General features: G+C 52.5%; 41 protein-coding genes. 34 read left to right on the plus strand and 7 right to left on the minus strand.

The features are described 5' to 3' along the window. Positions 1 to 874 precede the first annotated feature (874 nt). The gene (locus FD30_RS02820; protein WP_056943812.1) at positions 875 to 1,096 is read right to left on the minus strand and encodes a CsbD family protein; all 222 of its coding nucleotides are present in this window, start codon (positions 1,094 to 1,096) and stop codon (positions 875 to 877) included. Positions 1,097 to 1,537: 441 nt separating this feature from the next. On the opposite strand from FD30_RS02820, the gene FD30_RS02825 reads away from it, so the two are divergent. The 7 genes from FD30_RS02825 (at position 1,538) to FD30_RS02855 (ending at position 12,303) form a co-directional block, all read left to right on the plus strand. Then, the gene (locus FD30_RS02825; RefSeq protein ID WP_056943813.1) at positions 1,538 to 4,075 is read left to right on the plus strand and encodes a bacterial Ig-like domain-containing protein; all 2,538 of its coding nucleotides are present in this window, start codon (positions 1,538 to 1,540) and stop codon (positions 4,073 to 4,075) included. A gap of 196 nt (positions 4,076 to 4,271) precedes the next feature. Then, the gene (locus FD30_RS02830) at positions 4,272 to 4,553 is read left to right on the plus strand and encodes a hypothetical protein (protein ID WP_056943814.1); all 282 of its coding nucleotides are present in this window, start codon (positions 4,272 to 4,274) and stop codon (positions 4,551 to 4,553) included. A 477-nt stretch (positions 4,554 to 5,030) separates the two neighbouring features. Next, the gene (locus FD30_RS02835) at positions 5,031 to 6,119 is read left to right on the plus strand and encodes a bifunctional glycosyltransferase family 2/GtrA family protein (protein WP_056943815.1); all 1,089 of its coding nucleotides are present in this window, start codon (positions 5,031 to 5,033) and stop codon (positions 6,117 to 6,119) included. Next, positions 6,109 to 8,100 (plus strand): glycosyltransferase family 2 protein, encoded by a 1,992-nt coding sequence (locus FD30_RS02840; protein ID WP_056943816.1) that lies wholly within the window; start codon positions 6,109 to 6,111, stop codon positions 8,098 to 8,100. The genes FD30_RS02835 and FD30_RS02840 overlap by 11 nt, the downstream gene beginning before the upstream one ends. Before the next feature lie 37 nt (positions 8,101 to 8,137). Next, positions 8,138 to 9,976: a hypothetical protein gene (locus tag FD30_RS02845; RefSeq protein WP_056943817.1), complete on the plus strand. Its 1,839-nt coding sequence runs from the start codon at positions 8,138 to 8,140 to the stop codon at positions 9,974 to 9,976. A gap of 17 nt (positions 9,977 to 9,993) precedes the next feature. Beyond that, positions 9,994 to 11,847 carry a glycosyltransferase family protein gene (locus FD30_RS02850; RefSeq protein WP_056943818.1) on the plus strand — a complete coding sequence of 618 codons (1,854 nt, stop codon included), beginning with the start codon at positions 9,994 to 9,996 and terminating at the stop codon, positions 11,845 to 11,847. A gap of 27 nt (positions 11,848 to 11,874) precedes the next feature. Continuing rightward, the gene (locus tag FD30_RS02855; RefSeq protein WP_338088319.1) at positions 11,875 to 12,303 is read left to right on the plus strand and encodes a DMT family transporter; all 429 of its coding nucleotides are present in this window, start codon (positions 11,875 to 11,877) and stop codon (positions 12,301 to 12,303) included. A gap of 51 nt (positions 12,304 to 12,354) precedes the next feature. Here the strand turns inward: FD30_RS02855 and FD30_RS02860 are convergent, their stop codons facing one another. Together FD30_RS02860 and mscL are read right to left on the minus strand one after the other, a co-directional pair. Beyond that, positions 12,355 to 12,717 carry a hypothetical protein gene (locus FD30_RS02860; protein ID WP_024746197.1) on the minus strand — a complete coding sequence of 121 codons (363 nt, stop codon included), beginning with the start codon at positions 12,715 to 12,717 and terminating at the stop codon, positions 12,355 to 12,357. A 198-nt stretch (positions 12,718 to 12,915) separates the two neighbouring features. Then, on the minus strand, positions 12,916 to 13,296 hold the full coding sequence (gene mscL / locus FD30_RS02865) for a large-conductance mechanosensitive channel protein MscL (protein WP_024746198.1): 381 nt from the start codon (positions 13,294 to 13,296) through the stop codon (positions 12,916 to 12,918). A gap of 342 nt (positions 13,297 to 13,638) precedes the next feature. On the opposite strand from mscL, the gene FD30_RS02870 reads away from it, so the two are divergent. From FD30_RS02870 to FD30_RS02900, 7 genes are all read left to right on the plus strand, one after another. Continuing rightward, entirely contained in the window at positions 13,639 to 13,956 is a 318-nt protein-coding gene (locus FD30_RS02870) for a hypothetical protein (RefSeq protein WP_024746199.1), read from the plus strand. 92 nt (positions 13,957 to 14,048) lie between these two features. Then, a complete protein-coding gene (prmA, locus tag FD30_RS02875; protein ID WP_024746200.1) occupies positions 14,049 to 14,996 on the plus strand; it encodes a 50S ribosomal protein L11 methyltransferase in 948 nt (315 codons plus the stop codon). Positions 14,997 to 14,998: 2 nt separating this feature from the next. Beyond that, positions 14,999 to 15,742: a 16S rRNA (uracil(1498)-N(3))-methyltransferase gene (locus FD30_RS02880; RefSeq protein ID WP_056943819.1), complete on the plus strand. Its 744-nt coding sequence runs from the start codon at positions 14,999 to 15,001 to the stop codon at positions 15,740 to 15,742. An 83-nt stretch (positions 15,743 to 15,825) separates the two neighbouring features. Beyond that, the gene (locus tag FD30_RS02885) at positions 15,826 to 16,167 is read left to right on the plus strand and encodes a hypothetical protein (protein ID WP_056943820.1); all 342 of its coding nucleotides are present in this window, start codon (positions 15,826 to 15,828) and stop codon (positions 16,165 to 16,167) included. Positions 16,168 to 16,184: 17 nt separating this feature from the next. Further along, positions 16,185 to 18,413 carry a RelA/SpoT family protein gene (locus tag FD30_RS02890; protein WP_056943838.1) on the plus strand — a complete coding sequence of 743 codons (2,229 nt, stop codon included), beginning with the start codon at positions 16,185 to 16,187 and terminating at the stop codon, positions 18,411 to 18,413. Between the two features lie 11 nt (positions 18,414 to 18,424). Next, positions 18,425 to 18,871 (plus strand): D-aminoacyl-tRNA deacylase, encoded by a 447-nt coding sequence (gene dtd, locus FD30_RS02895; protein ID WP_056943821.1) that lies wholly within the window; start codon positions 18,425 to 18,427, stop codon positions 18,869 to 18,871. 60 nt (positions 18,872 to 18,931) lie between these two features. Further along, the gene (locus FD30_RS02900) at positions 18,932 to 19,576 is read left to right on the plus strand and encodes an HAD-IA family hydrolase (RefSeq protein ID WP_056943822.1); all 645 of its coding nucleotides are present in this window, start codon (positions 18,932 to 18,934) and stop codon (positions 19,574 to 19,576) included. A gap of 86 nt (positions 19,577 to 19,662) precedes the next feature. Here the strand turns inward: FD30_RS02900 and FD30_RS02905 are convergent, their stop codons facing one another. Both FD30_RS02905 and FD30_RS02910 read right to left on the minus strand, forming a co-directional pair. Continuing rightward, on the minus strand, positions 19,663 to 20,505 hold the full coding sequence (locus FD30_RS02905; RefSeq protein ID WP_056943823.1) for a fructosamine kinase family protein: 843 nt from the start codon (positions 20,503 to 20,505) through the stop codon (positions 19,663 to 19,665). Between the two features lie 24 nt (positions 20,506 to 20,529). Then, the gene (locus FD30_RS02910) at positions 20,530 to 21,381 is read right to left on the minus strand and encodes an N-acetylmuramoyl-L-alanine amidase family protein (RefSeq protein WP_056943824.1); all 852 of its coding nucleotides are present in this window, start codon (positions 21,379 to 21,381) and stop codon (positions 20,530 to 20,532) included. Positions 21,382 to 21,741: 360 nt separating this feature from the next. On the opposite strand from FD30_RS02910, the gene hisS reads away from it, so the two are divergent. The 9 genes from hisS to FD30_RS02955 all read left to right on the plus strand — a co-directional run bounded on the left by hisS (position 21,742) and on the right by FD30_RS02955 (position 31,392). Then, positions 21,742 to 23,037, plus strand: a complete 1,296-nt coding sequence (gene hisS, locus FD30_RS02915) for a histidine--tRNA ligase (protein WP_056943825.1) — start codon at positions 21,742 to 21,744, stop codon at positions 23,035 to 23,037. 25 nt (positions 23,038 to 23,062) lie between these two features. Continuing rightward, complete coding sequence (aspS, locus tag FD30_RS02920; RefSeq protein WP_056943839.1) at positions 23,063 to 24,853, plus strand: aspartate--tRNA ligase; 1,791 nt, start codon at positions 23,063 to 23,065, stop codon at positions 24,851 to 24,853. Positions 24,854 to 25,017: 164 nt separating this feature from the next. Next, a complete protein-coding gene (msrA, locus tag FD30_RS02925; RefSeq protein ID WP_056943826.1) occupies positions 25,018 to 25,542 on the plus strand; it encodes a peptide-methionine (S)-S-oxide reductase MsrA in 525 nt (174 codons plus the stop codon). A gap of 104 nt (positions 25,543 to 25,646) precedes the next feature. Next, positions 25,647 to 26,522: a YitT family protein gene (locus FD30_RS02930; RefSeq protein ID WP_024746211.1), complete on the plus strand. Its 876-nt coding sequence runs from the start codon at positions 25,647 to 25,649 to the stop codon at positions 26,520 to 26,522. A gap of 157 nt (positions 26,523 to 26,679) precedes the next feature. Then, the gene (locus FD30_RS02935) at positions 26,680 to 26,877 is read left to right on the plus strand and encodes a hypothetical protein (protein ID WP_024746212.1); all 198 of its coding nucleotides are present in this window, start codon (positions 26,680 to 26,682) and stop codon (positions 26,875 to 26,877) included. Positions 26,878 to 27,205: 328 nt separating this feature from the next. Beyond that, on the plus strand, positions 27,206 to 28,372 hold the full coding sequence (locus FD30_RS02940; RefSeq protein WP_056943827.1) for a CDP-glycerol glycerophosphotransferase family protein: 1,167 nt from the start codon (positions 27,206 to 27,208) through the stop codon (positions 28,370 to 28,372). A 21-nt stretch (positions 28,373 to 28,393) separates the two neighbouring features. Continuing rightward, entirely contained in the window at positions 28,394 to 29,203 is an 810-nt protein-coding gene (locus FD30_RS02945) for an ABC transporter permease (RefSeq protein WP_024746214.1), read from the plus strand. A gap of 22 nt (positions 29,204 to 29,225) precedes the next feature. Then, entirely contained in the window at positions 29,226 to 30,458 is a 1,233-nt protein-coding gene (locus FD30_RS02950) for a CDP-glycerol glycerophosphotransferase family protein (RefSeq protein ID WP_056943828.1), read from the plus strand. Then, positions 30,451 to 31,392, plus strand: coding sequence for a deoxyribonuclease IV (locus FD30_RS02955; RefSeq protein WP_056943829.1), 942 nt, complete (start codon positions 30,451 to 30,453; stop codon positions 31,390 to 31,392). Before FD30_RS02950 ends, FD30_RS02955 begins: the two co-directional genes overlap by 8 nt. An 85-nt stretch (positions 31,393 to 31,477) precedes the next feature. Here the strand turns inward: FD30_RS02955 and FD30_RS02960 are convergent, their stop codons facing one another. Beyond that, the gene (locus tag FD30_RS02960) at positions 31,478 to 32,305 is read right to left on the minus strand and encodes a pyruvate, water dikinase regulatory protein (RefSeq protein WP_056943830.1); all 828 of its coding nucleotides are present in this window, start codon (positions 32,303 to 32,305) and stop codon (positions 31,478 to 31,480) included. A 181-nt stretch (positions 32,306 to 32,486) separates the two neighbouring features. Here FD30_RS02960 and rpsU point away from each other — a divergent pair, with 181 nt between their 5' ends. Continuing rightward, positions 32,487 to 32,675: a 30S ribosomal protein S21 gene (gene rpsU, locus FD30_RS02965; RefSeq protein WP_024746218.1), complete on the plus strand. Its 189-nt coding sequence runs from the start codon at positions 32,487 to 32,489 to the stop codon at positions 32,673 to 32,675. A 116-nt stretch (positions 32,676 to 32,791) separates the two neighbouring features. Here rpsU and FD30_RS02970 read toward each other — a convergent pair whose 3' ends face one another. Further along, positions 32,792 to 33,802: a zinc-binding alcohol dehydrogenase family protein gene (locus FD30_RS02970; protein ID WP_056943831.1), complete on the minus strand. Its 1,011-nt coding sequence runs from the start codon at positions 33,800 to 33,802 to the stop codon at positions 32,792 to 32,794. 146 nt (positions 33,803 to 33,948) lie between these two features. On the opposite strand from FD30_RS02970, the gene FD30_RS02975 reads away from it, so the two are divergent. From FD30_RS02975 to FD30_RS03020, 10 genes are all read left to right on the plus strand, one after another. Continuing rightward, positions 33,949 to 34,395 (plus strand): GatB/YqeY domain-containing protein, encoded by a 447-nt coding sequence (locus tag FD30_RS02975; protein WP_056943832.1) that lies wholly within the window; start codon positions 33,949 to 33,951, stop codon positions 34,393 to 34,395. Between the two features lie 244 nt (positions 34,396 to 34,639). Next, complete coding sequence (locus FD30_RS02980) at positions 34,640 to 35,626, plus strand: PhoH family protein (protein WP_024746222.1); 987 nt, start codon at positions 34,640 to 34,642, stop codon at positions 35,624 to 35,626. Continuing rightward, a complete protein-coding gene (ybeY, locus tag FD30_RS02985; protein WP_024746223.1) occupies positions 35,626 to 36,114 on the plus strand; it encodes an rRNA maturation RNase YbeY in 489 nt (162 codons plus the stop codon). Before FD30_RS02980 ends, ybeY begins: the two co-directional genes overlap by 1 nt. Continuing rightward, positions 36,098 to 36,493 carry a diacylglycerol kinase family protein gene (locus FD30_RS02990; protein ID WP_024746224.1) on the plus strand — a complete coding sequence of 132 codons (396 nt, stop codon included), beginning with the start codon at positions 36,098 to 36,100 and terminating at the stop codon, positions 36,491 to 36,493. Before ybeY ends, FD30_RS02990 begins: the two co-directional genes overlap by 17 nt. Positions 36,494 to 36,502: 9 nt before the next feature. Next, positions 36,503 to 37,408 carry a GTPase Era gene (gene era / locus FD30_RS02995; RefSeq protein WP_056943833.1) on the plus strand — a complete coding sequence of 302 codons (906 nt, stop codon included), beginning with the start codon at positions 36,503 to 36,505 and terminating at the stop codon, positions 37,406 to 37,408. Positions 37,409 to 37,476: 68 nt separating this feature from the next. Continuing rightward, complete coding sequence (gene recO / locus FD30_RS03000; protein WP_056943834.1) at positions 37,477 to 38,271, plus strand: DNA repair protein RecO; 795 nt, start codon at positions 37,477 to 37,479, stop codon at positions 38,269 to 38,271. 286 nt (positions 38,272 to 38,557) lie between these two features. Continuing rightward, positions 38,558 to 39,484: a glycine--tRNA ligase subunit alpha gene (glyQ, locus tag FD30_RS03005; protein ID WP_056943835.1), complete on the plus strand. Its 927-nt coding sequence runs from the start codon at positions 38,558 to 38,560 to the stop codon at positions 39,482 to 39,484. Further along, a complete protein-coding gene (gene glyS / locus FD30_RS03010; RefSeq protein ID WP_056943836.1) occupies positions 39,484 to 41,559 on the plus strand; it encodes a glycine--tRNA ligase subunit beta in 2,076 nt (691 codons plus the stop codon). The genes glyQ and glyS overlap by 1 nt, the downstream gene beginning before the upstream one ends. Positions 41,560 to 41,639: 80 nt before the next feature. Further along, positions 41,640 to 41,915, plus strand: coding sequence for a hypothetical protein (locus FD30_RS03015; protein WP_056943837.1), 276 nt, complete (start codon positions 41,640 to 41,642; stop codon positions 41,913 to 41,915). 155 nt (positions 41,916 to 42,070) lie between these two features. Continuing rightward, on the plus strand, positions 42,071 to 42,385 hold a 315-nt coding region (locus FD30_RS03020; RefSeq protein ID WP_477218312.1), incomplete at its 3' end, for a type 1 glutamine amidotransferase family protein.

Genomic DNA, 42,385 nt, shown 5'->3' on the forward strand with positions numbered 1-42,385 from the left:
TTTTTGAAAAACATGAAAACTGACGACTTTTTTGAAAGGTATGAATAATTCAGGAAAATAAGTACTTTTTAAAGAGGGCAAAATAATGGCAAAAAAATATATTCGAATACAATATTACATGCTTGGCATTACAATTGTTCTAATGTGTGGCTCAATTCTCATAAATAATCCACTGTATTTAGATATTATAAGTTTCCTAGCTCTCGTAGGGTTAACACTTCATTTTGATCTTTTGGATTTTTCTAAAAGAGCATTTTTGTCCGAAAAAGTGGTTTGCTTTTTTCAGGTAGTCCTTCTTTTTATATCTCTTATTAAATTTCTCCTAGTAATACATGGTTCCTTATAGCTGATAGTTAATGCATGTTAAATGTATCTAGCTCTAGTTACAGTAGCATGTACTAATCCTTGTTAATATAATTTTGTAGTGGCGCTCAAGCGACTTCACGGTGATATTCGTTCGCTGTGAAGCCGTTTCTTTGTATCATTCGGTCAATGAGCTCTTCGACATCGGCTGGCTAGTTAATTCTGCTTGAACGCGTTCCACAACCGTTCAATAGGCCGTTGTTGTAAGGTGACCCGGGACTTGGTTACCTGGTGATTGGTCATAAGACTATTGACTTCCTTGGACGGGAAGGCTGATTCACGGTCAGTATGTATCAGCGGATGGACGTCACCGCTTTTGAAAAGCCCCCAAAAAAGACTACCAATCATAGCCTCAGCGATTGGTAGTCTTTTTTGGGGGCTCCTTATTTATGAGCTACCGTGTGTCTAGGGCTTTTTATGGCGTATTTTCCCACATAAGCCGCATAAAGCCTCCAAGAAAACTTTAGTCCCAATTAAAAAAGGGGGGCGACCAATGGCCACCCCCCACAGTTTACTCTTGGGTTTTCTCTTCTTCTAATTTGCGCTTAACGTCATCGGCGGTGTCTTTGGCGGCGTCCTTTAACTCGGAGAATTTATCCTTAGCTTTCCCCCAGGCGGCTTGTCCTTTACCTTCAGCCTCGCGTAACTTATCGTTGGTTGCCTTACCATCTAATTCCTTGGCCTTACCGCTAACCTGGTCCTTAGTGCTGTCAATCTTGTCGTTGAGACTCATTGTCAAAACCTCCTATAAGTTATTTGTTAACGTCATTATTCCATATATTGAATGTACTGTCTATCGAAACGCTCGTTTACACCTCGTCTAGGGTAAAAATAACTTGTTACGGTTTGAGTGAGATGACGGTGTAAACTGAATGGTAGGCTCTAATTGAAAGGATATCGTGGTCCTGCTTTTAAGGAAACAGAATCTCAAAAGTGGCTAATTCAAAAAACAATTAAATATTGTTCACAAGCAGATATTAAGACTGATAAGCTTAATTGACTGGTTTTACAGGGATTATACTACTAACAATAATTTATGTTCACAAATGATTATCCGAAAATAAATCATAGCGGTAAATTTCACATTGACTTATTAATGCTAGGAACTATAATGGAGGCAAATAAGGGGATAAAAGGTTACACACTAAAATAAATGAATTGGAGGATGAGTGGTATGTTTGAGACGAAAGTTCACTACAAAAGCTATAAGGCTGGGAAACGGTGGCTGTTTACCGCAATTGGTGTGACCACGCTGTGTGCCGGATTGTCATTAGCGGTTCCGGCGCAGGCGGATAGCACGCCAACGTCTGGGGCCAATACGACTGAGACGACGAGTGGCCAGGTCGTGAAGACGCCCGCAACGCCGCAGGCTGAATCGGCGTCATTGACTAGCTCATCCGATAATTCAACGGATGATCAGTCCGGGGCTACCGAATCCTCGGCACAACCCACAACCGAAGCTACGAGCCAGCCAGCAGCCACGACGTCTACGACCACGACGCCTAAGTCGGCTGCCAGTTCCGAGACAACGCCCGTCAATCCCATGGATGACGATCCCATGCCTTCGAATCCGTACATTGGCAAGCCCATTACGGATGATGCGTCTAACTATGTGATTCCAGACCCAACGCCATCACAGACGCCCGGCAAGACCATCGATCCCAACGCACCGGTTGCGCCAATTCAAGCCATTACGAACCATCCAGATGGGCATTTTGAAGACGAACGGGGGAATTCTTACGCGATTGCTTCAGCTTACTTGACGGCCAAGAACGCCCAGGGAACCAGTACGTCTCTGTCGACGGATAACGATGTGGATGATGGGATTCAAGCCATCGTTGACCCGCAGGCTACGGATGTGACGTTACACGTTCACGTTCATATGGCGTCTTCGTTGCCTTATAAGAGCGGGTATTCAACGATTGACCTCTCGTTACCCAACAGCGTTAAGTTCTATACGCCGACTTCTGACGTCACCATTGACCAGAGCATGACCGCGACCGACATTGCCGCCCAAGTCGGACCAGGGATTACCACGCATTACTATCTTGGGACCCACCCGTATACGGCGAAAGCCTTTGACCAAGCGGTGCAGGCAGGTCAGTTGACCTGGGACGACGTGGATAAAATTGAATTTACGGGTGACCTAGTGCCGAACCAAAGCTATGATGTGACCTTACCCATTGTAGCCAATAAGATTGATCAATTCTCACCGAACGGTTACGCCGAATTTCGTCTCCTCGATTTAGATGGCCTCGGTGGAAACGGTGGTGGCCTCTTACGGATTCGGTATGCTGATCCGCGGCGTAACGTCCAAGGGCAGTATGAAGCGGTTGTCCAAGATCCGACCACGGGAGCTTATGCGGTGGCCCCAGACGAAGTTCAGAACATCATGCCGGACGTAGGCTTAGACCAAGTTGCTTACCATAACGATTTTTCGGATACCCATTCGCCATATTGGAATCACGACCAGACTAATTCTGACCCCGTCTTCTTCAACGGTGGTACGGCTATCGTTAATTGGAAGAATATCAAGACGGCTGACGGCGACTCGCTGGCCCAAGCTTTAGCTAAGTTGGGCTACTCCTTAGCCTTAGACGACAACGGCCAACCCTTTCAGACCTATAACTACACGTCTAACGGACAGGACTTACAAATTGCGGGCGACTTGGTGACGAGTGGCTATCAAGGTAAACAAATTGCGCCTTCCGTTTATATTATTGTTCGGCAGGTTCTGCAGACTCAGGACAGCCAGCTAACAGTCGGTGAAGACTGGCACGCAGCAGATAACTTTGTTGCGGGATTGAACGACCAGAATCAACCGTTAACGGTTAGCGACGTGACGGCGACGTCAGACGATTCGGGCGTCATCGTGAACGGTAAGGCCGCCAAGGCGGGGACGGCAACGATTACCTACACGTACCGCGTTGCCGATGACTATAATGACACGGGTACCCCGTACATTGTGCAACGGACAGCCCTTGTGACGGTCACCGATCCGAATACGGGGACGACGCCGACCAAGCCCGGAACGGATACCGGGTCAACGGGCACAACCACACCAACTAAGCCGGACACTGGTTCCACGGGGACGACCACCACGCCAACCAAACCCGGAACAAGTACTGGGTCAACGGGCACGGATGTGACACCGACCGAACCCGGGACGGATACTGGGTCAACCGGGACCGTTACCACGCCAACGGAATCGAATGCTGGCGCTGGTGATGTCGGCAATCCGACACCGAGCGTTCCCGTAGCTTCTGACGGTGGGGCCGGGGATGAAGTCACTCACACGGTTCAGACGGATGCGCCGGTTACACCGGCCGCGGACCCAAGCACGCCAATCACGACACCGAAGTTAGTCACTACCGGTGCGGCTGATCAGGCCACGACACCAAAGGCGAAGTTAATTCGGGGTGGCGATGGTGACCGCGTGGTTAAGCAGTCCCGAGCATCCGCACCGACTAGCGAAACGGTGGGCACTACCCAAGTAACGAGTACGACCACGACTCAAGGAACCGCAGCCCAGCCGTTAATGGCGTCGACGATTACTCATCAGGCGACGCCGGCAGCGGACGTGCAAGTGAACACGGCAACCACCTTGCCGCAGACATCGGATCACCAGCAGTCCGGGTGGTTAGCTGTTGGATTGAGTACGCTAGTGGGACTACTGGGCTTTGCGGGTGCGCACCGGCGGTACCACGCGTAGTTTAAGACTTAAATGAAACTTGAAAATGGATTTTCCGTGCGACGAGTTCTGCGGGAAATCCGTTTTTGGCTTTGAGGATGGGCAAGTGACAGAATCAAGTCCTTTAGGGAAAATGGTTTTGGTAGGGGCCGTTCGTCCATTATCCTATAATGGAGTTATCAAATTTGATGAGTCGCTATTAAGGGGGATGAAGATGATGTTAGGATTTGTTTTGGGGACGGATGGCAGTCTCAGCACCTTCTTCGAGGCGTTTAAGCAAACGGGGGATCAGCTAACGACAGCGGAATATGATCTGTTGAAAGAATTAGTTCATCTAGCGCGGCATCCGGGAATCGTGGTCAACCTGGCTCAAAAGCTGGCACTAACGACGGCTGAATTAGATGCACAGATGACGCATCTCCAGGACCTAGGTCTGATTGCGTATTGGTCGGGTACTGCGGATCATCAGTCGTCAATGCCGGTATTGTTAGTCCGATAGAATGAAGTAAGCGCTGTGGTCTGGGGACTGCGGCGCTTTTTGTGTGGGTTTAAGGTCTTCAGCGGCAGAATGGCTATCTCTTGATTGTTAATCTATCCTAAAAATGATTCAAGGAGCTGATGAATTCGATGTGCTTTTAACGGGAAAACTTGCTTGTGATGGCTTACACGACATGTTGATTTTGATGGGACTGCTGAAATTAGTGAAAACGTATGCGAGGGGGAATCACGCACACTTTTAACGTTAAACGAGCGAATGACTCGTTTATAGGAGATAATAATTCACCGGAAAATGGTATCCGGTTTGGAAGAAAGTCGCTTAACCATTTCACGGTGGGTGGTCAAAAACGACTAGTTTCTTCGGTTTAAAACCGTTAATATGTTAATTAGATAAACAATCGTCCCCAAATCAGTCGTCAATGACTGATTTGGGGACGAACGGTCTCAGGGGAGATCAGACAAAGGATAGAGGACAGTTATGTTAAACTTTGGTATTTTGATTCCAGCGCTGGATCCGGATGCGCAACTCGTACAATTGGTGCGCCAACTTTTGGCCCAGCAACCGGCGCTGGCCAGCGTTGTCGTGGTCGATGATGGCAGCGACGCGAAGCATCAACCCATTTTTGAGCAGTTGCAACGCCTGGATGATTCCCGGTTGCGCCTGCTGCGTCATGCCCAGAATCAGGGAAAGGGTGCGGCCCTTAAGACGGGGTTCCGGTATTACCTTCAGCAGACCGATCTGCCAGAATTGGCGGGGATTGCGACCATGGATGCTGACGGACAGCACACGGTGGCGGCCCTCGAAAAGTGCCTTCATTTGGCCACTCAGCGACCGGATGACCTGATTATCGGAGCGCGACAATTTACGGGAGATATTCCCTGGCGGAGTCGTTTCGGGAATATCTTAACGGATAATCTAGTTCGGGTATTAACCCATCAGACGATTAGTGATACGCAGACGGGACTCCGGGTGATTCCCTGGACCTACCTGACCACTGCGCTGACGTTTCCTGGCGAGCGCTTTGAATTTGAATTCGACATGTTGCTCGAGGCTAAGAAGCATCACGTGACTATTAGTGAACAGCCGATTCCCACCATTTACCTTGACGGCAACGCCTCATCGCATTTTCGGGTGGTTCGAGACTCGCTGGCCATCTACGCCCGTTTTTTTAAGTTTGCGGCTAGTGGCTTGGCGTCTTTTGTGATCGATATCGGGTTGTTCAGCCTGTTCATGTTGCTATTAGGCCAGCAACAATCGTTGGCGGTGATCATGGGGGCGACCATTCTCGCCCGGTTAGCTTCGGCCGTTGTGAATTACCAGATCAACCGCCACGTGGTCTTCGAGAATGCCGGGGAACGTACATTGTGGAAATATGGTCTGTTGCTAGTTCTTCAAACCCTGGCCTCGGGTTATCTGACCCACGGGTTGACCGAACTCTTAAGTCTCGTTTGGCAGAGCGCGTTGACGCCGACCGTTGCCAAGTTAGTCGGGGATTTCTGCTTATTCTTGCTCAGCTATTATTTGCAAAAGAACTTTATTTTCAAGAGGCGATCCCATGTCAAATAAGCGACGGATTTTAAACGTTTTAGCCATTATCTTGTCCGTGATTTACCTCCTATGGCGGGTATTCTTTACGATTCCCTGGCACGCCCACTTATTTACGCTGATTTTCGCGTTGCTGTTGGTGCTGAGTGAAATCGTCTCGAACTTTACGGGCTTCATGCTGATTTTCTTCCGCATGTTAGCCACCCGTAAGAAACAAGACTTAGAGATTCCCGACTACGATGCCCGGCAGCCCTTGCCAGACGTCGATCTGATCATCGTGACGCATAACGAGGACGTCGAGTTGTTGCGTAAGACCATCAACGCGGCGACCTACATCAAGTATCCCAACCGCAAGCAGTTGCACATCGTGGTGGCTGATGATGGCAATCGACCGGAGGTGCAAGCCCTAACGGCGTACTACCATGTGGGGTACATTGGCATGACGGATAATAAAAAGGCCAAGGCGGGGAACATCAACCACGCCTTAGAACAGTTGCATTCCCCGTTATTCGTGATCTTTGACACGGATATGATCCCGTTTTCGGGTTTTCTCAACCAGACCGTACCGTTGTTCCAGCAGAACTTTCAAGCCTTACAGGACGACCCGGACCATACGGAACCCCTGGGCTTTGTGCAAACGCCCCAAAGTTTTTACAACGCCGACATCTTTCAGTTCAATCTATTTTCCGAAAGAATCGTGCCCAACGAACAGGACTTCTTCTCGCGGGACGTGAACGTGCTCAACGGGGGTAATAAGCGGGCTTTGTTCACCGGATCAAACGCGGTCTTCTTGCGTCAGGCGGTCGATGAGGTGGGCGGCTTCCCGACAGATACCATTACCGAAGACTTTGAACTGGGGACTGAGTTGAACATGGCCGGGTATATTAGCCTGGCAACTAAGGTTCCCCAGTCCAGTGGGATTACCCCCATTGACCTGAAGGGGGTCATTAAACAACGGACCCGTTGGGCGCGGGGCGTCATTCAGAGCTGTCGGAACCTCCATATCTTCTGGAACCCGAAGTTGTCGTGGATGAACCGCCTGATTCTGATCAACACCTACTTTTACTGGTGGGCCTTTTTCCGCCGAATTATTTATATCATTGCGCCGATTCTCTATGCCCTATGGAAGATTCAAGTGGTCAACGCGAACTTCTGGATCCTGATGATCGTCTGGGCCCCCGGCTACTTCCTCCTGCACTATGTGATGGGGGACACGTCGGGTCGTGGCGACCGGGAAGGGATGATTCGCAACGAACGGTGGGGGGAAGTCCAAGAGACGTTCTTTGCGCCGTACCTGTTTATTCCAGTGATTATGGAAACGATTGGGATCAAGGCCAAGAAATTTAAGGTGACCTCTAAGAATGTGACCTTTTCGCTTAAGGATAAGCTGTACATTATTCCTTACTTTGTGTTATGGGCCGTAACGTTGATTGCTATTGTGAAATTCAACTATGGTAAGTACGGTTCGGAGATCTTGGTGGGGAGCGTGATTACCTTCTGGTTATTGATGCACTTTATCAATTTGAGCATGTGCCTGTTCATTGCCATGGGGCGTCACGTGTACCGGAAGAACGAGCGCTTTATTCGAACGGTCGACGGCAAGGTCAAGCTGGCCGGTGGTCGGGACTGGCACCCCTTGGAGACTACCGATGTATCAGAAGGGGGCGTGGCCTTTACCTTCACCGACACCGGAGACATGCCGCTGGCGACGGGTGATGCCATTGAGATTCGGTTGCGGCGTCGGCGAAGTTGGATCACGTTGACCGGAACGGTCGCTAGAATTGCGCACCGGGGACAACAACCGATTTATAGTGCGCAGGTCGCCGTAGCCCCCGACCATAACCGGGACAATTACCTGCAATTGATCTATGACGGGGCGAACCAGACGCTGCCCCAAGTTCAAGATGCGTGGATTACACCATTTGATGAATTATACATGAACCTGGTCGTGCGGACTCAGGCCTACGAACGGCGGATGAGTCGCTGGTTCAACCGGGTCTAGTCTCACAGGCTCAAGACCAGATAGTTGGGAGATGAGGATGACGGCAGCTTGGTTGGGTGGTGCAAGTTATTTAATCGGTTTATTGGGCTACACGGGCTCGCTACGGCGACTCGGCGTGAGTCCTTATTTACGGTGGATCACCGCCATGTTGTTACAGATTCTTCTGCTATACGGTGCGGCCATGCTGGGGCAGTTGCGGTTAGGCATTTACGGCGTGACGGGGCTTGGCGTGATCCTATGGGGAACTTGGCAGATTTTAGGCCTATTTCACCGCGGTAGCTTGCCCTTTGAAGGCATCCACCTGTTTGATTTTTGGATGTTAGGCTTAGGCGGTGCCATGGTAGAGGTCCTGGCTCGTAGCCCCCTGGTCCACTACGATAACTTTTCGCACTGGGCGGTCATGGTCAAATTTTTAGTCTTTAGCGGCCACTTACCGGCGGCGACCGATCATCTGATCTCGTTTACCTCGTATCCGCCCGCCACGGCGCTGTTTATCACGCAGTTCGTTACCTGGGTCGGGTTCAGTGAAGGCGCGATGTTGGTGGCTCAGTTCCTATTGATCTGGGCGGCCGCTTACGCTGTATTCGCGGTGCTCCGTGACCGAACGCGTGCGCTGACGACCATGATCCTGTGTTTTACGATTGCGGGATCACTGGTGTTTAACGTGGCGATTCGGCTTAATAACTTGTTAGTGGACTACGTGTTGCCCATCTTAACGGTCGCCGCACTTGCGGGGATCTTTGCTTACCGCACGCGGCCGTGGTTGCTGTGCGGTCACGTGGCGGTGTTTAGTGCGGCGTTGTTACTGGTGAAAAATTCGGCGACGTTCTTTGTAGTGGTTATCGCGGGGGCCTTTCTGGTCACCCTGTTGAAGACCAACCGGACGAGATGGGCCTTGCCTGGCAACCTGCTACGGTTTGCGGGGACGATGGGGGTGGCGAGTCTGCCGTTTCTGCTCTGGCAGTGGCACGTCCACGCCACGTTCACCGTCTCGAAACACGAGATTAGTGCGCAGGCCTATCGGCATCAGCTGACCAGCGAGAGTCCAGCGACCATACTCAAGATTGCCCGCAAATTTGGGGAACAGATTCTGAACCCCCAGTCGTTATCGACCCAGGGCATTCTGTTACTCAACCTTTTGTTAGTGGGTGCTTGGGTCGTGATTCGTCTGGGCAAGCGCCGACGGAACCCGTTGCTGAAGACGGCGGGCTGGTTAGACGGGATGTTTGGCCTGTATTACCTGAGTTTGTTGGGGATGTATGTCTTGTCCATGCCCTACGCGGAAGCCATTTTATTGGATGGGTTTGAGCGGTACATGGGCAGTGTCGTGATCTTGGGCCTTTATCTGGGCGCCATGGTGTTTGTCCGGGTCTTAGACGCGACATTTTACGAACAGAACTTTGAGAAACGAAATTCACGGTCGTTTGCTACGATCATGTCGAAGAATGCGTACCAGCTGAGTACGTTGGTTGCGGGTTTCTTTGCGATTACGTTGATGTATTCGGAAATCACGGGGACGAATTTCACGAATCGTATGAACCAGCAGACCTTGCCGCTCCAACTCCAGCGGTGTTCGCGGCCGTGGACGCACTTGAATCATCGGAAGGTGTTAGTGGTCGATCCACACGCTACGGACGTGAACGACTACTATGCCGGTTACGCGGCACGGTACTACTACTTCACGGATCGGGCGGTCGGTCAGGAGAACTTTATGGTCTCGCCGGCGGCCTTCCGCCAAATCGTGCAGCAGTATGATTACGTGGTGATTCCGGAATTTCACCGCACGTTTACGGTCTTAACCCAGAAGGTTTACCATCAACGGGTCATCACGGGACTGTATCGGGTCACACCACAACGATTGTTGCGGCAACGTTAGGAAGTAAGGGGAACAATATGACATGGGTTTTAGGATTAGGGGTTTACAGCTTAGGCGTTCTGGGGTATAACGCAACGGTTCGACGCTTAGGCGTGAGTCCTTACCTGTCTTGGATCACGGTGTTTTTAGTACAGATTATCTTATTGTATGGCTTTGCAATGGTGGGGTGGCTGACTCCGGGGATCTGGGTCATCACGCTTGTGGGTGTCGCACTGTTACTGTACTGGTGGCTGCTAGGCTTCTGGGGCAAAGGCACGTTACCCTTTGAAGGCCTGCACCTCTTCGATGGGTGGATGGTCGGCCTGGGACTGGTCATGGTTCAGGTCTTGGGTCATAGTCCGCTCGTCCACTATGATAATTTTTCGCATTGGGCGGTCATGGTCAAATTTCTGACCTTTACGGGACACTTACCGGGTGCCCACGATACGATTATCTCGTTCACGTCGTATCCGCCCGCGACAGCGTTGTTTATCACGCAATTCGTTCACTGGGTCGGGTTCAGTGAAGGCGCCATGTTGATTGCGCAGTTCTTACTGATCTGGGCAGCTTCGTATTCAGTCTTTGCGGTACTGCGGGATCGGACCCGGGCGCTCACGTCCTTCCTATTATGTTTGACGATTGCCGTCTCGTACGTGTTTAACATCAACATCCGCTTGAACAACCTCTTAGTGGATTACGTGCTGCCCATCTTGACCGTTGCCGGATTGGTCGGGGTCTACGTCTATCGCCAGAAGCCTGGGCTCCAGTGTGGCCACGTTGCGTTGGTGGGGGCCGTTCTCTTACTGGTCAAGAATTCGGCGACCTTCTTCGTGGTGGTCCTGGCCAGCTACTTTTTGGGGATGCTCTGGACCACACGGCCGCAGCTTGTTCAGCGCTGGCCTCGCCGCTGGGCCAGTGTGTGGGGACGCTTTACGGGGACCTTAGTGGTTTTAGCGTTGCCCTTTCTGTGGTGGGAATGGCACGTGACGCACACGTTCACGGTGTCCAAGCACGAGATCAGTGCGGCCGCGTACCGACAACAGTTGCAACACGAAGGAAACGGGACGGTCCTGAAGCTGGGCCATCAGTTCCTAAAACAAGTGGTGAATGGTCAGTCGTTGTCGACCCAGGGCATCCTCCTGATCAACGGTCTGCTGCTGGGGTGCTATATCTTGATTCGGTGGCGCAGTCATCAGAAGAATCCGTTGTTAAAGACTTTAGTGGCCGTGGACGTGATCTTTGGACTGTATTATGCCAGTTTATTTGGGATGTACGTTTTATCGATGCCCTATGCGGAGGCCATCCGGCTAGATGGCTTCGAACGGTATATGGGCAGTACCGTGATTCTGGCACTGTTTATCGGGGCCATGGTTCTGTCCCGGACCATCGACTACGCGTTTTACGAGCAAGAATTTGCCAAGCGTGACTTGCGAGCTTTCCGGTCGATCGTGACCAAGAACGCGTATCAGATGGGGAGCTTCTTGATGATCTTCTTTGCCATCATCATGATGTACTCGGAGATTAACGGGACCAAGTTCACCAACCAGATGAACCGGGGAACGTTGCCCGTGCAGTTAGCACAGATTGCCTCGCCCAGCACGCAGTTGACTCATCGGCGGGTGCTGCTCGTTGACCCGCATCCGGGTGATGTGGACAGCTACTATGCTGGCTTCTTAGCCAACTACTACTTCTTTACCAACCACGGTGTGGGGCAGGAGAACTTTATGGAGTCTCCGGCCCAGTTCAAGCAAAATGTGCAGCGTTACCAGTACATTGCGATTCCGGAGTACCACCACACCTTTACGGTCATGATGCGTAAGACCTACCATCAAGAGATTCGGACCGGGTGGTTTAAGGTGACGCCGACGGGGTTAGTCCCACAGAAATCGTAGGGCGTTCGGTCGGAAGCATCGCGTCGAATGGTTCGGTGTGGTAGAATTCTAGGGGATGACATTAAGACGCGTCACGGTGAGCGACTGGGCATTAAGGTCGTTGAGCCGACGCGGTGGGGGGTCGTTGAGTTTATGGGATACTTGTATTTAGCGGTGTCGATTGTGACGGAACTTTTGGGCACCACGATGTTACGCTACTCGAACGGGTTTACGCGGCTAGGACCGACGTTGACGTCGTTAGTGGCCTATACGATTTGTTTTTACTTCCTATCGTTAACGTTACGGACCGTGAACATGAGTGTGGCGTATGCGTTGTGGGGTGGGGTCGGCATTGTGTTGACCACCCTGGTCGCCGTCCTCTTCATGCATGCGCCCATCAACTTGGCCAGTGTCTTAGGCATCGGCATGATTCTGGTGGGAAGCTTGATTCTTAACCTTTATGGGACGGGTCATTAGACCCAAAAAACCGCGCTGATTTCGGTCAGCGCGGTTTGTTCGTTATAGGGGTTAGCCTTCACGGTCGGCATCTTCGGCTAATTCTAGCCAGATCGTGAGTGGTGACGGGATGTAGTCGGGCCACTTTTCCATCTTTTTAGCACACCGATCTAGAACGTGGCTTTGGCCGTCAGTAGCGAGGTCCTCAAAGACCGTTTCGGCCATCGCATTATCGGTCAGGTCCGTCATCAGAGTCGGGAGGTTGTGCTTCCACTCCTGAACGAGGTCCTGGTAGATGACGATTCGGCGGGCTTGTAGGATGGTGTAGTCAACGCCTTCAACGTGAAGACGCTTAATTAACCGGTCATATTCGTTATAGACTGCGGCTTGAGCCCGCTGCCAGTCCGTTTCAGTGAATGCTTTTTCTTCTTTCATGGTGGTTACCTCGCTTTAAAAGGATTATGAAACTCTTGGGCGCATCCGGACCGTTAGTCGTTTTGGTCACGGTTCTCAGTATAGCATTTTTTGTGCGAGATAACGCCATCATCCCTAGAATCCGGTGGGACGCTCTTTAAGAGCGTTGCAAACAAAAAAAGACCGATCGTCGCGGTTAGGCGGTCAGTCCCGGTAAAGCTATTTCTTTTGGTCCTTTAACAGCGTCACGATTTCTTTGAGGTATTGTTCTTCCGCGGATGGTTCCGGCGTTTCTTCGGGTTCTTCCGGTTTCTTCGGAACGAGTCGGTTCAGGAACTTGACCAGTAAGAAGACCACGAATGCAATAATTAGGAAGTTAATGACGGAATTGATAAACGCCCCGTATTTAAAGTGGGCGTCTCCCACGGTGAAGACCAGATTGGAAAAATCGATGTTGCCGACAAAGACCCCCAGCAGTGGGTTGATCAGGTTAGTGACCAGTGACTTGACGATGGCCGTGAATGCAGCCCCGACAATAACCCCAACGGCTAGGTCCATGACGTTGCCGCGTGCGATAAACTCTTTGAACTCTTTGAGCATAGTACGGACCTCCCTTAGTAATTACCTTTAATTTTTAGCGTTTCTGAGTGAAATTGCAACCTAAACGCAATAAAAATCATTATTTTAAGCGGACTTAGGATTGGCGCTGAAAAAGTTGGGGGAAGTATGCTATAATAATGTAAGTGGTTTCATGAATAGCTGTTGCAATGAAATCAAGTGACAATCGTTGGCACGGTAAGTCAATTTGCGAACGTTTTACTTGCATTTGAGGACGGAATCCTCTATTATTGTGCATTGATATATTCAGAAGTATTTAGATAATCTCGGGTGGTTGTAACCCTTGATTTACCGGGGATTATCGCGAATTAGGAGGTGATTACCATGCTGAGTCGAACCAAACAATTCTTACGGCAACATAATTATCGTTATGAAAAGTCGTACATTCGACCGTTGATGGCGCCGGAGAGCGTCTACGTCTTTAAATTTGGCCATGATTCGCTCAATAATCGGGTAATCATTCGTTATGGTCACACGTGGACTGGGCGTCAGCGGATCAACGAGATTGATCTGCGGCTGCACAAGCAGAAGCATCCACGGGTTTTCCAAAATGAAGCGGATATGCTGGATTACTTAGAAGCACATCTTGCTGAACGGGAACAACGTCACGCCGACCACTCGACTAATCCTGAAAAAGTGTAGCGTCGTGGGACAATAATTTGATAGGCTAATGGTGAGCCGGCGACAAACTTAGTTGTCGCTGGCTTTTTGTAGTTCAAGGAGGAATTTAACTGATGCAATGGACTGAGGTCAGTGTTTTGACCACCAACGAGGCCGTAGAAGCGGTCAGCAACATCTTACAAGAAGCGGGCGCAAGTGGCGTTAAGATTGATGACGCGGCAGATTACCAGCATTTACAAGCTAGACCCGATGAGATTCTCGACCTGGGGGATATCCCGCATCGCACCACGGGGGCTGAAGTCACAGCGTACTACCCGGCGACGGTCTTTGTACCGGAGATTTTGCCCACCATTAAACAACGGGTCAATGAGCTGGCTAGTTTTGGCCTGAACGCCGCCCCCGGAAAAGTGACCACCCAAGCGGTGGCGGACGAGAGCTGGGCGACTGCCTGGCAAAAATATTATCATCCAGTCCGGATCACCCGGTATTTGACCGTGACCCCTAGCTGGGAAGACTATCAACCGGTTCAACCGGGCGAGCAAGTGATTCGCCTGGACCCGGGGATGGCGTTCGGGACGGGGACCCATCCGACCACGCAACTTTCCCTGACGGCATTGGAAATGGTGGTTCGGGGCGGCGAGCGGATGTACGACGTTGGAACGGGTTCCGGGGTCTTAAGCATCGCCGCGAAGTTCTTAGGCGTTGACCAGATCACGGCGTTTGACCTTGATGACGTTGCCGTCCGGTCCGCTAAGGCCAACTTGGCGTTGAACCCAGTCGCTGCGGACGTGGTGGCTAAGCCCAATGATTTATTGAACGGGATTCACCAACCGGTCGACTTGGTCGTGGCGAATATCTTGGCTGAGATTATTGTTCCGTTAGTTCCGCAGGCTTGGGAAAACTTGACGCCCGGGGGTTATTTCCTGACATCGGGGATCATTGCGGATAAACTAGAGACGGTGGTTGCCGCTCAGAAGAAGCAGGGCTTCATCATTGACAACATCTTACAGATGAAGGATTGGCGTGGCGTGATCGCGCATAAACCAACGGAGGATGAATAAGGATGCAACGGTATTTCTTAGAGCACCAGCAGCAAGATGGTGACCAGGTCACGTTGGATGCGGCGACTACCCACCACTGGGTCGTGGTCTTACGCGCGGCAGTGGGCGATACGGCGGAATTCGTGGATGCTAAGGCCCACCTTTTCCACGGTGAGCTCCTGACGGCAGATACCGCTGCGGCGACCGTCCGGTTACAAGCGGTGCCAACGCCAACCGTTGAGTTGCCCGCAGCTATTACGATTGCCTGTGGCTTGCCTAAGCAGGAAAAGGCGGAATGGATCACGCAGAAAGCCACCGAAATGGGAGTCGCCCACGTGATCTTCTACGGTGCCGATTGGTCAGTGGCCAAGTGGCAGGGAAATAAAGTGGCGAAGAAGTTGGCGCGTTTGACCAAGGTCGCGCACGGGGCAGCGGAGCAGTCCCACCGTTTGCGCCAACCAGATGTGACGTATGCGCCGACGTTGCGGGCCGTTTTGCAGACGACTTATGACCATTCCGTCATGGCCTACGAAGAATCGGCCAAACAGGGGGAACACAGCGCCCTTAAAACCGCGTTGCAAGCGGTCACCTCGGGACAGACGGTTCTGGCCATCTTCGGGCCCGAGGGGGGGATTAGTCCTGCTGAAGTCACCCTAGCGCAGACGGCTGGTGCGACCCTGGTGGGCTTGGGCCCGCGTATCTTGCGGACCGAGACGGCGCCCCTGTATTTCTTAACGGCGGCCTCGGTCTTGTGGGAACTGCAGTAATCCTGAAAATCAGGTGAAATCGTCCTGAAAACATGCTAAAATGGTTGCAATTATTCTTGAAAGAGAGTTAGGTGGGGGTCAGAATGGATCATTTGAAGAAGCTCGGGTGGCCCTACTGGGTCGTCGGAATCGGTTTGGGGCTAGTGGTCCCGGCAGTGGCCCAACTGTTAGCCGTGAGTGCTGTGATTCGTTTCGGTGTTTTGCTACTGGTGATCAACGGCAGCGCAGCGATTGCGGTGGGACGGGTGATTGCCCGTCGGCAGCAGCCCAAATGGTGGGTCCTGATTTTTCCAGTCTGTTACTGGCTAGGGGCGTATGCCTTCTTGCCAAGATATACCCAGTACTTTGCGCTGGTGTACCTGTGCCTGTCATATTTGACGGCCGGGTTAAGTACCATGGTCACAACACAAGAAACTAAAAACTAAGGGTGGTGACGGCCGATATGACCAAAGAACGCGTTTGGACGGCTGAAGATGTAATTGCCAGAGTGGGACAATATATGAATGCGGAACACGTTGAAATGGTGGTCAAAGCCTGTCATTTTGCAACGGTTGCCCATCAAGATCAGTTCCGGCAGTCTGGCCAACCCTATATTATGCATCCCATTCAGGTGGCGGGGATTCTGGCTGACCTGAACATGGATCCCGAAACCGTTTCTGCCGGATTCCTCCACGATATCGTGGAGGATACGGGGGTCACGTTGGGGGATGTCCGGGAACTATTTGGCGACGACGTGGCTTTGATCGTCGATGGCGTCACCAAGCTTGGAAAGATCAAGTACAAATCAAATAAGGAACAGCTGGCGGAAAATCACCGAAAATTGCTCTTAGCAATGTCGAAGGATATTCGGGTGATGATTGTGAAGCTGGCCGACCGGTTGCACAACATGCGGACGTTGCAGCATTTGCGCCCGGATAAGCAACGGCGTATCGCCAACGAAACGTTGGAAATTTACGCACCGTTGGCTGACCGGTTAGGGATCAGTACCATCAAGTGGGAGCTTGAGGATATTTCGCTGCGGTACCTGAACCCCCAACAGTATTACCGCATCGTCCACCTGATGAACTCACGGCGGGATCAGCGGGAATCTTACATTGCGGCGGCAATCAAGGATATTCAAACGTCGATTGCGGATTTGAAGCTGAATCCGGAAATTTATGGTCGGCCTAAGCACATCTACTCGATTTACCGTAAGATGAAGGACCAACATAAACAATTTAGCCAAATTTATGACCTGTTAGCGATTCGGGTGATCGTGGACACCATCAAGGACTGTTACGCGGTTTTGGGAGCGATTCACTCCCAGTGGAAGCCCATGCCGGGACGGTTCAAAGACTACATTGCCATGCCTAAGGCCAACATGTACCAGTCGCTACATACCACGGTGATTGGTCCCGAGGGTAAGCCACTGGAAGTTCAGATCCGGACTAAGGAAATGCACGCCGTGGCAGAATACGGGGTCGCGGCGCATTGGGCTTACAAGGAAGGTGTGAAGGATAAGGTTCAGGCCACCAACACGGGGGATAAGCTGAACCTGTTCAAGCACATCATCGAACTTCAAGAAGACACCGATGACGCGGCCGACTTCATGGACAGTGTTAAGGGTGAGCTCTTCGGGGACCACGTGTACGCGTTCACCCCCAAGGGCGACGTCTTAGAGTTGCCTAAGGGAGCTGGCCCGCTGGATATGGCCTACGCAATTCATACGGAGGTTGGGCACCACACCACGGGTGCGACCATCAACGGTAAAATCGTGCCACTGGATTACGAGATCAAGAATGGGGACATTGTAGACATTCGGACCTCGAGTAGTTCGGCGGGTCCTAGTCGGGATTGGTTGAAGCTGGTTTCCACGCGGCGCGCACGTAATAAGATCAAGCAGTTCTTCCGGCAACGGGATCGGGAACAAAACATCGACCAAGGAGAGGAAATGGTCGAGCGGATGGTTCGTGATTTGGGCTATGACCCTAAAGCGACCCTGACCAAGGAGAACCTGGATAAGGTCACGGCTAAGTTGCATTACCAGCAAGTCGATGACCTGATGGCCGCCATTGGGTTCGGTGATCTGCAACCTCGCGGGGTGGTTAACCGCTTGACGGAAGATCAACGGCAAGCCGCCGAGGATGAACGTCGGCGCCAAGAAGAACGCGAGCTATTGGAAGAGCACCAGACCATCAAGAACGATGGGGAAACGGACAAAAAGGACCGGAAGAAGCAACCGGATGGCGTCGTCATTGAAGGCGTCGACAACCTGTTAGTCCGGCTGAGTCATTGTTGTTCACCGGTACCGGGAGACCCGATTGTGGGATACATCACCAAGGGCCGGGGAGTTTCCGTTCACCGGACGGATTGTCCCAACGTTCGTCACGCTGAAGAGAACGGCGAGCGAATCGTCTCCGTGAAGTGGGGCGACGAACACGGCAACCGGACCAATTACAATGCCAACATTGAAGTCCAAGGTTACAACCGGAACGGCCTGCTAAACGAGGTCTTGCGGATGATCAACAACTCCACCAAGGATCTGACATCGATCAACGGGAAGGTCGACCATAATAAGATGGTCATCATCTCGGTGAGCCTGGGAATCCGTAATAAGTGGGAGCTGCAACGGGTCATGGATAATATCAAGAACGTACCGGACGTTTACGTAGTTAAGCGCCCGTTCCGTTAGGAGGACACAAGATGCGAATTTTACTGCAACGGGTTACCCAAGCTAGTGTGACCATCGATGGTCAAGTCCATGGTCAGATTGGCCCGGGCTTCTGCCTATTGGTGGGCGCCGAGGACAGTGATACCAGCGAACAGGTGGATTACCTGGTGCGCAAGATCAGTCGGTTACGGGTCTTTAGTGATGCGGCGGGCAAGATGAACCTGAGCATTGCTGATGTTCAAGGCAGTGTTCTGTCAGTCTCCCAGTTTACGCTATACGCCAACACCAAGAAGGGCAACCGGCCCAGCTTCGTGGGGGCGGGAGATCCCGACCACGCGCATCAGCTATACGACGAGTTCAACACTAAGTTAGCGGCCACGGGGATTCCCGTGGAGACGGGCGTCTTTGGTGCGGACATGCAAGTCGCATTGACCAACGATGGACCAGTAACGATTTGGTTCGATACGGATCAGCTTTAAACGATAATCGAAACGACCAGTGTTCCTGCTGGCCGTTTTTTTGAGGAGGTAGCCCAGATCATGCGTTATCAGAATTTATTTTGGGATTTTGACGGGACTTTGGTCAATACTTATCCGGGGATGGTCGCCGCGTTCAGCGAGGCCCTGGTAGATGATGGGGTCAATGATTTTGAAATCGATACGGTAGAAATTTACAAAACCATGCGGCAACATAGTCTGGGGACCGCCCTGCAGCGGTTCTCAGCGGAGTTTAGCTTGGGGAAAGAACGACTGGCCAAGCTCTACCAGCTCGCCGCCGCACCTAAGCTGGCACAAGCTCAGGCGTTTGTCGGAGCCGCGGAGTTGTTAACCGCCGTGGGTCAACGGGGCGGGCATCACTTTTTAGTGACGCACCGGGATGCCAAGGCGTTGGATCGGTTGACCGAGTTAGGGTTGAAGGCGGCCTTCACGGGGGCCGTGACAGCGGCAGATCAGTATCCACGAAAACCGGACCCCACTAGCCTGCAAGCGCTCTGTCGGCAATATGACGTTGACCCGCAAACGGCCATCATGATTGGTGACCGGAACTTAGACGTGCAAGCGGGCCACCGGGCGGGAATGGCTGGTGCCCTCTTCGACCCGGAACACCTGATCGTTGATGAGAGTCAACCAGAGATTCGGGTCACGCAATTGGGTGAGCTGCAGACCTGGCTATTGGCCAAGTAATCATCGGCTACGAATTAAGCTAATTAAAAAGCCTCAGCACGCGTTAAGGTGCTGAGGCTTTTAGCGTCTAGTTGAAAGGATGGCGCCTATCCTCGACTTAAGGTCACGTCAACGGCTTCACCGTAAGTCTCACCGAAGAGGTTCAGGTGGGCTAGAAGGTAGTAGAGCTGGTAATGAGGTAACCGGTCAGCGTACCCGGCGTCTAGTGGGTAGGCGTCTTGGTAACCCTTATAGAAATCGCCATCGAAGCCACCGAAGATGGTAGTCATGGCCAGGTCGAACTCGCGGTCACCGTACAGGGTGTCGGGATCGATCAACGTGGGGGTCCCTTCGGCGGTGAAGAGGTAGTTTCCCGCCCAGAGGTCGCCGTGAAGCAGGGCGGGCACAATCTTGCGGTCCTGGTTTTCGTTGACGATGGCTTGGCGAACCCGTTGATACTCACGTTCCCGGTGTGCGTTCCAGAGGTGATGGGCTTGGGCCCGTTGCACCAGGGGGTCGAGTCGTTGTTGTAAGTAAAAGGTGGTCCAGTCGGATTGCCACTGGTTATGCTTGGGGAGCTTGGCGACCAGGTTGTCCTGGTCGAAGCCAAATTTGGGCGCGGTCACTTGATGGACCCGGGCGACGGCTTGCCCCAGTTCGTACTGGGAACCGGTACCCGTTTCCAGAAATTCCAATAACAGGTAGGCATCTCCGTCGATGGTGCCGGTCCCGATGACGTCGGGAACGTTAACGGCTTGACTAAGGGCGTGCAGTCCCGCCACCTCGTGAGTGTAGAAGCTCGCGGGGGTCTGGGGTTGGACCAGTAAAAAGTAGGGGCCTTCGGCGGTCGTCAGACGAAAAGCCTGGTTGATGTCGCCCCCGGAGACGGGTGTGGCGGCGGTAACGGTAGGTAATGGTAATTGGGCGAGCCAATTTGCTGATAGTTGCATAGAGATTCGCTTCTTTCCAAATGATTAATGCTGAGTCGTAAAGTAGCGACTAAGACCTTGAACGACATTGTTGGCCACGGTTTCTTGATAGCGCGCGTTACGAATGTCGCTAAAGTCCTTTTTGGTGTTGATGTAGCCCATTTCTAACAGGAGGGCTGGTTGCCGGTTATCCCGGATGACTTCGAAGTTTCCGTAGCGAATTCCCCGATTGGTCAGCGGTAAATCGTTCATTTCCTGATTGACGGCCTCTGCCAGGGCGTATGAGGTCTTGCGGTGGTAGTAGTAGGTCGTGGTCCCGGAAGCCAGATTATCGGTGGGAGAAGAATCAAAGTGGAAGCTGATGAAGGCGTCCGCTTGATGGGTGTTGGCGAGTTCGGGGCGGTGAGCCAAGCTAACCGTGGTATCCGAATTGCGGGTCATGATGACGTGAGCCCCCTTAGCCCGGAGCAGGCGGGCCACCCGTTGGGCCAACTCGAGGGTGTAAGTCTTCTCATCGTGCTTCTGGTCGATCGACAGGGCACCGGAATCACTGCCCCCGTGTCCGGGGTCCAGGACAATGGTGGCTTCGGAGAGGGTGGTGGCGTGGGTTAACTTACCGGGATGGTCAACTAACCAACTGGCGACCCATCCGAAGTGGTTCTGACTGTCACGCACGTGGTACCAGTTATCTTTTTCACCGATGATGGTGAGCCGGCTATTTTTAGCCACTTTGGTGGTCACGGCGTAGGTCAATCCCGGGCCCCGTCGCAGGTTTAAGTTACTGACGGTGGCGGTTACGGCGTTGTTGCGGACGAACGCGATCAGCAGGCCCCCGGCGACCAGTAAAATAATTAGGCTGGTGACCAGGCCAGCCCAGTTCTTTGGTTTAAAATGCATGTCCGTGCTCCCTTTTTCAAATTATGACAATTATACCACGCCCAACGGGGACAACCTGCTAACTTATCAGCGGGAACCTTGACTTTTGGCAAAGCTTTCAGTATTCTTAAGGAGAATAAAATAGAAGCCGATGAGAAAGACTAGTAGAAGGTTATCCGTTTACAGAGAGGTTGTCTCGCTGAAAGCAACCAACGTGGTGAATTTGAAGACACTTTTGAGGCTAATGGTCCTGATGTGGCCATTCGTTTGCAACGTTATCCTGCTGAGAAAATAAAAAGGTGGTACCGTGCATACCTGCGCCCTTGTCAATTGACAGGGGCGTTTTTTATTTTGGGCAGCGCCAAGAAAGGAAGAATGTATATGCGTTACCAACGGCCAAAAGGAACGGCGGATATTTTACCCGGGACCTCTGAGACCTGGCAATTCGTCGAAGCCACGGCGCGGGACCTGTTCGCCCGTTACCGGTTCGATGAGATCCGGACGCCGATGTTTGAGAACTTCGACGTCTTCTCCCGGACATCCGGGGATACTTCGGATATCGTGACGAAGGAAATGTACGACTTTAAGGATAAGGGGGATCGGCACTTATCCCTACGTCCGGAAGGAACGGCGGGGGTCGTACGGGCCTTCGTTGAAAATAAGCTGTATGGTCCGGAGACCACTAAGCCTTACAAGGTCTACTACATGGGCCCCATGTTCCGTTACGAACGGCCCCAATCCGGTCGTCAACGGGAATTCCATCAGATCGGGGTGGAAGCCTTCGGGAGTGATGCACCGGAGTTAGACGTTGAAGTGATTGCTTTGGGGATGAACCTCCTCAGCAAGCTGGGGTTGACCCACTTACGGTTAGCGCTGAACACGTTGGGCGACAAAGAGACCCGGGATGCTTATCGGCAAGCCCTCATTGCGTTCTTGGAGCCCCACTTTGAAGAGTTAAGTGACGATTCCAAGGTCCGGTTGCACAAGAACCCGCTGCGGGTCTTGGATAGTAAGGATCAACACGATCAGGCCATCGTTGCGGATGCACCGTCGATCCTGGACTTCTTGACGCCCGAAGCCACGGCGCACTTTGACCAGGTCAAGGCGAGCTTGGATGCTTTAGGCATCGCTTACGACGTCGATGCGACCATGGTGCGGGGGTTGGATTACTACAACCACACCATTTTCGAAATCATGGCAGATTCACCGGCGTTGGGTGAAGGATACACCACGGTCTTGGCCGGTGGCCGGTACAACGGGCTGGTCAAGGAACTCGGTGGTCCCGAAATGCCCGGTGTGGGCTTCGGGATGGGGGTCGAACGGTTAGTCTTGCTGATGGAAGCCGAACAAGTGGCGGTTCCTGACCAGCATTCGTTAGACGTCTACATCGTAGGAATCGGGGATGACACGTCGATTGAGACGTTGAAGCTGGTTCAAGCGATTCGGCATGCGGGCTTGACGGCCGACCGGGACTACCTTGGCCGTAAACCTAAGGCCCAGTTCAAGACGGCTAACCGTTTAGCCGCCAAGTACACCCTGACGATTGGAGACCAAGAGTTGGCCAATCAGACGGCGAACTTAAAGGCCATGGCCACGGGTGAAGAGATCAGTGTGCCGTTGGCAGATATTTACCAAGATTTTCAAAAAGTTGTGAGCGAAGGCTTCAACACAAAATAAGAGGGGAAAATCAATGGAAAAAGATTTGAAACGTACCACGTACGCCGGCTTAGTCGACGAACAGTATCTGGACCAAACCATTGTCTTAAAGGGTTGGGTCCAAAAGCGCCGGGACTTAGGAGGCTTGATTTTCGTTGACCTACGGGACCGCGAAGGCATCGTCCAACTGGTCTTCAGTGAAAAGTACGATAAGGACGCCTTTGCTGTTGCGGAACAATTACGGAGCGAATACGTAATTGAAATCCAAGGGAAAGTCGTTGCGCGGGTCGGTAAGGAAATCAATCCAGATATGCGGACGGGGAAAGTGGAAGTCCAAGTTCTGGGAATCAACCTGTTGAACAAGGCCAAGACGCCACCGTTTGACATCAAGGACGGCATCACGGCGTCCGATGATCTGCGGTTACAGTACCGTTACCTGGACTTGCGGCGTCCGGAAATGCAACAAGGGATTATGTTGCGGAACCGGATTATTCAATCCGTCCACAGCTACTTCGACAATAACGGCTTTATTGACATCGAAACGCCGGATCTGACCAAGTCAACGCCTGAAGGGGCCCGGGACTACTTGGTACCTTCCCGAATCTATAAGGGTCACTTCTACGCCCTGCCACAATCTCCACAACTCTTTAAGCAGTTGCTGATGGGTGCGGGCTTCGACCGGTACTACCAGATTGCACGGTGCTTCCGGGACGAAGACTTGCGGGGTGACCGGCAACCTGAATTCACCCAGATTGATTTGGAAACGTCCTTCTTAACGGCCGAAGAGATTCAAGACATCACCGAAGGCCTGATTGCGAAGGTCATGAAGGATACCTTGAACGTCGACGTGACCTTACCATTCAAGCGGATGGATTGGGACGAATCCATGGCACGCTTCGGGACCGACCAACCGGATGTCCGGTTCGGCATGGAACTGAAGGACCTGTCAGAGATTATGAAGGACACCGACTTCAAGGTCTTCTCTGGTGCCGTTGAAAATGGTGGCCAGGTCAAAGCCATCGCCGTACCAGGCGGAGCTGACCTGTACAGTCGTAAGGACCTGGACAAGTACGCAAAGTACATTGAACGCTTCGGTGCGAAGGGCTTGGCTTGGATGAAGGTTACCGATGACGGCTTCAGCGGGCCTATCGCGAAGTTCTTCAAGGATGGTGACTACTTCGCCAAGATCACGGCCGCAACGGGTGCCAAGAGCGGCGACTTATTGCTGTTCGCTGCGGACTCCAAGCGAGTCGTTGCCCAAACGTTGTCTTACTTGCGGGTCGACATTGCCAAGCACCAAGGCATGATCGATGAAAACAAGTGGGCCTTCCTGTGGATCGTGAACTGGCCACTGTTCGACTACGACGTGGACTTGAAGCGCTGGGTACCTGCGCACCACCCATTCACGATGCCTAAGCAGGGTGATGAGCATTACTTGAACGAGGGTGAAGACCCCCACAAGGCTTACGCACAGAGCTACGACATCATCTTGAATGGTCTGGAATTAGGGGGTGGGTCCATCCGGATTCACACGCGCGACCTGCAGATGAAGATGCTCAAGGCCTTGGGCTTCACGCCAGAACGGGCCGAAAAGCAGTTCGGCTTCCTGTTGAAGGCGTTAGATTACGGGTTCCCGCCTCATGGTGGTCTGGCGATTGGCCTAGATCGGTTCGCTCGCTTGTTAGCTAAGCGCGACAACATCCGTGACGTGATTGCCTTCCCGAAGAACTCGAAGGCTACGGAACCAATGACCCAAGCGCCAAGTACGGTTGCTCCCAAGCAACTGGATGACTTGGACTTGGCCATCACCGATGAAGATCAAGATCAGGACAACTAATTAAGTCATTGACGAAAGGGCGATTACTTCGGTAGTCGTCCTTTTTTAGATGACTCCCTTGACCTTTGTGCCTAAAAGCCGTTTAATTAAGCCAATGAAGCGTCCTGATTTCAAGCGGTTTTGAGGTTGGGATGGGAATTGTTGAGAAAGAAAGTTGGGATAAAATGAGTTTGGAAACAGCAACGTTTGCCGGTGGGTGTTTTTGGTGCATGGTTCAACCGTTTGAGGAACAACCGGGGATTCATAAAGTTTTATCCGGGTATACCGGAGGGACGGTCGCTAATCCCACCTATGAACAGGTCAAGGCGCACACCACGGGACACACCGAAGCAGTAAAAATCTGGTTCGATCCCGCCGTGGTGAGCTATGCCCAGTTGGTAGAACTCTACTGGCAACAGACGGATCCGACCGATGCCGGTGGACAATTTCAGGATCGGGGCGATAACTATCGGCCGGTGATCTTCGTGAACAGTGCGGCCCAGCAGGCGACTGCGGCAGCGTCCAAACGGGCGTTGCAGGCCCGCGAGCAATTTGAACGGCCCATCGTGACGCAGATTCAAGTGGTTCAGCCGTTCTATCCGGCCGAGGAACGCCACCAGCAATTCTATCGGAAGAATCCGGCGCGGATGGCCGAACAAGAAGCCGGCGGGCGGGAAGCGTTCGTCAAGGAACACTGGCAACAGCATTAGAAGTCACTAAGAGATTAGATTTTCCGTTGGTGGCCATTCGCGATAAATGCTATACTTAGGCGCGCGATAGTAATGATAAAGTAAGTGAGGTTGGGGTTTAAATCATGGACGATGTGCAGCAGTTATTCAGACGGCATACCTATACGGCCAAGTTTTCCGTGGCGTTTTTCTACGGGGTCTTGGTGTCAATTGCGGTGAACTTTTTCTGGACCCCCGGACACATTTATTCTTCCGGGGCGACGGGACTTGCCCAATTGATCAATACGTTGACCGGACGGTATGCCCCCGTGCAGATCACGACGGCCCTCGGGCTCTTCTTGATCAACGTGCCGCTGTTCGTGTTGGCATGGAAACAAATTGGTAAATCCTTTACGGTCTTTACGTTTATCTGTGTCGTCTTTGCCTCCACGATGATTCGGGTCATTCAACCGGTTCATCTGACCACGGACCCCATTATTTGTGCGATCTTCGGGGGCGCCGTGAACGGGTACGGGACGGGCTTTGCGTTGAAGAACAGTATCTCGACCGGGGGACTGGACATCATCGGCATCGTGGTCCGGCGTAAGACGGGACGCAGTATGGGGTCCATCAACATGGCTTTCAACAGCTTGATCGTGATTAGTGCCGGTTTCGTCTACGGTTGGCCGTACGCGTTTTACTCTGCGCTGGGGCTGTTTGTGAACGCCAAGGTCATTGACATGACGTTCACCCGGCAACAGCGAATGCAGGTCATGGTGATCACCAGCCGGCCCAAGACCGTGATCGATAGTATCCAGAACCACATGCGGCGAGGGATCACCATCGTTCACGGGGCGGAAGGGGCCTACCACCATGATGAGAAGACGATTCTGTTTACCGTGATTACACGGTATGAGATGGATGCGTTAGAAGTTGCGATGGAAGAGGCGGACCCGAAGGCGTTTGTCAGCATCTCGGATACGGTCAAGGTCCTTGGCCATTTTTACGAGCCTAAATGGTAATTGATCAGAAGTCGTCGGCAAGACCGGCGGCTTTTTTTTGCGCTGTTTGCGGCAAAGAAATTTTTTACCCGCTCCGTACGATTTGTGGTTGCAATTTTAAGGACGTTGTTTTAAACTGGTGAAACAATGTATAAATAAGCAAAAGGGAGCCTTAAATATGAATAAAAATTGGCATGAACAAGCCGCAAGTATTGCTTCTGAATCACTAGTAGACGCGTTGCAGGACCGGATGATGGTGGCCACTTCTCGTGATAAGGCGACCGACCGAATCGTTGCCCAAGCCGCAGATGCAGGCATGCTGGACTATGAAAACCGGGAACTCTATGGCCAATGGGTCACCAAGATGATGTATTAATCACGAAAGCCTTTTCAAAAAATGGTTATGAATTTTTAATGAATATATACATTTTAAAAAGCGACCGTTAATAAGGCGGACCACGCTAACCTGTTAGGATAGTTGTGGTCCGCTGGTGAAACTGTTAGGATACAGTTGTCCAGAAGACAAAGGAGCCACCCCCACTAACCAGGGTGGCTTTTTTTATGGTCTGTGGACGGTCATTTGGGGAAATGGTAACCAATTTTGGGGTGGAATCCTTAAAGCTTCCTAAAAACTGCTGGGTTCACTTGAGAGATGTGGTATAATTTCCAATGTTATGGGCCGCAAAAATTGAAAACTATTGGTGATGAATGTGAAAGAATTTTATTTGTGGTTAGTGCGGCTGATGTCTCATGTAACGGGGATGCGCCGCCGAAACAACGTGGTGTACCTAATGAGCTTCAACGATAACGTTGCGTTGATTCGCTCGTTGGCCCAAGCGTTGCCGACGGGGGCCCAGTTAGTAGTGTTTTACCGGCCGGCTCAAGCGGCAGTGGCTCAGGAACTGGCAGCCGGGGGCATTCAAACGCATGTCTTTCGGGACGGGTTGCGGTTCGTCTTAACGGGGATTCCCGTGATCATGACCGCCCGCATCCTGTTTTGCGACAACTACTACGCCTTTTTAGGGGGACTGTACCATCCTCGAGGAATGCGCATCGTTCAGTTGTGGCACGCGGCCGGGGCCATCAAGCGGTTCGGCTGGGAAGATCCAACGACCAAGCAGCGGTCGGCGAGTGACCAACGACGGTTCCAAGCCGTTTATGATCACTTTGACGAGTACGTCGTGGGCTCTCCCGCGATGGGGGCGGTCTTTCAGCGCAGCTATCACGCACCGGCAAATAAGATGCGCGTCTTGGGTTACCCGCGATCGGACCGGTTGCGGGATGACCAGTGGGTCGAACGGACCCGGCAACGGGTCTACCAAGCGGTGCCGGCCTTAATGGGTCACCGGGTTATCTTGTACGCCCCCACGTATCGTGAGGGCGTGACGTTCACGCCACCTCAGGGGTTGAGTCAAGCCTTGGCTGCGGATCCGCAGGCCAGAGTTGTGGTGAAGCTCCATCCGGCTTTAGCGACGGCGGCGAGTGACCTACACCGGGAGCTGGGCGACCAAGTCGTCTCTGCGCCGATGGTCAGCACCACGGAACTGTTGACGGTGGCGGAGACGGTGGTTACGGATTACTCATCCGTGGCTTTCGACTACAGTCTGTTGAGCAACGCCCACAGTCTGCTGTTTTATTTATTTGATTTACCAAGTTACACGCATAACCCGGGGGTTCAATCGGACCTCTTGGATTGGTTGCCAGGTCCGGTCTTACGGACGAGCCAAGAATTGGCCGCGGCTATCGTAGCCGACCGTCAGACGGACTTGACGCAATTCAATGCGCGGTGGAATACGGCCAACGATGGTCGGGCCACCGACCGGGTCGTGGACCACTACTTGACGGTGTTCAAGCCGGTCGCGAACGATTAAAATTTAAAGGAGTGCAGTGCCTTGAAAGAGGTCATGACCTTATTCAAAGAACAGATCTCGAGTCTGGGAATCATTTTTCGGATTTCCCGCTACGAAGATCAAGCGAGTTATCAAAGCCATTATTTAGGATTAATGTGGGAATACTTGTACCCATTGATTCAGATTGGAATCTACTGGTTAGTCTTCGGGGTCGGGTTAAAGCACGGCCAACCGTTGAACGGGACCAGTTACCTGCCTTGGATGGTGATTGGGATTTCCCCGTGGTTCTTCATGAACCGCTCGACGTTGGACGCGTCAAAGAGTATTTACCAACGGGTCAACATGGTCGCTAAGATGAAGTTTCCCGTGTCGGTCTTGCCGACCATCAAAGTCGTCAGCAACCTGAGCTCGTTTTGGACCATGATGGCTTTTTCCATCGTGATTGGGCTGCTGAACGGGGTCTACCCTAAAGTGGCTTGGTTCCAGTGGTTGTATTACTTCTTCGCGATGATTATGTTACTGGTCGCGTTAGGGGTCTTCAACTCATGTATCAGTGTGCTGGTCCGTGATTACCACATCTTGTTACAATCCGTGATGCGGATGCTGTTCTACGTGTCCGGTGTCCTGTTCAACTTTGTGACCACGTCCTTCCCAGCACCATTCGTGCACTTGTTGGAACTGAACCCGTATTACTACATCGTGAACGGGTTCCGGGAATCCTTCTTGGGGACCGGCTGGTTCTGGCAACACCCCTTATTGACGTTAGAATTTTGGGCGTTCGTGTTCTTCGTGCTCTTGTTAGGGTCCCACTTACACTACAAGTTCCGGTCACGATTCGTCGATTTGATTTAAGTTAGAAAGGAGCAACCTAACCATGGCTAACGGGCGAAAGAGCGTTATCCAGATGGCAAAGCTAGTTGCTCGCTATGGGCTCATCGTGTTGAACGATGGGCTTATTTGTTTACCCATTAAGCGACGACTCGTGCTGTTTGAGAGCTTTAACGGCAAGGATGTCAATGATAATCCGGCCGCGATTTACCGGGAATTAGTAGCCGAAGATCCCCGTTATCGGACTACAGCGTACTTTAGTGTGAAACCCCGGGAGTACGCGGCGTTGCACGCGAAGTACCCAGAGATTCAGTTGATCAAGCGCTTCACTCCCAAGTGGGTCTACTTGATGGCCCGTGCGGAATTTTGGGTCTTGAATTCCCGCTTACCGAATTGGTGGCACGCTAACCGACGCACCACAACGATTCAGACCTGGCACGGGACCCCCTTGAAGAAGTTAGGGACCGACATTGACCACGTAGCGATTCCGGGACAGACTACGGCGCGCTACCACGCGGACTTTGTGACGGCGGCCAATCGCTGGGATTACCTGATTGCGCCCAATCAGTACTCTCAAGAGATTTTTAAACGGGCGTTCGGCTATCGCGGACGGTTTCTGTCGATCGGGTACCCCCGCAACGATGTGCTGTACGCGGCGGACACGCCCGACCAAGTGGCGGCGGTAAAGCAGCGCCTGTTACCAGGGGTGACGGGGCCCGTGGTCACCTATGCGCCCACCTGGCGGGATGACGACGCGATTCGGCCGGGGGTCTACCGTTTCGATCTGCCCTTTGATCTGGGCGAATTCTTCCGGCATGTGTCGGCCGATACGCATTTGGTGATTCGCCCCCATTATTTGGTCAAAGACCAAGTGGACATTCGGGGGTATGAGGATCGGGTGACGGTGTTAGCGGAGACCGACATTGCCGAGTTATATTTGATTTCGAATCTGTTGATCACGGATTACTCGTCCGTGATGTTTGACTACGCAAACTTGAAGCGGCCCCAGCTGTTCTTTGCCTATGACTTGGCTCATTATCGCGACCAGTTACGGGGGTTCTACTTCGACTATACGGCGCAGGCCTTACCAGGGCCGCTGGTCACCCAAGCGTCCAGTTTCTACCAGCAGCTGGATGTCTGGCGGGATCACGGACAATTCCCTGATCATGTGGCGGCCCAAGAGGCCTTTTATCACCGCTTCTGTGATTGGGAGGACGGGACGGCTAGTCGACGGGTCGCGCGGTTGATTCGAACGGGAAAGGATGAGGATGATGAGTGAAGCACCGACATTGCTGATTGGCTCACACGTGAGTATGAAGGGAAAGCCCATGTTATTGGGGGCGGCGCAGGAGGCGGCGGCCGCTGACGAAAACGTCTTTATGGTTTATACGGGAGCGCCCCAGAACACACGCCGTAAACCGATTGCTGAGTTGAACGCGGTGGCGGGACAAGCCTACATGGCGGCTCATGCACAGCGCGCCGTGGTGGTTCACGCCCCTTACGTGGTCAACTTAGGGAACACTAAGAAGCCGGAAAACTTTGCGTTTGCGGTGGAATTCTTAACGGCAGAAATTCAACGGGCCGCGGCGATTGGGGCCCATCAGATCGTCTTACATCCAGGGGCTCACGTGGGGGCGGGGGCACCGGCGGCGATTGCCCAGATTGCTCAGGGTCTCGACCAGATTCTAGCTGCGACGCCGGACACTCCCGTCCAGATTGCCTTGGAAACCATGGCGGGAAAGGGCACCGAAGTTGGACGGACGTTTGAGGAGCTGGCGGCCATTATCGATCAAGTCAGCGCTAGCGACCGCTTGTCGGTGTGCTTTGACACTTGCCATACCAGTGACGCGGGTTACGCCATTGCGTCTGATTTTGACGGTGTTCTGAACACCTTCGACCACGTCATTGGACTTGACCGCCTGAAGGTCGTGCACTTGAATGATTCGAAGAACCCCCAGGGTAGTCATAAAGACCGGCACACGAACATCGGATTCGGTACCCTGGGCTTCGACGTGTTAAATCAGATTGCGCATCACCCGCAGTTAACGGCCGTACCTAAAATCATGGAGACTCCGCCGGTGGGACCTGACCGCAAGACGGGGGCCAATCCTCACGGGTACGAAGTGGCCATGCTACGCCATCAACGCTTCAATCCGGACCTTGAGGCCGACGCATTAGCGGGGAAGCCGTTCGAAGCCTACCTGGCTCGTTAACGGCCATTTAAGAAGACGACCAAAAACCGGAAGCAACCCAGTTAACGGGTGCTTCCGGTTTTTTATCATCAACTGTCAGTTAGGGCTAGTCACTAAGTGAATGGGGAATGAGGTCGTAATCGACACTTTCCATAATTAGCGTGGCGGTCTCTTCAATGGACTTGTTGGAGACGTCGATCACTAAACAACCAATTTTTTTGTAAATCTTTTCGGCGTAGGCGAGTTCTTCGCTGATCTTTTCGGTGTCGGAATAGGCACTGTCCGCGGGAAGACCGTAGGAGATCATGCGCTCTTGACGAATCTTCCGCAGAATGCTGGGCTTATTGGTCAGGCCGAAGATGCGCTTAGGGTCGACCTGCCAGAGCTCGTCGGGCAGCTGCGTCTGTGGCGACAGGGGGAGGTTTGCGACCCGCAAGTTACGGTTGGCCAAGAAGAGGGACAACGGGGTCTTAGAGGTCCGTGAGACCCCTAGAATCACGATGTCTGCCTTGAGGAGGCCGGCCGGGTCCTTCCCGTCGTCGTAGGTCACGGCAAATTCCATGGCGGCGATTCGGTCGAAGTACGTATCGGTCAAGTTATGGACCAAGCCGGGGACACCTTCGGGCTGGAGGCCGGTCGCAGCCTGCATGACTTTCATGGCGGGTTGGATGCAGTCGAAGTGTTGCAGGCCGTGTTGCTCGGCAAAGTCGCGTACGTGGTTGCTGAGCTCCTGGTTGACCAAGGTGTGGAACAGCATGGCGTGTTGTTTTTCAGCAAGATTTAGGATACTATCCAGGATCGAGTGAGTCTGGATGAACGGGAACCGTTGATAGCTGACTTTAACGTCGGGAAATTGCGAAGTGGCCGTTTGAGCGACGGTCAGGGCGGTTTCCCCGGATGAATCGGAGATAACAAAGATTGTAATTTGCGGCATACGGGCTAGCTCCTCTAGTGTTTTCTTCTAGTTTACTCCGTGGGCTAAAACGGTTCAAATTTAATTGAAAACCATCATTGACGCATTTTGTGTGATTATGTATAATAGTTAAGAACCGTCACGCTGGTAAGAGAATTTTAACCAGCGTTATTACTTGTGCTCGGAGGGAGGGAATTTCAAAATGGCAAAGACAGTCGTTCGTAAAAACGAGTCTTTTGACGACGCTCTTCGGCGCTTCAAACGTACGGTTTCCCGTAGCGGTACTTTACAAGAATACCGTAAACGCGAATTTTACGAAAAACCAAGTGTGAAGAAAAAGCTTAAATCTGAAGCAGCGCGGAAGCGTAAAGCTAAGAAGCGTCGCTTTTAATTAAAAGTCCTTTTGACAGATTGAATGATCTGTTGAAGGGCTTTTTTTGTATCTGCTGATGCGCGACTAAAACGCCGCACGACGGGTTACAGCGGTCGTGCGGCGTGCATTAAAGTTTATCTTTGAATGACGGCCTTGCCCATCATCTTGTGGGTCGCGACTAGTTGTAGGGCGGCGCGGACCTGTTCGGCGGTGAAGGGTTGGAAGGTCTTGGTCAGGGTAGACTGGAGGACGCCCTGGTCCAGCAAGTGGCTGATAGTGGTCAGTGCGGCGTGTTGGGTCTGTAAATCGTCCGTATGGAACCAGGCCTTGGTGAACATCCATTCCCAGGCAAAGGTGGCCCGCTTTTGTTTCAGGGCCCGCAAGTCTAGTGGAACCTCGCTCCCAGTGATGGAGACGATCTTGCCGCTAGGCTTGATCAGATCGACGATTTCTGACCAGTGCTGGTTTAGGTTGCTCAGCTCTAGGATGTAGTCGACGTACTGGTGTCCGAGGGCGCGAACTTGAGGGACCAGGTCCTGACGGTGGTTCACGGTGGTATCAGCGCCGTGTGCCCGGGTCCAGGCGATGGTCTCAGGGCGTGAGGCGGTCGCAATCACGGTTAAGCCAGCCCAGTGGGCCAGCTGGGTCGCCACGGACCCGACGCCCCCTGCGCCGTTGATGACCAGTAGCGTTTTGCCCTGGTTGTTAGCGTGTGGGTCGATCCCCAGTTGCTCGAAGAGAGCTTCCCAAGCGGTCAACGAAGTGAGCGGCATTGCAGCCGCTTGCGCGACGGACAGTTTCTGTGGTGCGGGCCCAACGATACGTTCGTCGACCAGTTGGTAGTCGGCGTCGCTGCCGGAGCGGCTGAAGTCGCCCGCGTAGAAGACCGCGTCACCAGGGGCAAACAGGGTAACTGCGGGCCCAATCGCGTCCACTACGCCGACAGCGTCCCACCCTAAAATGGCGGGTTGATCCGGCGCCGGAGCATCACGCTGAAAGCCGACCAGATCAACGGGGTTCACGGAAACGGCGTTCACCCGTACGCGTAAATCGTGGCCCGTGGGTTGGGGTTTCGGCAGGTCGAAGCCCTGGAGACTGTCCGGGTCATTCAACGGACGGTGTTGCGTATAGCCAATAGCGTACATCCTAAAATCAATCCCTTTCTTTTTGTAAGTTCTCCCTCAGCTTACCGATTCTGGGGTAAAACTGCAAGCCGGATGACTCTCGACCTGACGGGATTAAAAATTAGGAGTAGAATAAATTGGTAACCTAATTCTAGGAGGAAACCGACATGAGTTTAGAAACCCAATTAACGGAAGATTTAAAGACGGCCATGAAGGCCCATGACAAGCTGACCTTGAGCGTCGTTCGAATGATGAAGGCGGCCTTAATGAACGAAAAGGTCAAGCAGGGACACGAGTTAACGCCGGATGAAGAATTAACGGTGGTTTCCCGTGAATTAAAGCAACGGAAGGAATCCATGGCGGAGTTTGCGAAGGGTAACCGCGATGACTTGGTGGCGAACGTCAAGGCGGAAATCGCGGTGGTTGAAAAGTACGCCCCTAAGCAATTAAGTGAAGACGAAATTGCTAAGATCGTGGCGGACAGTATCGCGAAGGTCAACGCCAGTGGTATGGGTGACTTTGGTAAGGTCATGGGTGCTGTGATGCCGCAAGTTAAAGGAAAAGCGGACGGCGCCATTGTTAACAAGACCGTTAAGGCCCAATTAAGTAAGTAACGGGCGTCATCGCGAGTCCGACGTTATGGCCTTGCAATCCCGAAAACACGCGAGGGATTGTGGGGCTTTTCTTGTGGCCGATTTTGACCGACTGATCCGGTAACTGCCGTGTTTAGCGTCCAATTTTAACCACCAGTGAGGCGGGAAGGCTGAATTTGGCCCAGAATGCTTTTACAATGCCCGGTGGTATGCTAAAATTCAGGTATGTAGACCACTATTTTGGAACATAAAGGAGCCACTGTTTTTGACTGAAAACGCGATGATTGAAAAAGAATATATCCTAGAAAATCCCAACGATGAGGCGGCTCTTCTGGGCGCACAGGATCAGTTTGTGACGTTACTCGAAGAGGGCTTATCGGTGACGATTCGGCCTTTCGGTAATTCAATCAAAGTTTCAGGGGATGCGACGGCGGTCGACCATACGCTGAATATTCTGCGGAATATGAGTGCGTTGTTGGCCAAGGGCGTTCACCTGAACAGTTCTGACGTGGTCAGTGCGATGAAGATGGCGGAAAAGGGAACCTTGACTTATTTCCAAGACCTTTATTCAGAGAAGCTGTTGAACGATGCCAAGGGGCGGCCGGTTCGGGTCAAGAACTTCGGCCAACGGCAGTATATCGATGCCATTAAGCATAACGATATTACGTTCGGCATTGGACCGGCCGGAACCGGGAAGACCTATTTGGCCGTTGTCATGGCGGTCGCGGCGTTGAAGCACGGGGATGTTGAGAAGATCATCTTGACTCGCCCAGCCGTAGAAGCCGGTGAAAGCCTAGGGTTCTTGCCCGGAGACTTGAAGGAAAAGGTGGACCCTTATTTACGGCCCATCTACGATGCGTTATACGCCATTCTAGGTGCGGAGCACACGACACGGTTAATGGATCGCGGCGTGATTGAAATCGCACCGTTGGCCTATATGCGGGGCCGGACGCTGGAATCGGCATTCGTGATCTTAGATGAAGCGCAGAACACCACCAATATGCAGATGAAGATGTTTTTGACGCGGTTGGGCTTCGGTTCAAAGATGATCGTCAACGGGGATATCTCCCAGATTGACTTGCCGAATAACGCCCGCTCAGGGTTGATCCAAGCACAACATATCCTGCAGAACGTTGCCCATATCAGTTTCGTGACGTTCAGTGCGGACGATGTGGTTCGGCACCCCGTCGTTGCCCGGATCATTAACGCTTACGAGGCGAACGATACTAAACCAAATGGAGCTAAAAAATAATGGATTTAGAGATTTATGATAAGACCAAGACGGGCGTACCCGCCGAAAAAGTACAACTGATTCAAGATGTCTTGCAGTATGCCGGGGACTACTTAAAGCTGGCCGACAATACGGAGATGTCCGTGACCCTGATGAACAACGAAGATATTCACCGGATCAATAAGCAGTACCGGGGCGTCGACCGGGCAACCGATGTGATCAGCTTCGCGATTGAAGATGATGAGGCCGAAGACGCAGAGTTCCCGTTGGTCATGGACGATGAAATGGCCGCTGAAATTCCCGAAAACATCGGCGATATCTTTGTTTCCATGGATAAGGTCAGCGAACAGGCCGAGTATTTGGGCCACTCGTACGACCGTGAACTAGGTTTCTTGGTGGTTCACGGGTTCCTACACCTCAACGGCTACGATCACATGGAGCCAGAAGACGAGAAGGTCATGTTTAAGCTGCAGGCCGATATTCTAGACGCCTATGGGCTTAAACGATAAATCCCAACAAACGGGGAAAAACCGCGCGTTCCGCCAGTCGCTAGGGCATGCGTTAGACGGCCTGCAAGCACTGGTGCGAACCGAGCGGAACTTTCGCAAGCACCTGGTCGTGGGGACCTTAGCCGTGTTGGCCGGGATCATCCTGCAGCTGACGGTCAACGAATGGCTCTGGCTAACGCTGGCGATTTTTTTGGTGTTGATTGCGGAGACCCTCAATACGATCGTGGAAGCGGTCGTTGATTTGATCGTAGGGCAGACCTATCATGAGTTAGCCAAGCGTGCCAAGGACGTTGCGGCTGGCGGGGTGTTACTCGCCGCTGCCTTCGCAGTGGTCGTGGGCTGCCTGGTGATGTTACCAGCGATTTTGCGCTGGTTCTAGGAGGAAGTTATGGATAATCCAAATTACAAATCCGGTTTTGTGGCCATCGTGGGACGGCCCAATGTCGGGAAATCAACCTTTTTAAACCGGGTGATTGGGCAAAAAATCGCCATTATGTCGAATACGGCCCAAACGACGCGGAATAAGATTCAAGGGATCTACACCACGGATGATGCGCAAATCGTGTTCATCGATACGCCGGGGGTGCACAAGCCTAAGACCCAGTTGGGGGACTACATGGTGAAGTCCGCACTATCCGCGTTGAACGAAGTGGACGCCGTGTTGTTTATGATCAACGCGGCCGAAAAGCGGGGAGCCGGGGATAACTTTATTATTGACCGGCTTAAGGGAATCAAAGCCCCGGTCTACCTGGTGATCAACAAGATCGATCAGATTCAACCGGATGACCTACTGACGGTCATGGACCAGTACAAGCAGGCCCTACCGTGGAAGGCCGTTTACCCGATTTCGGCGCTGGAAGGGAACAACGTCAACGAATTTCTGGGCGACCTGGTCGACCAGATGCCAAACGGGCCGCAATACTACCCCGCTGACCAATTGACGGACCACCCAGAACGGTTTGTGGTCAGCGAATTGATTCGCGAAAAGATCTTCATGTTGACCCGTGAAGAGGTGCCCCATTCCGTGGCGGTCGAAATCGAGAGTATGAAGACCCAGGAGAATGGTCGGGTACACATTAACGCCACGATTATCGTGGAACGGCCAACGCAAAAGGGCATTATGATTGGTAAGGGCGGCAGCATGTTGAAGAAGATCGGCACCATGGCCCGGCAGGACATTGAGTCGCTGTTGGGAAGTCCCGTCTTCTTGAAGCTGTTCGTGAAGGTTCAGCCGGGTTGGCGTGATAAGTCGAACCTGTTGAAGTCTTACGGTTACCGTAAGAGTGATATTTAAAGAACATTTGGGAAATGACGCTAGTGACTTAGCGTCATTTCGTGATTTAAGCTAAGTTGTGAGGGGGGATGGCCTTGGCACGTCACGTGACGGATTTTCATGGCATCTTGTTATTCCGGCGAGACTACGCCGAACGGGATTATCTGGTCAAGTTCTTCACTCAGGAATTCGGAAAAAAGATGTTTTTGGTGCGGGGGGCTAAGAAAAAAGGCTTCAAGATGACGGCGGATATCCTGCCGTTTACCGTCGGCAGCTACGTCGGCGACATTGCCGACGACGGCTTATCCTATATTCGGACTGCCCGGGAGACCCGCCAGTTTCAGGCTATCGGCACGGACATCTTTAAGAACGCCTACGCCACCTACGTGATGAGCTTGGTGGATATTGCCTTTCCAGACAGCCAGCAGTTGCCAGACTGGTACCATAAGGTCCACCGGGCACTGGATTTGATCGATGAGGGGCTGAATCCGGCAATCGTGACCAACATCATTGAGATTCAGCTGATGCCGGCCTTTGGGGTGGCGCCTCAGTTGCTGGGCTGTGCGGTGTGTGGCCGCAATGACCTGCCGTTTGATTACTCGGAAAGCTACGGGGGACTGTTGTGCCAACGGCATTGGGCCCAAGATCCCCGGCGTCTCCACTTGAACCAGCGGACAATCTATTATTTGCGGCAGTTTTCGGTTTTAGACTTAGACCGGTTGCACACGATTAAGGTTAAGCCCGCTACGGAGGCCGCATTACGGCAGCTGATGGACGAAATCTACGCGAGCCAGATTGGGGTCCACCCCCGTAGCAAGCGCTTTTTGGACCAGATGCAGTCGTGGGCGCCCCGGTTGGCCCAGAATCCGACAACGGATAATTGACAAGTTCGCCGGAGACGCTTATTATTAATTTCAGTTAAATAAGTCGGCGTAGATGAATGAGAAGTGCGCGATGTGGGTCTTCAGCGAGTTCGGGTGAGTGGGAGCCGGACGGTCACGCGCGGACATTGGCACATTCGGAGTCGTTTCCAAGTAAGCTGCTAGTCGGGTGACTAGAAGTAGGGTGGAACCGCGAAATTAATTCGTCCCTACGTGAATCTCTTTAGTGTAGATTCGCGCAGGGACTTTTTTGTGCGCTTATTGAGACGAATAAGGAGGAACAGCATCCATGAACGAAAAACTGTCCATGCAAGCAATCATTTTAAAGTTACAACAGTATTGGTCTGCTCAGGGCTGCATGCTGATGCAAGCTTACGATACTGAAAAGGGTGCCGGGACCATGAGTCCCTACACGTTCTTACGGGCCATTGGACCAGAACCTTGGAACGCGGCATACGTAGAACCTTCCCGGCGGCCAGCTGATGGTCGTTACGGGGAGAACCCGAACCGGTTATACCAACACCACCAATTCCAAGTGGTCATGAAGCCATCGCCTGATAACATTCAGGACCTGTACCTGAACAGCTTGCGGGAACTGGGCATCGACCCGTTGGAACATGATATTCGGTTCGTTGAAGATAACTGGGAGAACCCATCGATGGGTTGTGCCGGTGTTGGTTGGGAAATCTGGTTGGACGGGATGGAAGTCACCCAGTTCACCTATTTCCAAGTTGTGGGCGGTCAAACGGTGGATCCCGTAACGTCCGAAATCACCTACGGGTTGGAACGGTTAGCCTCCTACGTTCAGGATGTTAATTCCGTGTTCGACCTGGAATGGGGCGACGGCGTCAAGTACGGGGACATCTTCAAGGAGCCCGAATACGAACACTCCAAGTACAGTTTTGAAGAAAGTAATCAGGATATGCTGTCCCGGCACTTTGACGAATACGAAGCCGAAGCGAAGAAGCAGATTGCTAACGGCTTGGTTCACCCGGCTTACGACTACGTGTTGAAGTGCAGCCACACCTTTAACCTGTTAGATGCCCGGGGTGCCGTTTCCGTGACGGAACGGGCTGGCTACCTTTCCCGAATTCGGAAGATGGCCCGTTCGATTGCGAAGGCCTTTGTGGCGGAACGGAAAAAGCGTGGTTTCCCGTTGATCAAAGACGAGAAGTTACGCGCAAAATTATTAGCGGATTCTGAGGAGGCAAAATAATGGCACACACATTTTTACTTGAAATTGGACTGGAAGAAATGCCAGCTCACGTGGTGACGCCTGCTATTCGACAACTTCAGAAGCGTGTCGCCGATTACTTGAAGGAACAACGCGTCAGTTATGACGCCATTCAGCCGTTCTCCACGCCTCGGCGGTTGGCTATTGAAATCACGGGCTTGGCCGATAAGCAAGCGGACATCAGTGAATCCGTCAAGGGTCCGGCTAAGAAGATCGCCCAAGACGCGGATGGCAACTGGACCAAGCCAGCAATCGGCTTTACGCGGGGCCAAGGCCTGACGCCAGATGATATCGTCTTTAAGGAATTTAAGGGCACGGAGTACGTCTACGTGGACAAGTTCATCGCGGGAGAACCCGTGGAAACGGTCTTAGCTGGTCTGAAAGACGTGATCACGGCCATGACCTTCCCGACAATGATGAAGTGGGGCGCTCACCACTTTGAATACATCCGGCCAATTCGTTGGCTGGTGGCCTTGCTGGATGACACGGTCATTCCGTTCAGCATCCTGAACGTGACGACGGATCGGGTGACCCGGGGACACCGGTTCTTGGGCAAGGAGATTCCGTTGAAGACCGCGGCTGATTACGAAGCAGCCCTGACTAGCGAATACGTTATCGCCGATGCGGATAAGCGTAAGGCGTTGATCAAGAAGCAGATTGAAAAGATTGCCAGTGACCATGACTGGGTCGTAGACATCGACGCCGGCTTGTTAGAAGAAGTCAACAACCTGGTGGAATGGCCAACGGCGTTCGAAGGAAACTTCGATCAGAAGTACCTGACGATTCCAGACGAAGTCCTGATCACGTCCATGCGGGACCACCAACGGTTCTTCTACGCACGGAGCCAGAGTGGTCAGCTGTTGCCGAACTTCATTTCCGTACGGAACGGGACGGACCACGACTTGCAAAACGTGGTCGCTGGTAACGAAAAGGTCTTAACGGCTCGTTTGGAAGACGCGATGTTCTTCTACAAGGAAGACCAAAAGAAGAGTATTGCGGACTTCGTCGACCGGCTCAAGAGCGTCAGCTTCCACGATAAGATCAGTACCGTGGCCGAAAAGATGGCCCGGGTCGAAGCAATCGTGAAGGTCTTGGCTCACCGCTTAGCGCTGAGTGATGCGCAGACTCAGGCGGCCGTTCGGGCTAGTCAGATCTACAAGTTTGACTTAGTGACGGGAATGGTCGGCGAATTCGCAGAATTGCAAGGGGTCATGGGTGAGAAGTACGCCCTGTTACAGGGTGAAGATCCCGCCGTTGCCCAGGCCATTCGCGAACACTACGAACCAATCTCCGCGGACGGCGCCTTACCCGCTTCCGTTCCCGGTGCCGTTTTGGCCTTAGCGGATAAGTTCGACAGCATCTTGACGTTCTTCGCTGCTGGCATGATTCCAAGCGGTTCTAATGACCCGTACGCTTTGCGGCGACAGGCCACGGGGATTGTGCGGATCGCCACTGACCAGCAATGGGCGTTACCCGTAGCTGACTTGGCAAACGCCTTTATCGCGGCGGAACAGGCAGCTAACGTGGCGCCAGACTTAGACCAAGCTAGTCAGATCGACGCTATCGTGGACTTCATCAAGGAACGGGTCCGGAAGATCTTCAAGGGTGTCAAGATCCGTTACGACATCGTGGACGCCGTTTTGGGTGGCAGCAGTACCGATATTTCGCAGTTGTTCACGGCGGCGGACATCTTAACGGCCCACGCGGCTGACGACAACTTCAAGGACGTCATCGAGTCGTTGACGCGGGTCATTCGGTTGTCACAAAAGGCACCGAAGGATATTGCCAACGTGACGATTGACGCGGACAAGTTCGAAAACGACAGTGAAGGTCAGCTGCATGCCGGAGTCGATAAAGTGGCCGCGGCAGCACCTAAGGGCTTAAAGGCCCTCTACGCCGCCTTAGCAGCGATTCAACCAGTCATCGCGGACTACTTCGAAGCCACGATGGTCATGGCCGATGATGACGCTGTCCGGAATAACCGGTTAGCTGAATTAACGCGCTTGGCAAACCTGGCCTTACAATTGGGAGACTTAGATCAACTGATTGTGAAGTAAACCATATCTTATTTTAAGGACTAAACGCCCATTACTCGTGTGAGTAACGGGCGTTTAGCGTACATACAAGGGGCGATTTTATGAAACGAACTTTACGGACCGCGGTGCGTCACGCCAACCAGTGGTTAGTCTTTGGGGCCATCTTAGACTTTCTCATGACGCCGTTAGCGTGGTTGCGTCACCAGCCGGCGTTTGGCGGCATCATCACCCTGTGGTGGCAGAGTCACCATAAGGCGGCGATGACCCTGGTCTTAGTCCTCACGCTGATGGGGTGTTGGCTGGTCTTGGTCCTGTTCTTCTGGGGAGTTGAGGGCCTGCGTTGGGCAATGGGGCGCAATGATTGGGACCGCAAGTAGACTTACCAGTGGCGTTGCCGGGAAGTCGTGGCAGTTAGGATTCAGATTGAATGCTAGCTGCAAGTGGTGATGCGGTATTGACAATGAAGCTGGGTTAAGCGGACAATAAATGGGAGAAATAGTCTGAGCCTTGTTCAGTTAATTGGAGGCGTTAGATGATGAAACAAGCGTTAGTGATGGTATACCCAGGATTTTGTAACTTTGAAATTGCGGCGCTGACGGAAGCTTTAGCGTTTTACGACGATTGGACGCTCACCACGGTGGGGGCGGACCGAACGGTTTACCTTAGTGAGGATCAGTTACCGATGGTCGCGCAGAAAGATTTTTCACAGGTAAATCCTTTGGATGCTGATTTGTTGATTTTGCCGGGAATTGATAATTATCATCTGCCACTAGCAGATGACCGCAACGTTGCGTTTTTTCTACGTCTTGTCAATAAGAATGTTGTTAAATCAATGTTTTATGATGAG

This window comes from Levilactobacillus namurensis DSM 19117, assembly GCF_001434785.1.
Classification (GTDB): Bacteria; Bacillota; Bacilli; order Lactobacillales; family Lactobacillaceae; genus Levilactobacillus; species Levilactobacillus namurensis.

Excerpts from the sequence above, each read along its gene's own strand:
- FD30_RS02820 (WP_056943812.1), bottom strand. The coding sequence starts at position 1,096 with ATGAGTCTCAACGACAAGATTGACAGCACTAAGGACCAGGTTAGCGGT.
- FD30_RS02825 (WP_056943813.1), top strand. The coding sequence starts at position 1,538 with ATGTTTGAGACGAAAGTTCACTACAAAAGCTATAAGGCTGGGAAACGG.
- FD30_RS02830 (WP_056943814.1), top strand. The coding sequence starts at position 4,272 with ATGTTAGGATTTGTTTTGGGGACGGATGGCAGTCTCAGCACCTTCTTC.
- FD30_RS02835 (WP_056943815.1), top strand. The coding sequence starts at position 5,031 with ATGTTAAACTTTGGTATTTTGATTCCAGCGCTGGATCCGGATGCGCAA.
- FD30_RS02840 (WP_056943816.1), top strand. The coding sequence starts at position 6,109 with ATGTCAAATAAGCGACGGATTTTAAACGTTTTAGCCATTATCTTGTCC.
- FD30_RS02845 (WP_056943817.1), top strand. The coding sequence starts at position 8,138 with ATGACGGCAGCTTGGTTGGGTGGTGCAAGTTATTTAATCGGTTTATTG.
- FD30_RS02850 (WP_056943818.1), top strand. The coding sequence starts at position 9,994 with ATGACATGGGTTTTAGGATTAGGGGTTTACAGCTTAGGCGTTCTGGGG.
- FD30_RS02855 (WP_338088319.1), top strand. The coding sequence starts at position 11,875 with ATGGTTCGGTGTGGTAGAATTCTAGGGGATGACATTAAGACGCGTCAC.
- FD30_RS02860 (WP_024746197.1), bottom strand. The coding sequence starts at position 12,717 with ATGAAAGAAGAAAAAGCATTCACTGAAACGGACTGGCAGCGGGCTCAA.
- mscL (WP_024746198.1), bottom strand. The coding sequence starts at position 13,296 with ATGCTCAAAGAGTTCAAAGAGTTTATCGCACGCGGCAACGTCATGGAC.
- FD30_RS02870 (WP_024746199.1), top strand. The coding sequence starts at position 13,639 with ATGCTGAGTCGAACCAAACAATTCTTACGGCAACATAATTATCGTTAT.
- prmA (WP_024746200.1), top strand. The coding sequence starts at position 14,049 with ATGCAATGGACTGAGGTCAGTGTTTTGACCACCAACGAGGCCGTAGAA.
- FD30_RS02880 (WP_056943819.1), top strand. The coding sequence starts at position 14,999 with ATGCAACGGTATTTCTTAGAGCACCAGCAGCAAGATGGTGACCAGGTC.
- FD30_RS02885 (WP_056943820.1), top strand. The coding sequence starts at position 15,826 with ATGGATCATTTGAAGAAGCTCGGGTGGCCCTACTGGGTCGTCGGAATC.
- FD30_RS02890 (WP_056943838.1), top strand. The coding sequence starts at position 16,185 with ATGACCAAAGAACGCGTTTGGACGGCTGAAGATGTAATTGCCAGAGTG.
- dtd (WP_056943821.1), top strand. The coding sequence starts at position 18,425 with ATGCGAATTTTACTGCAACGGGTTACCCAAGCTAGTGTGACCATCGAT.
- FD30_RS02900 (WP_056943822.1), top strand. The coding sequence starts at position 18,932 with ATGCGTTATCAGAATTTATTTTGGGATTTTGACGGGACTTTGGTCAAT.
- FD30_RS02905 (WP_056943823.1), bottom strand. The coding sequence starts at position 20,505 with ATGCAACTATCAGCAAATTGGCTCGCCCAATTACCATTACCTACCGTT.
- FD30_RS02910 (WP_056943824.1), bottom strand. The coding sequence starts at position 21,381 with ATGCATTTTAAACCAAAGAACTGGGCTGGCCTGGTCACCAGCCTAATT.
- hisS (WP_056943825.1), top strand. The coding sequence starts at position 21,742 with ATGCGTTACCAACGGCCAAAAGGAACGGCGGATATTTTACCCGGGACC.
- msrA (WP_056943826.1), top strand. The coding sequence starts at position 25,018 with ATGAGTTTGGAAACAGCAACGTTTGCCGGTGGGTGTTTTTGGTGCATG.
- FD30_RS02930 (WP_024746211.1), top strand. The coding sequence starts at position 25,647 with ATGGACGATGTGCAGCAGTTATTCAGACGGCATACCTATACGGCCAAG.
- FD30_RS02935 (WP_024746212.1), top strand. The coding sequence starts at position 26,680 with ATGAATAAAAATTGGCATGAACAAGCCGCAAGTATTGCTTCTGAATCA.
- FD30_RS02940 (WP_056943827.1), top strand. The coding sequence starts at position 27,206 with ATGAATGTGAAAGAATTTTATTTGTGGTTAGTGCGGCTGATGTCTCAT.
- FD30_RS02950 (WP_056943828.1), top strand. The coding sequence starts at position 29,226 with ATGGCTAACGGGCGAAAGAGCGTTATCCAGATGGCAAAGCTAGTTGCT.
- FD30_RS02955 (WP_056943829.1), top strand. The coding sequence starts at position 30,451 with ATGAGTGAAGCACCGACATTGCTGATTGGCTCACACGTGAGTATGAAG.
- FD30_RS02960 (WP_056943830.1), bottom strand. The coding sequence starts at position 32,305 with ATGCCGCAAATTACAATCTTTGTTATCTCCGATTCATCCGGGGAAACC.
- rpsU (WP_024746218.1), top strand. The coding sequence starts at position 32,487 with ATGGCAAAGACAGTCGTTCGTAAAAACGAGTCTTTTGACGACGCTCTT.
- FD30_RS02970 (WP_056943831.1), bottom strand. The coding sequence starts at position 33,802 with ATGTACGCTATTGGCTATACGCAACACCGTCCGTTGAATGACCCGGAC.
- FD30_RS02975 (WP_056943832.1), top strand. The coding sequence starts at position 33,949 with ATGAGTTTAGAAACCCAATTAACGGAAGATTTAAAGACGGCCATGAAG.
- ybeY (WP_024746223.1), top strand. The coding sequence starts at position 35,626 with ATGGATTTAGAGATTTATGATAAGACCAAGACGGGCGTACCCGCCGAA.
- FD30_RS02990 (WP_024746224.1), top strand. The coding sequence starts at position 36,098 with ATGGGCTTAAACGATAAATCCCAACAAACGGGGAAAAACCGCGCGTTC.
- era (WP_056943833.1), top strand. The coding sequence starts at position 36,503 with ATGGATAATCCAAATTACAAATCCGGTTTTGTGGCCATCGTGGGACGG.
- recO (WP_056943834.1), top strand. The coding sequence starts at position 37,477 with ATGGCCTTGGCACGTCACGTGACGGATTTTCATGGCATCTTGTTATTC.
- glyQ (WP_056943835.1), top strand. The coding sequence starts at position 38,558 with ATGAACGAAAAACTGTCCATGCAAGCAATCATTTTAAAGTTACAACAG.
- glyS (WP_056943836.1), top strand. The coding sequence starts at position 39,484 with ATGGCACACACATTTTTACTTGAAATTGGACTGGAAGAAATGCCAGCT.
- FD30_RS03015 (WP_056943837.1), top strand. The coding sequence starts at position 41,640 with ATGAAACGAACTTTACGGACCGCGGTGCGTCACGCCAACCAGTGGTTA.